A 57,671-nucleotide genomic window follows, 5' to 3' on the forward strand; every position below is an offset into this window, starting at 1 on the left:
AACGGTTATTTTTTTATCCTACAAGTATCTTGGCTTCTGGATAAACAATGTCGGAAGTTCTTTTGGAGGACTTCAGTGTCAATGCTACAGCAAAGGATAAAGGGCCGACCCTTCCCAAAAACATTGTTAGAATAATGAGCGCTTTGCTTGCGGTATTCAGTAATGGCGTCGGGCCAAGAGTTAATCCGACTGTACCAAAAGCAGAAGTTGTCTCATATAGTATGTCCAATACATGGAAATTGCTTTGGATTGTAACAATGGCAGTGGTAATTATTACTACAAGAATAGCACTTAATCCTGTTATTGAAAGTGCCTTGTTTACTGTGTGCTGGTGCAATTTTCTCTTAAAAAGAACTACATCCCCGGAGCCTTTTATTTGTGAAAAAACAGCAATCATCACTGCACCAAATGTAGTAACCTTTATACCACCTCCTGTGGAGCCGGGGGCAGCACCTACAAACATAAGGAATACTGTGAATACCTTTGATATCTCTTTCATATCGGCAAGATTAATTGAATTAAAGCCTGCGGTTCTGGCTGCTGTCGATTGAAAAAAGGCTGCGTTAATTTTCTCCAAAAAGTTCATAGGTCCCAGTGTTTTAGGATTGCTATATTCGTTTGCGAAGAAAAAAAGAGTACCGGATACCAAAAGTAGAGCAGTTATAACAAGCACCAGTTTTGTATGAAAGAGGAGTGCTTTGTTTTTTCTGAACTCATACAAATCTCTCCAAACCGTAAATCCAAGTCCTCCAACTATTATCAGGCCTGAAATAGTATATATTACTATGGGGTCGTTGTTAAAAGGGGTAATGCTGAGGAATTTGCCGTTAATGGCACCGCTAGTTATGTCAAAGCCGGCATTACAGAAGGCGGAAACAGAGTGAAAAACACTCATATAAAAGCCAAAGGCACCGAACTTTGGCACAAAACTAATAGACAATAAAATTGCCCCAATTGTTTCAACCAGCAGGGTAGTAGTTACAATTCTTCTGACAAGCCGCAGAACTTCATCGTACCTGAAGGCATTAATGGATTCCTGAGCAATAAGCATCCCTTTTAAGCCCACTTTTTTCTTTAATAACAACGAAAAGAAGGTTGCCAGAGTAATAATTCCTAAAGCACCCACTTGAATCAATGTTAATATTATTATTTGACCTGTAGTGGACCAGTAAGTATAGGTATCATAAACTACAAGACCTGTTATGCATGACGCCGAGGTAGAGGTAAACAGAGCATTAATAAAAGGTGTCCATTCTCCCGACCTGCTGGAAAACGGCATTGACAAAAGTACGGCCCCTGTAAGTATCAAAACTGCGAAACTTAAAACCAAGAGCTTTGATGGAGCAATATTTAACAGATGATGTTCCTTATTTTTTAATTTTCTCTTTTCCATTTAGTTAGTACCCACTTTATTTATATTTTTGTACATTATGTCTAATTAAATAGACTACCATAAATTAGCCATTTTATCAATTATCATCTTTAGTAAGAGATTTTTATCTATGATTATTATTAATTAAGAATATGATATTTATATTTGTATAAAATAACATTTAAGTTCGACTTATATTAAGTTGAACAATTTTACAAGGTAAAAGGGAGGATTGACATGCCACTTACAAGTAAAGAACTGATGCTGATTCAGGATAATATCAGTATGTGTGAAAACAACATAAAGTATTTACAAGGTTGCGCACAACTGGCAAATGACAGCCAGATAAAGAATCTTTGCAACCAATTGGCTAGTGAAGAGAAGAATGGCTTACAGCTTTTGATGAAGCACATAAACACAGCAGGTCAACAATAGGAGGTGTAGAATATGGCAGAATTAACTGATAAGGAAATAATGGCATCTATTTTAAATGAAAGAAAGCTTGCTGCATCATCATTAACAAATTTGATTCTGGAAAGTTCCAATCCGTCTCTTAGAAACGATGTAAAGAGCATATTGACCAGAACTTTTGATGAACAGAAGCATGTTTTTGATATGATGTCCCAAAAAGGCTGGTATTCTGTACAAAATGCAAACCAGCAGGAGATTTCACAAGCACAGCAGAAGGTTAAGGGCATAGAATCCCAGATGGGATAAAAAAAACAATACAAGGCAGGCAGCAGCCTGCCTTGTATTGTAATTTAAACATGAGTAACACTTTATTCACATACGCATAAACTGATATTGCAGGGATAGAGGTTTAAATATCTGTATTTTAATTTTTTATATAGGGCTATTATAAGCTTCATATATTTCGAGATAAAACTATTATAATTAACTTTTAAATAGGAGTGAGAAAAAGTGACATTACAAATATCAACAATGTCCCGGAATGACGGAGGTGTTTTTTATTATGAGCAAAATAATAGTCACGGGAGGTAAAAAATTAAAAGGTGAAATAGAAATTGAGGGTGCCAAAAACGCTGTTTTACCAATATTAGCTGCTACAATTCTTAATCGTGGCGAGAATGTAATCAAGAATTGTCCCATGTTTAAGGACGTGGAAGTTATAATTGAAATTTTAAGAACTATCGGTTGCAAAGTAAAAGTAGAAGATAACGTCGTGACTGTGGATTCAACAACATTAACTTCTACAGAGGTTCCCGAACATCTCGCCGCAGAAATGAGATGTTCAATAATATTAATGGGTCCTTTACTGGCTAGAGAAGGAAAAGTGACTATAAGCTATCCGGGTGAGTGTGTTACTTTGGATTCAAGTAATTTAAGTTGACGTATCATTTTTCTGAATTGTATAGCTTTTCTAACCTTATTTACTACCACCATTCTGTTAATCTTATTAATTGGTTTTGGAATAAAATCATAAATATCGTAATTCAACACTTTTTCAATTTGATCCATCTCTATGGTGGATGCAATTATTACCGGTATTTCCTTATAAGAATTCGTTTTGCAAAATTCCTCAAGAAACCCAAATCCATCTAAAACTGGCATTACCAAATCAAGTATTATAACATCAACATTTCTGCTTTCTACCATATCCAGAGCTTCTCGTCCATTAAGGACTGAAACTATATTAACACGTTCTTTGTAAAGATAATTTCGTAGTATTGCATTGTCCAGGATATTATCATCAGTTACAAGAATAGTACTAATCATAGCAGACTCCTTCTTATGTATTTGTATTTTGTTTCCAGTACAGTATTCGATATAGAATACAAAATACCTCCAATATTATAATTTAAAATAAAAGGTTGTAAATATTATACAAAATGATGAATTTAAAGTTACATTTTTGTTGTACATAATTATGGTATAATTGTTTTGAATATATGAAGGCTTGCAATATTATGGGCTATTGGGTAAAATGGCATTTCAGATCTATAAAAAAAGTAAGGATCTAAAATATGGAAACAATAAATGAAAACAACTTGTTGCACAAGGCACGCAACGGGGACACCGGGGCATTTGAGGAGCTTACGGCTGTATACTATTCAAAAGTCTACAGTATTTGCTACAGGATGCTCAATAACACCGAAGATGCATATGAACAGGCTCAGGAGACATTTATAAAGGCTTTCAAGTACATAAAGGACTTTAAGGGGAATTGTGCCATATCTACGTGGCTTTACAGAATTGCAACCAATGTATGTCTGGATTTTATTAGAAAAAACAAGAAAAAGAAAGTAGTCTCCATAGAGCAGAGCACTTTTGAGGATTTAAAGCTTAAAGACAGTCTGGTTTCAGATAATCCGGGGCCGGAAAAAGTAGCAGAGACCAATGCGCAGAAACAGGCCATAAAAGAAGCCATGGATAAAATGAACGAAAAAAACCGCTTGGTTATCATACTCCGTGATTTTATGGGACTTAGTTATGATGAAATATCGGATACAATGAAAATTCCTGTAGGCACTGTGAAATCAAGAATCAGCAGGGCCAGAAACGAACTAAGGGAATTATTGTGCAAGGATAAGGAACATTTATTTACCGATTACGTCAAATAAAGTGAAAGGAGGGAATTGATATGGATTTTTGCAAGGAATCAGATTACTATGTATCTTTATATATTGACGATATGCTTGAAGAGGCAATAAAAATAGAATTTGAAAAGCATATAAATGAGTGCGGTAAATGTTCTCAAAAGGTCAAGGAAGCTTTAGCTGTGGCAGAGTTGTGCAGAGAAAGTGGCGATATAAAGCTGCCACAGAATTTTTCGTCTTCCCTCCATGACAGGCTGGTAGAAGTTGCGGAAAATAAAAAAGAAAATAAAGGCAGGTTGTTTATATATAATAAAAAGCTAATTGCGGGGCTGTCAACGGCTGCTGTACTGTTAATATCTCTACTGGCATACAGTATGCTTCCCCATACAGATTTAAACAAGCAGGCCGCCGGTATTTCTACAGGTATAACTGCTTCTAATTCTGCTGAGGATAGTGCAAAGGATTCTGCTATTTCCAAACAGGAATCAGTACAGAAATTTAGTGCCCAAGAGAATAATAATAATGAAAGCCAACCATCATCCGACAAACTGACAGCCGACAACAGCAGGAGTACAGAAAAAGATTACCCGGAAAAAAGAGTTTTTGAGGAAAAAGGTGAAAATAAAGCAGTATTAAAGTCAAGTCAAAGTACGAAAAAAACGGATGGAGAATCAAAAGAGAAAACTGGGTCAGTATACAAAATAAAAGTTGCTGAAGATACTGCCCCCATGCAGTTTTTTTCAAATACAGCGGAAATGACTTTAAATTCGGCAACTAAGGATAAAGAAAATGAAGATGAAGCCTTAAAGGGCTTAATGTCAGAGTTGGGAGGCCAGGAGCTAACTACTGATGACAAAACTGTAGTTATTATGGCTCAAAAAAATTATGTTGATTATGTAATTCCATTAGAATCATTTACTAAAATTCAGCAGTTGGCTAATGATAAATATAATCTGGACATTAGCATAAAGCTACCTGTGACAAAAGAAAATATTAGTGAGAAATATAAAGAACTTGAGAAACAGAGAGATGAATTGACCCAAAAAATTAGTGATATGGAAATAAAAGGTGAAAATACTTTAACTCTGGAAAAAGAAAGAAATGATTTATCGCAAAAGTTGGATGAGATTGTAAAGAATAGTGGTATGATAACGGTAAGAATATTTTTTGCAGATAGATAATTAGCGGAGGCACAAATGAATTCGGAAGACAAAATTTTAGTTGTAGACGGTAACAGTATACTAAACAGAGCTTTTTACGGACTAAGCAGAGCAGCCATGCTTACAACGTCCGAGGGATTATATACAAATGCGGTTTTTGGGTTCATAAACATACTTTCAAAATATCTTCAGGATGAAAATCCAAGGTATGTTTGTGTAGCCTTTGATTTAAAAGCTCCTACCTTCAGGCATAAGGAGTATGACCAATACAAGGCTCAAAGAAAGGGAATGCCAAATGAGTTGGCAGTTCAGGTTCCCATCATAAAACAGGTGTTAGATGCTATGAACATTGCAAGGGTCGAAGTGGAAGGGTTTGAAGCTGACGATATACTGGGAACTGTTTCATCGTACGCTGAAAAGCAGGGAATGGAAACGATACTATTAACCGGTGACAGGGATTCATTACAGCTGGCTTCTTGCCATACAAGAATAAAGCTTCCTGTAACAAGGGGAAATAAAACCGAAACAGATCAGTATGATTATGATAAGGTTATAGAGAAATACGGAGTAACACCGGGCCAGCTTATAGACGTAAAAGGGCTTATGGGGGATGCATCGGACAACATTCCGGGAGTACCCGGTATAGGTGAAAAAACTGCACTTGATCTGATTAAGAAGTTTAACTCTTTAGAAGAATTATATGAAAATTTAGATAAAGTAGAGAAGAAGGGCGTCCGTGAAAAACTGGAGAATAACAAAGAGCTTGCTTTTATGAGTAAAAGGCTGGCTACTATATTCAGAAAAGTTCCCGGTGTGGAGAATATAAGTAGTTTTGCAAGGACAGAAATTGACAAAGAAGCATTATATAGTATCTTCAAACGGCTGGAATTTAAGACACTTATAGAAAAGTTCGGTCTGGAAAATACACCTTTTGTAGAAGCAACTGAAGCTTTAAAAATTGAACATGTGGATGTTCATTCCGTAAGTGAACTACAATCATATATTAGTGTAATCAAGCTCAGCGGTATGATATCGGTGTATTATCACGTTGACCCTACAGGCAGTTACCTGGATGATTTGTGTATTTTTGCCTGTAATGAAGAATACGCACCAGCAAATATCATTTTCTCCGAAAAATTAACCTGTGAAACGGCCATTAATGAACTTCGTGAAATATTGGAGAGTAAGGATATTGAAAAATACGGACATGATTTAAAAAATTTATACAAGTATCTCAAGTCTCATGGAATAGAGTTTGAAAATGTAGTATTTGATACTTTTATAGCAGCATATATACTTGAACCTACCAGAAGCACTTACACAGTTTCTGAGTTGTCTGAAGATAAACTAGAGCAGAGCATAACCCCCGTTGAAGTTTTGTATGACAAACATGGCAAAAGACTTGATCAGGGACAGGATGTAAGTTCATCTGAGGTTTGTGCTGCGGCGGTAAATGCCATATTTGGGCTGACACAGAAGCTGAGGCCTATTATAAGGGATAATGGTCAGGATGAACTTTACTATAAAATAGAATTACCTCTTGTTGAGGTACTGGCTGATATGGAGCTAAGGGGTTTCAAAGTTGACGTTGAAGGCTTGAAAGCATATTCAAAGGAAATGGATTCAAGACTTGTAATACTGGAAAATGAAATATACATGCAGGCAGGAGAGACCTTTAATATAAATTCTCCAAAACAGCTGGGCGTAATACTTTTTGAAAAACTGGGACTGCCTGTTGGAAAGAAAACGAAAACAGGATATTCAACAAATGCAGAGGTACTGGAACAGCTTTCCTACAAGCATGAAATAGTCGAAAGAATTCTTGAATACAGACAGCTGATGAAACTTAAGTCAACATATGCGGATGGACTTTTGTCTGTATTGGAGCAGGATGGTAAGATTCATTCAAACTTTAACCAGACAGTGACGGCAACAGGAAGAATCAGCAGTACCGAGCCTAATTTGCAAAATATACCAGTTAAATTAGAAATGGGAAGAAAAATACGAAAGGTATTTATTCCCACCAACCAAGATTATGTACTGCTGGATGCAGATTATTCACAGATAGAACTAAGAGTACTTGCACATATAACAGATGATCCTAACATGATAGAAGCCTTCTTAAAAAACGAGGACATTCATACTACTACTGCTTCAAAGGTATTTGGAATACCGCCGGAAGAGGTATCATCGTTAATGAGGTCAAGGGCGAAAGCCGTTAATTTTGGAATAGTTTACGGAATAGGGGATTTCAGCCTTTCAAAAGATATCGGGGTAACAAAAAAGGAAGCTCGACAATATATAGATGACTATCTTGACAAGTATTCCAAGGTTAAGGAGTACATGAGTGATACTGTTGAAAAAGGCAAAGAATTTGGGTTTGTGACAACTCTTTACAACAGAAGAAGGTATCTTCCTGAGCTTAAATCCAGTAATTTTAACATGCGTTCCTTTGGAGAGCGTGTTGCAATGAATACGCCTATTCAGGGAAGTGCGGCAGATATTATAAAAATATCCATGGTAAAGGTTTATAATGAACTGAAAAAGAGAAGGCTCAAGTCAAAACTTATTCTACAGGTTCATGATGAATTGATTGTAGAAACAGAAAGATCTGAATTGGAAGAGGTATCAAAATTGTTAAAGGATTGTATGGAAAATGCCGTACAATTAAAAGTACCTTTAACAGTAGATGTAAAACATGGGGATAGTTGGTATGAAACAAAATAGGAAATCAATTATTTTAGGGGTAACAGGCGGAATAGGGAGTGGAAAAAGTACAGTAAGCAGTATTCTCAAAGAACTTGGCGCTGTTGTAATTGATGCAGATGTGATAAGCAGAGAGGTCGTAGAGCCCGGGAAAATGGCCTTAGAGGAGTTGACACAGGAGTTCGGTAAGGATATACTTGATGATTGGGGACAGCTTAAACGCAAAGAACTGGCGGCTAGAGTGTTTAGCGATGAATACAAACTCAGGATTTTGAACAGTATTGTGCATAAATATGTTGCCCAAAAAATAAAAGAAAATGTGGAAGAACAGCTGCTAAAACAGACAAAAGTTATTGTTATTGATGCACCCATTCCTATTAAAAACGGTTTTCTTGATTTGTGTGATGAGGTTTGGACGGTTTTTGCGCTTATGGAAATAAGGGTTAAAAGAATAATGAAGAGAAACGGTATGACCTATGAGGAAGCTGTTTCAAGAATTCAATCCCAGATTTCTGATGAGGAATATTTAAGTATCGCAAATAAAGTTATCAATAATAATGATGATGTGACGACCCTTAGACAAGAAGTGGAAAGTCAGTTTGCAAGGCTGTTAAGGTGATTTCTTTGAGGAAAAAGAAAAAAGGTGGTTTAAAAATATTAGGTGTGTTAATCACACTGGTTATAATAGCAGCAGTTGGAATATTTGCTTCACGGTATGTTTTAGAATATTTATATCCTTTGGAATACACGGAGTATGTAGAAAAATATGCCAGGCAATATAAGCTGGATAACTATATGGTTTATGCTGTTATAAAAGCAGAAAGCGGTTTTAATTCTCAGGCAGTTTCTCCCAGAGAAGCCAAGGGCCTTATGCAGATAATGGATAGCACAGGGGAGTGGGCTGCTAAAAAGGCAGGCATTAATGAGTTTGAAAAAAGTATGCTCCTTGAACCCGAAACCAATATAAAAATTGGCTGCTGGTATCTGTCAAATTTGTTAAAACAGTTTGACAATGACACTGTGGTAGCACTGGCTGCTTACAACGCAGGCAGCGGTAATGTTTCTAAATGGCTGAAAGATCCTGAAAAAAGTCATGACGGAAAGAGTCTTAGTATAATACCATTTGAAGAAACAGAAAATTATGTTACAAGAATACAAAAATACTATAAAATGTATAAAAAGCTTTACGATGATGACAAATAGTGATATTTTTATAGTGTAAGGAAAAATGTACTATCTGATTAGGAGGGTGCAAGCCATATGAATTCACTTCTATTTGAGAGAGATTTGCTATATCCTACACAAAATGTTATTGACCCCGGAATACTTCACGTAAAGCTGTTAAGTCCTACAAATTCCAGAATACCTGTTCTTATCGAGTCAAAGTCAATGCATTCGGCAGTTGATAATATCAAGACTATAATTGATATTTTGCAAAAGGAGATATTCGACAGAATAAACATAAAAATATCTGAAAACACGCTAGTGTACCTGAAACTAAATGAATTGGATAAGCTCAATTGCGATGGCGTTGAATGTATGCAGATTATTTTTAATGGGGATGACGATATTACATATAAACCTGCCGACTTGGAATACATAGTTTAGAATATACGAAATATACAACAAAATAAAAAGGAAAGCTCTGATTCTAACAGTAGCTTTCCTTTTTTGGTACTGATTAAATGGTTCTTTGTACTGCCTGAGCCACTAATCTTAATTCATCCATAAGGCTTTTGAATCTCTCTGGCCTTAGTGATTGAGGACCATCGCACAATGCACACGGTGGATTGGGATGAACCTCAATTATAAGACCGTCTGCACCGGTAGCTATTGCCCCTTTTGCAAGTGCAGGGACATACTTCCAGTTACCGGTGGCATGGCTGGGGTCAACAACAACCGGAAGATGGGAAACATCTTTAATAGCAGGGATTGCACTTAAATCAAGTGTATTTCTTGTCATTGTTTCAAAAGTACGTATACCCCTTTCGCAAAGAATAACTTCATGATTTCCTTCTGCTATTATATATTCAGCAGCCATAAGCCATTCTTCAATAGTGGCTGACAACCCTCTTTTTAAAAGTACAGGCTTACGAGTCATGCCCACTTCACTTAATAACCTGAAATTCTGCATGTTTCTTGCGCCTATCTGGAATATATCTGTATATTTATTTACAAGTTCTACATCTCTGGTATCCACAACCTCAGTAACCATTTTAAGACCGGTGGCGTCACGGCCTGCAACCATTATTTTAAGGCCATCCTCTTCAAGCCCTTGAAATGCATATGGAGAACTTCTCGGCTTGAAAGCACCGCCTCTAAGGATTTTAGCACCGCTATTTTTTACACTGATTGCAGTATCAACAAAGTCCTTTTCATTCTCTATTGCACACGGCCCGGCCATAACAACAATTTCTTCACCGCCTATTTTAACACCGCCGATGTCTATAACTGTTGGTGTATGCTGAAGTTCATTACCTGCAAGTTTATACGGTTTCATAATTGGGACGAGTGTTTCTACACCTTGCATCTGGGATATAGCGTGAACATTAAGAAGCCTTTTATCACCGATTGCACCGATTACCGTTTTTATATCTCCGTGAATGGGATGGGTTTTAAAACCCAGATCAAGCAGCCTGCTTTCAACGTTCTCAATGTCCTTTACAGTCGCACTTTGCTTCATTACAATAATCATAACTTAACCCTCCACAAATTAAATTTTTAATACAAATGTCTCAAGTAAACTAGTTAGCATTTCAGGGTTTTAGAAAATAAAAAAGTCCTCATCCCTATAAACAAGGGACGAAGACTTATAGCCTACGCGGTACCACCCAAATTGGTAAAAACCCACTTAATCATGTACGGGAAAACAAATGAAATTTCCGATACACTTCTTCCTGTAACGGGAAAGACCCGGTATGACCTACATAAAAGGTTCAGCCAACTGTTCATGGGAGAACTTCAAAAATACTATCCTGCAATGCTTCCACCAGACCACTGCTCGCTTTAAAGACTCGTATAGTCTACTTTTCCCATTCATCACATTTACTTACAAATATTGTATTAGAAATATAGTAACATGCACTATAATCAAAAGTCAATGGTTTTTTTATGAGTTATAATTATTTTAATATCCTTTGTATCATGGTAACTCTTGCTGCATTCTCAAAAGCATCTTCCAACTGATTAAGGCCATCAAATTCATCGTACTTTTGCTTTAAAGCTATAGATATCAGATGATCTGCCAGATGCGGGTTTTTTGGCAAGAGGCTTCCATGTGAGTAGGAGCAATAAACGTTTTTGTAAACAGCACCTTCAAACCCATCCGTACCATTATTACCATTGCCTGAAAGAACTTTTCCCAAAGGACGAACATTATCACCCAGATAAGTACGTCCCGAATGATTCTCAAATCCTACAATTTTGAGAGGTGAGCCATTATCTGAAATCAGTTCGCTTTCAAATACAATATTTCCTATCATTCTTTCTTTACCGCCGATTGTCCATAAATCAAGTGCACCCAAGTATTCAAGCTCTTTTCCGTCCCAGGTCTTATAGTATTTTCCCATGAGTTGATATCCTCCGCAGATACATAGGAATACCTTACTGCCTTCCACTGCGTTTTTGATCTCGGCTCCCTTCTGGGTCAGTACATCGTTTTGGATAATCTCCTGCTCGTAATCCTGTCCTCCTCCGAGAAAAACAATATCGTACTCTTGCGAATCGAAGCTGTCTCCGATTGTGACATTGGTTACTGATACATCTATACCGCGCCACTGAGCACGCCTTTTAAGAGAAAGTATGTTTCCCATGTCACCGTAAGTATTTAAAAGATCAGGGTATAAATGACAAATTTTTAATTGATACATATCTATTTCCAGAACTCCTTTAAGTTAAACTTTTTCTTTAAAATACCTCTGATATCCAACATAGCTGTGTAAGTAGGCAGGATATAAAAACATCCTCCGGCAGCAACAGCTCTTAGTCCCTCATCAATAACCCTCTGATAATCTTTTATAATTCTGATTTTCTTTGTATCGAGGCCGCTATATTTAAGACGTACAGCCATATCCTCACCTCGTATACCGGAGGTTATGAGATTGACGATTCTGTCATCTGCAGTATTAAGGTGTTCAAAATCAACATCCCACAGCCAAGAAATGTCTGTTCCATCAGCCAACTTGTCATTAATAAGAAAGGCTATATTCAGGGGCTGACTGTCAAGGGTAAGAAAGTTAAGCACCTGATTAAACCCTGTAGGATTTTTCACAAGGATTAATTTTATTAATTTATCTCCAACATTGATGGTTTCCATTCTGCCGAAGCCGCATTCAAAGGATTCCACAGCCTTTTGCACCGTTTCGTGACTATATACAAGGGAAAGGCCACAGGTTGCTGCCGCCATTGCATTGTATACATTATAAAGGCCGGGAAGATTAATCCGGGTTGTATGTTCAGCCTCGTCGGTGCCTAACGCCTTTGAATATTTCCACTTGATGGTTGTATAGCTGCTTTCGGCTTCTTCAATACCAATACACTCAAGGTCTGCCGCAGGTCTTGAATATCCGCATTCCGGGCAATAGAATCCGCCTAAATGACCATATACATGGTTTTTGTACTGGTATTTTCCTTTGCAGAAAATACAGAACATAGCATCAGTATTGATATTTTCAAGACTCTGCTGACTGGCAGTTTCACCGAAACCGTAGTAAAATACAGGCTTCTCAGTTTCATGCCCAAGAGATGCACACATTGAATCGTCGGCATTCAGTATAAGGGTAGTTTTTTCATCCAGCCTGTCCAAACCCGATTTAACAGCATTCAATGTAGAATAGAGTTCTCCGTATCGGTCCAACTGGTCTCTGAAAAAGTTGGTAACTACCACAGACTTCGGTTGGAGATGCTTTGTAACCTGATTAAATGCCGCCTCATCACTTTCAATAAGAGCTGTCTTGTGTTTGGGCTTACCCAAGGGAGAAACCGCCTGTATAAAAGTTGTAGTTATACCGCTTAATAAATTTGCACCTGATTTGTTGGTTATGTAATCAACATTATTGTTTTTTAGAATCTCTTCAATAATTCTGGAAGTTGTTGTCTTACCGTTAGTTCCCGTAACCATGATTATTTCAAAGTCTTTTGCTATTGATTTTAGAATATCGGGATACAATTTGAACGCAACCTTGCCGGGTAAGGTTGTACCGCCTTTTTTCAGTATTCTGAGTATTCTTATGGTTAATTTGGATATTATTATTGTCAGTATTTTTCTGAAGTTCATATATTCTCCTAAGTAATTTTAAGACCAAAAATAAATAACTTTTAGTAAACATTATATCATCTTGAGTTTGCTTTTATATATACTATTTTGATTTTTAACAAATTTCTTATGTTTTATATCTCATTGATGGGTAATATTACGTTATGATATAATTATAAAAGCATAGTGCCAGCAGAGTAACACAATCAGGTGGTTGTGAATTAGGCCCAAGACCTATTGATTTACATTTGAAAGCATTAAGAAGCCTTGGTGCAAAAATAGATGATATTAGCGGCGGTTACATATTATGCGAGTCAGATGGACTGAAGGGATGCGACATTTACCTTGATTATCCCAGTGTAGGTGCAACGGAGAATAGCATGATAGCTGCTGTTTATGCACAGGGAGAGACTATTATCAGAAACGCAGCAAAAGAGCCGGAGATTGTAGATTTACAGAACTTCCTTCAAAAAATCGGTGCAAAGGTAACCGGAGCAGGATCAAGCGTAATAAGAATTAAAGGCCTTGAGAAAAAACCGAACAATGTTGAGCATACTGTAATTCCAGACAGGATAATTACGGGTACATATATGGTTGCAGCCGCTATTACAGGCGGCAATGTAACAATAAAGAACATTATACCGGAACATATAATATCAATTGCATCGGTTTTAAGGGATATAGGTTGTCAGATCTCCATAAAAAGGAATGACATTCAGGTAAGTGCCGGAACAAGGTTGGATGCAGTTGAAGTTGTACGAACGTTGCCTTATCCGGGATTTCCAACGGATATGCAGGCACAGCTGATGACATTGCTGTCAATATGTAAAGGTACCAGTATTATAATTGAGACAATATTTGAAAGCAGATACAAACACGTTGACGAACTTTTAAAGATGGGTGCAAACATCAGAATAGACAGTCGTGTCGCTGTAATAAAAGGTGTTGACGGTCTTAACGGTGCACAGGTGACAGCAAGAGATTTACGCGGGGGTGCGGCTTTGGTTCTTGCCGGATTAGCAGCAAAAGGAGAAACTATAATTACAGGCCTTGAGCATATTGACAGAGGCTACTACAAGATAGAAGATAAACTGTCTGCTTTAGGTGCAAAAATTATAAGGGTATAAAAGCGAATGAATAATAGTCAAAAGAAAAATTTAAAAACAACTAATGATAAAAAGAAAAAAAAATACAGATTTAAAATAAGAAGGCTGAAAAAGTTATTTACATTTGTTTTGATTGTGACGGCAGTTGTTTTATTTGCCAGATCTTCAATTTTTGTAGTAGATAACATAAAGGTTACTGGGAATAAAAAATATCAGGCCAATGAGATAATTTTGCGTTCAGGGCTTGTTACAGGTCAGAATGTGTTCAAAATGCTTGGAGAGAAACCAAAGAATCTATTAACACTAAAGTTTGGAGACAAAGAAAAAGCAGTTTCGATGTCTATGCCGTATATAAGCTCTATCAGTATAAGACCTTCCCTATCAAAGACCATAAAAATAAAGGTGACGGAGAGAACACCTTTTTGTATACTTGACAATAAAGGGACAAGCCTGCTGATTGATAAACAGGGGTGCGCACTGGAAGTTCTTACAAATCAGAATGAAAAAAAGAAATATTTCAAAATAATAGGTAATTCGTTGGATAGCTTTAAATTGGGACAAGAGGTAAAATTTAAGAATAAAGATACACTGAATGACTTGATGAGTTTTTGTAATGCCCTTACAAAGAATGATAAGGATTCTAAACTGAAACTATACGGAAAGCTGACAGCAGTTAATATGTCAGATCCCGGTACCGTAACAGCTATATTTGAAAACAGGGTTACCGTAAAGTTTGGTGACATGGATGATTTGGATTACAAAATAGGTTTCTTCAGACAGTTATTTGTTAATAATATTACTGCCAAGCAAAAGGGTACACTGGATTTTACGACTGGAAGGTATCCGTTCTTTGCTCCGGCTGAATAATTAAAATACATACTACTGCGGCTCATGGAGGTTAATATGATACCGATTTTAGGATTAATTCTGGGAATAATTGCAGGCATGTTTATACCAATAACGATACCATCAGAGTATTTTACATATGTAGCGGTGGCAATACTTGCTGCGTTAGACTCTGTCTTTGGTGGTATAGTTGCATCAATAAACAAAAAATTTGAGATGAGAATATTCCTGTCAGGGTTTTTTGGAAATGCGTTGCTTGCTGCAGGTCTTGCTTATATTGGGGACAAACTGGGAATACAGATATACTTTGCAGCCATTTTTGCCTTTGGTAACAGACTTTTCTTAAACTTTGCTTTAATTAGAAGATATCTATTGAATAAAATGTTTAAAAAAGATAATATAGTAAAAGAGGATGTTTAGATTAGAATGTTACGTAAAGTACTAAAGATACACTTTTTAGGGGGTCAGTTCGGTGTCTGATATCATTGTAGGAATTGACATAGGTACTTCCAAAGTAAGTACGGTAATTGGAAAAATTAACAGCATGGGCGAGGTAGAGGTCTTAGGTAAAGGAACTGATCCTTGTACAGGGGTTAAAAAAGGAATCATTGTAGATATTGAGGCGGTTTCGTCATCTATCAGAAGTTCGGTAAGAATGGCTGAAGCTCAGGCAGAAATCAAGGTTGTTACTGCCTACGTAAATATTTCAGGATTGCATGTGGATATTAAAAATTATAAAAATTTTACTATTGTTGCCAGCGAAAATAAGGAAATTTCAAGGAACGATGTACAAAAACTTCTTTACTCTGCGGGTTCTATGGATATACCCGAGGGCAGTGAGATTATTGATGTTGTTCCCAGACAGTACATAGTAGACGGTTACGATGGCATCACCGATCCTGTAGGTATGAAGGGAGCAAAACTTGAGGGAGATTTTGACGTAGTAATAGGAAAGATTATCTCAGTACAGAATATTGTAAGAAGTATGGAAAAAGCAGGATTGAAAGTTGATGGGATAATACCCGAAGGCTTTTCTGCTGGGGAATGCATTTTAGCACCCGACGAAAAGGAAATGGGAGTAGTGCTTATTGATGTTGGAGGAGGTTCAACAGAGATAAGTGTTTTCAAAAATGAGATGCTGGTTATGAACAAATGTATTCCTGTTGGTGGAGATCACATAACCAATGACTTGTCTATAGCTCTTAAAATTACATATTCCGAAGCGGAAAAGATAAAAAGACAACTTCAACTGGCCTCCACAGCTCTTATTAAATTCGATCAGGATATAACCGTAAACGATATCAGCGAGAGTTTCAAAAAGAATATTAAGGTTTCAGATATTATAGAAGTAATTGAAGCAAGAGTTTATGAGATGTTCAGCATATGCTGTGATCTGATTCAAAAAAATTGTCCCGGTAATTACGGCGCAGGAGTGGTACTTTCCGGAAACGGAATATCTGCAATGGATGGAGCGGTACAAATTGCAAATGAGCTATTCAATATGCCTGTACGGGTGGCATCGCCAAAGGTAAGAAGTTTATCAGGCCTGCAACATTGTACCGCAGCCGGTATAATCAGTTATATAGGAAAACAGGAAAGAGAAGCAAGTACAACAAGTTCTATCAGTAAAAAAACTGATTTAAAGCCTGTAAAAAAAGCTAAAGAAAGTTCTTTCTTTAAAAAGGCATTAAATGCCTTAAAAGAATTTTTTTACTAGGTAATAAAATCAAAACTTGCCTAATTTGTTTTTATAATATATAGTATTATTATGTGTTTTTCTACGCTATATATAAAAAAAGACAATTTATTCCGTTGAATTTAATAGATATACACATCAAGTTTTATTACAAATGCTAAAGGGGGATTTAAATTGCTAGATTTCGAGATTGACATGGACCATTTTGCCCAAATAAAAGTTATTGGTTGCGGCGGCGGTGGTAACAATGCCGTTAACAGGATGATAGCAGCCGGGTTAAGAGGCGTGGATTTTATAGCGATTAATACTGATAAGCAGGCATTATTTTTATCAAAAGCCAATACTAAGATTCAGATAGGAGACAAGCTTACTAAGGGCCTTGGTGCCGGAGCAAATCCTGAAACCGGAGAAAAAGCAGCTAATGAGAGCAGAGATGAGATTGCTCAAGCGATAAAGGGTGCTGACATGGTTTTTGTTACTGCCGGTATGGGTGGCGGAACAGGAACTGGTGCAGCTCCTGTTGTAGCGCAGCTTGCAAGAGAGATGGGTATTCTTACTATAGCTGTTGTTACAAAACCTTTTATGTTTGAAAGCAGAACTCGTATGCAGCATGCTGAAAGAGGTATAGAAAACCTTAAAAATTCCGTTGATTCTTTGGTAACAATTCCAAATGACAGACTTCTTCAGGTTGTTGAGAAGAGAACAACCATGGTAGAGGCTTTCAGAATGGCTGATGATGTCTTACTTCAGGGTGTACAGGGTATTTCTGATTTGATTGCCGTTCCCGGTTTAGTAAATCTTGACTTCGCCGATGTAAAAACAATAATGCTTAGTTCAGGTTTGGCTCACATGGGAGTTGGAAGAGCATCCGGTGAAAGCAGGGCAGAAGAAGCAGCAAAACAAGCAATTCAAAGTCCACTTCTTGAAACATCAATTGAAGGAGCAAGGAGAGTACTTGTAAATATTACAGGAGGGCCTGATTTAGGTCTGTTTGAAGTAAATACTGCTGCCGAATTGGTTCAGAAATCTGCTGATCCCGAAGCAAATATAATTTTTGGAGCTGTTATTGACGACAATCTCAAGGATGAACTTATGATAACAGTTATTGCAACTGGTTTTGAGACAAGTCCTATCCTAAAGAAGACTGAGAAGCCTGTTGAAAAAGTAGTTAAAAATCCTGTAAGTGCAAATGCTTCAATGCCTGTTGAAAGTGGAAGTTACGGTTCGGTTTCCCAAGAGAAAAATTCTTCCGGTTCAATGTCAGTTGACAATGAACTTGATATACCAACATTTCTTAGAAGAAACAGATTTAAATAATTAAAATATAGATTCGATTAATTTATCGCATTTACAGCCCGTTGGAAGTTCCAACGGGTTTTTTGCATTTTCCGGGATTTTGAAAACCTATTTTGTCATATGAAAATTCTTTTTCTACATTTCTTTTTGACAAACTTTTGTTAATTAACTATGTATAATAAACATAAAAACATAAAGGCTTGAATAATAATTTAATAGATATAATTTCCGTACAGGTCTTTTAGTAATTGTGAGGTATAAAAGTGGAAATTTATTTGGATGTTCTTATACTTGAAAATTTGGTTATCAATTATCTTATTCTATATGTTACTGCAAAGTTTTCCAGGTATAGAACCAGTACTTTGCGACTATTCGCAGGGGCGATAATAGGCGCCTTATATGTTGGTATAATCATTATTGAACCTGATATAAAGGTATTCTATACTACTTTGGCAAAGATACTTTTATCCTTCTTTATAATTGCTGTAACCTTTTCTCCCAGAAAGATTATGACATTCATAAAAACATTGGTAATTTTCTACATATCGACTTTTATATTTGCCGGTGCGGCACTTGCCTTCTTGTTTTTCAACGAGCAGGGAGGTTTTGTGAAAAATGGTATTGTATATGTATTTGGACAATCAAAGTGGAGTTTAATGTTTTTTTCACTTGTTACGGTGGGTATAATCATAAAAATATTCATGGAAGTCATTCAAAGTAAATTTACCAGAGAAAATCTACTGATACCGGTTAAGATTGCCTTCGATAACAGAAAGATAGGGTTTCCTGCTTTAGTAGATACCGGCAATTCATTAAAGGACCCTTTAACAAATAATCCTGTAATGGTTGTGGAATTTAATGCACTGGAAGAACTATTGCCAATAGAGATAAAGAATATCTTTAAAAATTCAAAGGAAGACGATTTAAGCTGTGTAACTACAACAATTTCAACTTCAAAGTGGTTTTCAAGATTCAGGTTGATACCCTTTAGCTCGTTGGGCAAGGAAAACGGAATGCTTATAGGGTTTAAACCTGATTTTATTGAAATAGGTGAGGAAGAAGAGAAAAGGGATGTAAAAAATGTGATTGTAGGTATATACAACAGGTCCCTGTCAAGGAATGAAAAGTACAAGGCACTGCTTGGTCCGGAACTGGTTGCGTAGGCTGAATTACTATATACATATTTGAAAGGGGACAGCTAAATGAATTTTGTATCCAGGTGTAAGATGTACTTACTTATCAAGTACGAAACGTTATTAAGGAAATTTAAGATTGGGAGATCATTTCCCGTACATTACATAGGGGGCAGTGAGGCTCTGCCGCCTCCTCTTACCCTCGACGAAGAGACATACCTCCTTCATAAGCTCGAACAAAGCGATTATGGCGTTAAAAGTATTTTAATTGAAAGAAATCTAAGACTGGTTGTTTATATTGCAAGAAAGTTTGAAAACACAGGCGTAGGAGTAGAAGATCTGATTTCCATAGGTACTATAGGTTTGATAAAGGCTATAAATACATTCAATCCTTCAAAAAATATCAAGCTTGCAACATATGCTTCAAGATGTATTGAAAATGAAATTCTGATGTATTTGAGAAGAAACAACAGGGTTAAGGCAGAAATATCTATTGATGAACCTTTAAATATCGATTGGGATGGTAATGAACTGCTGCTGTCGGATATACTTGGAACCGATAACGACATGATTCATAGGAGTATTGAGGACGAGGTTGACAAGGAGCTTCTTGCTGCAGCAATGAAAAAATTATCAGTAAGGGAAAAGAAAATAATGGAGTTGAGGTTCGGTCTTTCTAACGGTGTTGAAAAAACCCAAAAAGAAGTGGCTGATATGCTGGGTATATCACAATCTTATATTTCAAGACTTGAAAAAAGAATTATCAGCAGACTAAAAAAAGAGATTAGCAGGATGACCTAGAGAGAAGCCGTTGAGCCCTCAAAAGCAAGCTTGTCAAGGGTTTCGAGAAAAATATTTTGGATGATAATTCAGTATAAAATAGGCCTTCATGGCAATAATGATATTGCACAGTTATTATTGCTCTGGAGGTTTTTTATATGCTTATCAATAAAGTTGAAATATGTGGCGTTAATACATCTAAACTTCCTGTTCTCACCAATGAACAGAAAAAAGTACTATTTGAAAGAATGCATAAAGGCGATAATTCTGCTAGAGATGAGTTTATAAATGGAAATCTCAGGCTTGTATTAAGTGTTATTCAGAGGTTTAATAATAGAGGAGAATATGTTGATGATTTGTTTCAGGTAGGCTGTATAGGTTTAATAAAAGCTATAGATAATTTTGATGTAACTCAGAATGTTAAGTTTTCAACTTATGCAGTCCCAATGATAATAGGAGAAATCAGAAGGTATTTAAGAGACAATAACTCCATTAGGGTTAGCCGTTCATTGCGAGATATTGCGTATAAAGCATTACAGGCAAAGGAGAGGCTTACAACACAAAATTCAAAAGAGCCTACAATAGCAGAACTGGCTCAGGAACTTCAACTTCCCAAGGAGGATATTGTTTTTGCATTGGATGCCATTCAAGACCCTATATCGTTGTTTGAATCCGTTTACCATGATGGAGGAGATGCCATTTATGTAATGGATCAGGTCAGTGATGACAAGAATATTGACGAGAATTGGCTTGAAACGATTTCTCTGAAAGAAGCCATGCGTAAACTTAATGACAGGGAAAAACTCATTTTAAATCTCAGGTTCTTTGAAGGAAGAACTCAAATGGAAGTTGCAGATGAAATAGGAATTTCTCAGGCACAGGTATCAAGACTTGAAAAGACCGCATTAATGCATATGAAGAAGTACATTTAATAAATATGAAAAATTAAAATTTCATATCCAAAAAATTAGGACATATAATTATTAATATATGTCCTAATTTTTTGATTGTGGAGGTCAATACATGAGAAGAGCAAGCAGCCTGAAGGATAAGGAAGTTATAAATGTTTCGGATGGTACACGCCTGGGAATGGTCTCAGATGTCGAAATAAACCTCAATGACGGAAGAATAGAGGGGATAGTAGTACCTATACCGGGTAAATGGTTTGGTCTGTTTGGAAAGGACAATGAGTACATAATTCCATGGGAGAGCATAATAAAGGTTGGTGACGAAATAATACTGGTCGAAATGAATGAGAATATTGTCAGAAAGTTTTTAGAATGATAGCGGCTGTAGGTATACAAATATTATCAAATAAGGTAAAATGGAATCAGCATAGAAAACACTTGCTTTTCAACAGGAGGATATAAACAAATGAAGTGTCCATTTTGCGGTTTTATAGAAGATAAGGTCATTGATTCCAGACCCACAGATGAAGGTTCTGCTATCAGAAGAAGACGTGAATGTACAAAATGCAACAGAAGGTTCACCACATATGAAAAGGTTGAAAGTCTACCCCTGATGGTAATTAAAAAGGATAAGTCAAGACAGCCCTTTGATAGGGATAAACTAATGAATGGACTCTTAAGAGCATGTGAGAAAAGACCTGTTTCTATAAACGATTTGGAAAAAATGGTAGAAAATATTGAATCACAACTGCATAATTCACTTCAAAGAGAAGTAACTACAGAAGATATTGGTGAAATGGTTATGTCAAAGCTTAAAACCATGGACGAAGTTGCTTACGTAAGATTTGCGTCTGTTTACAGGCAATTCAAGGATATAAATACTTTCATGGACGAGCTTAGGAAACTGCTTAGAGATGAGAAAATGGAATAGATTATGTAAAAAAAATACAGCCCATTCCGCTTACTGAATGGGTTTTTTTGACTTTAATATAGTTTTATGTTAAAATTGTATCCGATAGAACGAAATCATTTCTTGTAATTCTTAATATTTTGTCTAAATTGGTAAGGTTTCTATTTAAAATTTCTTTAAGTTATATTCAAATGTGTTTTACATCTAAATTTCTAAAAAAATAATTGAGAGGATTTTTCTATGGTCTCAAAGGTAAAGAGCTGTGCCCTTTTGGGTATTGACGGCTGTATTGTTGACGTTGAAACGGATATAAGCAATGGTATACCCAGTTTTGACGTAGTAGGACTTGGCGATATGGCAGTAAGAGAATCACGTGAAAGAGTCAGAGCTGCTATTAAGAATAGTGGTATTGATTTTCCTGTAAGGAGAATAACAATAAATCTGGCTCCTGCAAGTCTGAGGAAGGGAGGATCAATGTATGACGTTTCCATTGCAGTAGGAATACTTGTAGCTTCGGATATAATAAAGAATACCGAGCTTTCGTTATATATGTTCTTAGGAGAACTTTCTCTGGACGGAAGTATAAAGCCAATAGATGGAATTATTTCAATGGTTTGCTGTGCTGTTACAAATAACATAAAGAATATATTTGTACCTGAAACCAATTCCGATGAAGCAGCAGTATTCAGTAGTGTAAACATTTTACCGGTAAAAAATCTTAATGATATTATAAAGCATCTAAATGGCGATAAAATTATTCCATCCTACCTTATAAACGTGGATAGCATATTTATGCATAATACTAAAGACAGCTTGGATTTTTGTGACGTAAAGGGACAGGCAGGTTTGAAGAGGGCAATGGAAGTAGCCGCCTGTGGTTCCCATAATATGCTCATGATAGGTTCACCCGGTAGCGGTAAAACAATGTTGGCAAAAAGGCTGCCGTCAATACTTCCTGATATGACATTCGAGGAAGCGGTTCAAATAACAAAAATACACAGTATTTCAGGTCTTTTGCCGAGAAATACTTCCCTGATTACACACAGACCTTTCAGAAATCCCCATCACACAACATCAGCAATAAGTCTTGTAGGTGGCGGAAAACAGTGCAAACCGGGAGAGGTTAGCCTCGCTCACTACGGTGTTCTGTTCCTGGACGAATTTCCCGAATTTGAAAAAAGTGCTATTGAAGTGCTTAGACAGCCACTGGAGGATGGAGAGATAACCATATCCAGAGTCAACGGAAGTATTACATACCCTGCAAGATCAACTCTTATTTGTGCAGCTAACCCATGCAAATGCGGTTATTATCTGGAACCTTCCAACAAATGCAGTTGTACTCCCAAAATGGTCCAGCAATATCTTGGTAAACTAAGTCAGCCGTTGCTGGACAGGATTGATATACACGCAGAAATACATCCCGTGAGATATGACGATTTAAATAATGAAGTCAAGGAAGAAACGTCTGCCGTTATACGTGAAAGAGTTAATAGGGCAAGAAGGATTCAGACTGACAGGTACAGAGGGCTGGGAATATATTCAAATTCCGAATTAACGCCAACGTTGATAAGAAAATACTGTGAACTTGACAGAAATACGTCAAGCCTTCTTAAAATGGCATTTGAAAGGCTTGGACTGAGTGCTCGAGCCTATGACAGAATCTTAAAAGTAGCAAGGACTATTGCTGATATGGATGACAGTGAGAAAATAAAATCTGAACATATTGCCGAAGCGATACAATACCGCAGTATGGACAGAATAAAAATATAAAGGAGAATTTATGAGAGATATTGAGTATTGGATTTGGTTATCATCCTTGGAAGGATTAAGTTCGAAAAAGGCATTTGATTTACTGGAAAAATATAAATGTCCCGATGTTATATATGGTCTTTCGGAAAATGATCTTAAAAATACAAAAGGGTTAACTGAAAAAAATATAAAAGAGCTTTTGAACTCAGACAAAAGAGATAGAGTTGGTGCTATGTACGAAGTGATGGTGCGAAATAATATAAAAATGGTAAATATTTACGAAGAAATCTATCCTCAGAAACTTAAAAATATATATGACCCGCCTATAGCTCTATATTATATGGGAAAGCTTGAATCTTACAGTTTTTCTATTGCAGTCGTTGGTTCCAGAAAGACTACCGGGTATGGTGCGAAAATGGCCGGTAGATTGTCATATGACCTCTCAATGAGAGGTGTAACAATAGTAAGCGGTCTGGCAAAAGGAATTGACAGTATTGCTCATAAAGGTTGTCTGGATGCAGGAGGAAAAACCATAGCGGTTCTCGGTTCCGGGCTTGATAATATTTACCCTCAGGAAAATGCAGGACTGTTTAAGGATATTATAGATTCCAAAGGATTAGTGTTATCTGAATACCCTCCGGGAATGCCGCCGTTGCAACATAACTTCCCGGCACGAAACAGAATAATAAGTGGAATTTCCAGCGGAGTCCTTGTCATCGAAGCGGCCAAAAGAAGCGGTTCTCTAATTACTGCAGGGTGTGCCTTAGAGCAGGGAAGAGAGGTCTTTGCCGTTCCGGGAAATATCGACTGTGCCTATAGTATGGGTACAAACCAATTAATTAAAGAAGGGGCTAAATTGGTATTGAATGCCTCAGATATTCTGGAAGAATTTGAATACGGCGGAATACAGAATTTTACACCTGTCCATGAGGATACCAATGAGAAAATAAGTAAAAAATACCTAAATCTATTTAAAGGTCTAACAACTGACGAAATAAAAATATTAAAGGTAATTTTAAAGGGAGCACATAATATTGAAGAAATTCTTGAAAGAAGTAGTATTTCTGCAAAAGATGCTAACAGTATACTTTTTATGCTTGAAATGAAAGGAATAATTGGACAGAACCCCGGTAAATTATTTGAGGTTATAATATAGTCATAATACATAAAAAAAATAAGAATAATTTCGAGTAATTAATGTAGAATTACTAATGTGAGGTTGACAGATTGAAAAAACCAGTTTAAATTAGTAGTTGTTTAATAATATAATATACAGAAAATGGATATTCGACACGGAGGAATAAAATGGCTGATAACCTGGTTATTGTGGAGTCTCCCGGAAAAGTTAAATCTATAAGCAAATTTTTAGGTAAGGGATATAAAGTAGAGGCTTCTGTCGGACATGTTAGGGATTTACCTAAAAGTCAGATGGGTGTTGATATTGATAATGATTTTGAGCCCAAGTATATTACGATAAGAGGCAAGGGCGATGTTATATCAAAGCTGAAAAAAGAAGCCAAGACAGCAAAAAAAGTGTTTCTAGCAACTGACCCTGACCGTGAAGGTGAGGCGATATCCTGGCACTTGGCCAAAATATTAAATATTGATGAAAAGCAGAAGTGTAGAGTTTCTTTTAATGAAATAACACAAAATGCGGTAAAGAACGCTATAAAACAGCCAAGAACAATAGATATGGGCCTTGTTGATGCACAGCAGGCAAGAAGAGTACTGGACAGAATAGTGGGCTATAAGATAAGCCCTCTGCTTTGGAAGAAAGTAAAAAAAGGCTTGAGTGCAGGAAGAGTACAATCCGTAGCTACAAAAATGATTTGCGACAGGGAAGATGAAATAGAAAATTTTGAATCACAGGAATATTGGTCAATAACGGCAAAGCTTTCAAAACCGAAAGCAAGTCCGAATTTTGAAGCAAGATTCTATGGAATAGGCAAGGAAAAAGTTGAATTAACAAATGAGGAACAGGTTAATTCTATCTTAGATGAAATAAATAAAAGCCAATATATTGTGCAAAAGGTTAAAGAACAGGAAAAGAAAAGGGCCGCTGCAGCACCTTTTATTACCAGTACATTACAGCAGGAAGCTTCCAGAAAACTGGGATTTACGACGAAGAGGACCATGATGGTTGCTCAGCAGCTATACGAAGGTATTGAAATAAAGGGCCATGGCTCTGTGGGTCTTATAACTTATATGAGAACAGACTCAACAAGGATATCAGCAGATGCACAGAACGAGGCCAGAGAGTATATTAAGACAAAGTATGGACAGAATTATATACCTGAAAATCCGAGGGTATATAAAAACAAATCAGCTTCTCAGGATGCCCATGAAGCAATACGTCCGACATATATGGATATGGCACCTGAGGGACTAAAGGAATTTCTCAGTGCTGAACAATACAAGCTCTACAAGCTTATCTGGGACAGATTTATATCAAGTCAGATGTCATCTGCCATATACGACACTGTATCTGCTGATATTACTGCAGGGAAATACATGTTCAAAGCGAATGGGTCTAAAGTAAAATTTCCGGGATTCATGGTATTGTATATTGAAGGGAATGACGTTGAAGGTAAGGAGGAAGATGGGGAGCAGAATGAAAAGGAAAACAACCTACCTCAGCTGAATGAAGGAGATATTCTTGAATTGAAAAAGAATACCCCAAAGCAGCATTTTACTCAACCTCCTGCCAGATACACAGAGGCAACCCTTGTTAGGGCTCTAGAAGAGAAAGGGATAGGAAGACCTAGTACCTACGCCCCTACGATTACAACTATTTTATCCCGTGGTTATGTTCTAAAGGAAAAGAAGTTGTTGGTACCAACGGAACTTGGGAAAATAGTAAATGACATAATGAAGAACCATTTCGAGAACATTGTTGATACAGAATTTACTGCTCAGATGGAAAGTGAACTGGATGATGTTGAGGACGGTAACAAAGAATGGAAGGCCGTAATGAGGGATTTTTATTCTTCATTTGCAGGAGTACTTAAAGAGGCCGAAGAATCAATAGGTGATGTTGAATTACCTGTGGAAGTATCTGATGTACAATGTGATAAGTGTGGAAGGTATATGGTTGTTAAACATGGAAGATTCGGTAAGTTTCTTGCTTGTCCCGGATTTCCGGAATGTAGAAATACTAAACCGATTGTAGAAGAGGCTGGGGTAGAATGCCCACTTTGTAAGGGAAAGGTGCTCATTAAAAAGACTAAAAAGGGTAAAAAGTATATTGGTTGTGAGAGAAATCCGGAATGTTCATTTATGAGCTGGGATATGCCGAGTCCAAATAAGGAAATGTGTCCTGTTTGTGGGGCATTTATGCTTCAAAAATCCTCCGGTAAAAAGAAGGTTCTTAAATGTAGCAACAACAAGTGTACCAGTAATACGGAAGCTTCAACAGATACTACCAAATAAATTTTGTAAATAGAACAATTTTCACATTGTATATTAAATCAAAATTATTTATACTTATAATAGTTAATTAACCGAAGGTAAAAAAAGACTGCTTTCGGTTAATTTTATTTATTGACATAAATTGAAGGAGACTTTAGATGTGTAAGAAAGTAAATGTAATAGGAGCAGGACTTGCAGGATGTGAGGCAGCGTACCAGATAGCGAAAAGGGGTATTAATGTAACTCTTTATGAGATGAAGCCAGAAAAAAGTACACCTGCTCACCATTCTACTGATTTTGCAGAGTTGGTGTGCAGTAACTCCCTACGTTCTGACCAACTTGAAAATGCAGTGGGACTACTAAAAGAGGAACTTAGGACTATGGACTCTTTGATTATGAAAGCTGCTGACGAGACCAGGGTTCCTGCGGGAGGAGCACTTGCAGTAGATAGAGAAGGATTCTCACAATATATAACCAGAGAAATCAAGGAAAACAAAAACATTGAAATAATTAATAGAGAAATGGATACAGTACCTGATGAAAATATAACTATTATTGCAACAGGGCCTCTTACATCAGAACCGATGTTTAATTATATAAAAGGTATTACCGGAGAAGAATATCTTCACTTTTTTGACGCTGCAGCACCTATAGTTACGTATGATTCAATAAACATGAACAAGGCATTTAAGGCTGCAAGGTACGGAAAGGGCTCTGAAGATTACATAAATTGCCCGATGACCAGGGAAGAATACGAAATCTTTTATGACGCGCTAGTTAATGCTGAAGCTGCTGAAGTAAAAGACTTTGAGAAGAATATGGTTTTTGAAGGCTGTATGCCTATAGAAAGTATGGCGCTCAGGGGAAAAGACACCATGAGGTTCGGGCCTTTAAAACCTGTAGGGCTGGTTGATGAAAGGACGAACATAAAGTCCTATGCCGTAGTGCAGCTTAGACAGGATAATAAAAATGCAACTCTGTACAATATAGTTGGTTTTCAGACTCATTTAAAATGGCCTGAGCAGAATAGGGTTTTCAGACTGATACCCGGACTTGAAAATGCGGAGTTCGTCAGATATGGTGTAATGCATAGAAATACCTATATCAACTCCCCAAGGCTTCTTGATAACACATACAGATTAAAGACCAATGAAAACTTATATTTTGCTGGACAGGTAACCGGAGTTGAAGGATATATAGAATCAACTTCATCAGGTTTTGTAGCAGGAATAAATGCAGCAGCACAGTGTATGGGAAACGGAAGAATTGAATTTCCGCCCAATACCGCAATTGGAGCATTAAGCAACTATATTTCAGATGGAAGTGTAAAGAATTTTCAGCCTATGAATGTTAATTTCGGAATATTTAACGGGATAGACGAATTAATAGTTTCCATAAGAGATAAGAAAAAACGTAATATGGAAATTGCAAAAAATTCTGTTAATTTTGTCAAAAAAGTAGAACTTTAAGGACACTATATTCTGGGGAATTAGTCCTAATATGGTACAATAATAAGCTTTATTTATTGTATTTTTAAACTTTATATGCTAGAATTTAGCTAATAAAAAAGTTATTGGATATATGCTATAAGTTGGGAGCGGGGTTATTATGATAGAAAAATTATACGAAAAGAGCAATTTACTTGAAAAGTCTCTAAATGCCTCATGGGCCAGAAACGAGGTTATATCCCAGAACTTGGCTAATGTAGACACTCCGAATTACAAAAGAAAGGATGTTACTTTTGAGGAGTACTTGAATGATTCCCTTGATAGCAAAAAGCTTGAGGGAATTACAACTGATGAAAGGCATATACCTATAAAATCAAAGAATATTGATAAGATTAAGCCTGAGATTACTCAGGACAATTCAGATACGAGCATGCGTATTGATGGGAACAATGTGGATATAGACAGTGAAATGGCTTATCTGGCTAAAAACACCATTCAATATAATTCGCTGATCCAAATGATTAATAGTAATTATAGCAAGATTAAAAATGTAATTTCAGAGGGGAGACGCTGATTATGGGTATTTTTAGTGCATTGGATATAAGTGCTTCCGGACTCACTGCACAAAGAGTACGAATGGATACCATTTCTCAGAACATAGCGAATGCAGGTACTACAAGAACTGCTGATGGTACTCCGTATAGACGAAGAGAAGTAGTATTTGAAGAACGTTCAGATTCAAATTCATTTTCTCAGGCTTTGGAGAACGCATCAAACAAACTCAATGGCGGTAACGGGGTCAGGGTCAGTAGTATTGTGGAAGATCCTACGGAGTTTAAAAAGGTATACGATCCAGGACATCCTGATGCTGATGCTGAAGGATATGTAAACATGCCCAATGTAGATATTGTTACGGAAATGGTTAATATGATTTCAGCAACCAGATCGTATGAAGCCAATGTTACATCGATAAATGCCACCAAATCTATGGCGCTGAAAGCTTTAGAAATTGGTAAATAATTGTAGATGACCGGAACACTTTAGTTTAAATTCTATGGTTGGAGTTGTAAATCAGGGGGGTTAAGGTATGGCGGTAGACAAGATAGGGGAAGTACAACGATTAATACCTGATAATTTTAGTCTTAAAGGAATTAATGACGATAAAAATACGCCTGAGGTAAGTTTTGGAGATTACTTGAAATCAGCACTTACGAAGGTGTCAGATCTGGAAAATCAATCTAATAAATTACAAGAAGATTTTGCTTTAGGCAAAACGGATAATATTCCCGAAGTTTTAATTGCTGGAGAAAAAGCGAGTGTTGCTCTGCAGTTTACCATGCAAATAAGAAACAAGATTCTAGATGCATATTCTGAAATAATGAGAATGCAGATATAATCCGGAAATTATGTAAAATTTGTAGTATTATGTAAATTTATTTTTAGGTTTCTATACAAGAAAACTAATGATGAAATAAATTAATTGATGAGGTGGTAGCTTTGCCAGAATTTTTAACTCGATTGCTCAAGCCGCTTCTTGACTTCTGGAAGGGATTAGATAAATCTCAAAAAACGCGTATTTTTATTATAACAGGCATTGTGGTAGTCTCTGTAGGTATAGGACTATTTTTAATTACAAGGCCGACTTATACTACTGTTATTAGTGATGCCAGTCCTGAAGATGTTGCTGCAATGCAAAAGATATTAAAGGAAAAAGGAATTTCCTACAAACTTACTGATGACAAATCAGGAATTATTGTTAACGAAAATGACAGTGACGAAGCCCATTTTGAATTAGCTACAGGTTACTCAAAAAATGGTCTCACTTTCGCTGACGCTCTCAGCAGTATAAAGATAAATACAACAGAAAGTGATAAAAAGCATATCTGGCAGCAACTTGATGAATCAGATATTGCCAGACAGTTAAAGCTTTTTCAGAATATTGAAGATGCAGATGTAACTATTGTCAGACCTGAAAAGACTCTTTTGATTGATGATAGCAACAGTAAGGACGCAAAGGCGTCAGTTGTTATTACTCCTAAAGATGAAATAAGTGCTAAACAGGCTGAAAGTATTGTAAAAATAGTTGCAAGCAGTGTTGAGGGGTTGGATCCCAAAAATGTAACTGTTGTGGACAATAAAGGAAATGTACTTAATACAGACAGTGACAACGGAATAGATAAAACGTCCACTCAATACGACATGAAAAAGAAGTATAAAAATGACCTTGAAAAAAATGTAAGAGAAGTATTGGTTGATCAATTAGATAGTTTTGATACGGCCAAGGTAGTTGTAAATCCTGTTCTTGATTTTGATACACTTACTCAGTCCTCAAAGGAATTTACTAATCCTAATGGTGCAGACTCAGGTGCTATCATTAGCAGACAAGAGACAAAGGAAAATTTAAAAAATGGGGATACCGGAGGAACACCCGGTGTAAATTCAAACCCCGGTACAACGCCATCCTATCCGGCAGGTTCCGACGATTCTAAATCTTATAACAAATCAGATGTCACTGAGAATTTCCAATACAATGAAACAAATAAACAAAGTGAAAAGTCTTTGGGAGAGATTATTCCAGAGAGATCTTCTGCTGCCATTACTTTATTATACGGCAACAGAGTTGCTGATGATTCAAAGCTTAATGACGAAATGATTACTCAAGTAAAGAACCTGGCCAGTATGGCAACAGGTATTCCAGTGGAAAACATAGCGGTATCAAAGCTTAAGATTCAGCCTCCGGTAGTAGAAACACCTTCTACGGCAGATACATTAAAGAATCTTCTTTCCAATTATGGTTTACTTGCTTTATTGGCATTGATGGTTATAGCTTTTGTAATAATTGCTCTGCCGAAAAAATCTAAGCAGAAACTGGAGCCTGCATTTGCAGTTGATGACGATACTGCAATAACATCCTCCAAGTTTGCATACAATGATATTAGGCCCGATCCTGTTCCGGAAATTGATACGGAAGAAAGGTCAGAGGTTAAAAAGCAGATTGATAAGTTTGTTAAGCAAAAGCCGGATGCTGTTGCACAGTTGTTACGTAATTGGTTAACAGATGATTATGAATAGAAAAATGTATATGTGGGGTGAAAAGCTTGGCTAAAGCAAGTGCAAAGACAGAATACAGTGGCAGGGAAAAAGCTGCAATGCTGCTTATTTCCCTTGGCCCTGATAAGTCAGCTGAGATATTCAAGCATTTAAAAGAGGATGAGATAGAGCAGTTAACCTTGGAGATTGCCAACATAAGGGCTGTATCTCCTGATGAAAAGGAAAGAGTTCTTGAGGAGTTCTATCAGATATGTCTTGCACAGGAGTATATTGCCGAAGGTGGTATCGGCTATGCAAAAGATATACTTGAGAAGGCTTTAGGCTCTCAAAAGGCTGTAGACATAATAAATAAACTTACAGTATCATTACAGGTTAGGCCTTTTGATTTTGTGAGAAAAACGGATCCGTCACAGTTGCTTAACTTTATTCAGGGGGAGCATCCTCAGACAATTGCATTGATACTGGCGTATTTAAAACCACATCAGGCGTCTGTAGTGCTATCAGCCCTTCCACAGGACAAGCAAGCAGATGTTGCACGTAGAGTAGCTACGATGGACAGAACATCTCCTGATATAATAAAGGAAGTTGAACGAATTCTTGAAAAAAAACTTTCTTCCTTGGTTACAGAGGACTATACTGCTGCCGGTGGTGTTCAGTCTATTGTTGATATCCTCAACTCTGTTGACAGAGGAACGGAAAAATTCATTATGGAAACATTAGAAATCGAAGATACCGATCTTGCAGAAGAAATTAAGAGGCGTATGTTTGTATTCGAAGATATTCTTACTCTTGACGGAAGATCAATTCAGAGATTCCTCAGAGAGGTTGATAACAATCAGTTGGCAGTTGCTCTTAAGGGTGCAACAGATGATGTACAGAAGCTTATATTTGCCAATATGTCCAAGCGTCTGAGCGAAATGATCAGAGAAGATTTGGAATTTATGGGACCTGTAAGGCTCAAAGATGTTGAAGAAGCACAGCAGAAGATTGTTAATATTATTCGTAAGCTTGAGGATGCAGGCGAGATAGTTATTTCAAGAGGGGGAGGCGACGAAATAATTGTCTAATAAGATATATAAAAACAATCAGGTAAATGTAGGCATTCCGTTCCAGGTTAAGTTTCCTGTAACATATCAACCTCCCGTAAGAAATATAGGACTTAAGTTGGATTTGGATCAGGACGATGAAGATGACCAGCAACAAGTCGATTATATTGCTATGGGCGAAGGCATTATTAATAAGGCCAAAGCAGAAGCAGATATGATAATAAAGGAAGCCTTGCTTGAAGCAAAGGATATTATAAAAAATGCATCTGTTGATGTAGAAAATCTTAAACAACAGGTTTATGAGGAAGCAAGATCAGAAGGCTATGAGCAGGGATTAGCTCAAGCCAAACAGGAATATGAAGCACTTATTAAAGAAGCTCAGGATATTAAGACCCAAGCTGGTATTGAATACAAGCAGGTTCTGGATTCTTTGGAAGAGGATTCGGTAAATACCATTCTTGATATTGCAAAAAAAGTAATCAGTAAAGAACTGGAATGCAAGCAGAATATATTGCTCTTGGTTAAGGATGCTTTTGAAAAGTGTTCAAAAGATAGGAAGGCAATTCTTAAATTAAGTGAACAGGATTTTGATTTTGTTAACGAGAATAAGTATGAATTGGAATCAATGCTTGAAAGGTCCGAGGAAATAGAAATTAAAAAAGACCTTTCATTAAAAGAAGGCGGCTGTATCATCGAGACTTCCTTCGGTAGCATAGATGCAAGTGCAGCAACTAAAATAGAAAAAATAGAAAATGACTTTAAAGACATATTAAATGAATCAACAAATTAAGGTGCGTTGCAGCTTTCTTTATAGGAGGTCAAATGTCAGGCGTTAACCTAATAAAATACAGGGAAGCATTAAAGTCAAAAGAATATATAGATTATATCGGTAAGGTTTCAAAGGTTGTGGGACTTACTATAGAATCGGACGGTCCGCAGGTGAGTATTGGGAACCTTTGTAATATACACATCCCCGGTGGCAATAGACTCAAAGCAGAAGTGGTAGGGTTTAAGGACGAAAAGGTTTTGTTAATGCCTTTAGGTGAAATGCTTGGCATAGGGCCGGGTAGTACTGTTTCAGCCAATGGCGATATATTAAAGGTTGCAGTGGGACCTGAATTGATAGGCCGGGTTTTGGACGGTTTGGGAAACCCGATAGACGATAAGGGAAGCTTGCAATCCGAACATTTTTATAAAACCGATAATAAGCCTCCTAACCCTTTAACCAGAAAAAGGATTTCAGAGCCTTTGCCTTTGGGTGTAAGAGCTATTGACGGACTTTTGACAATAGGTAAAGGACAGAGAGTTGGTATTTTTGCCGGAAGTGGTGTCGGTAAGAGTACTTTGATGGGTATGGTTGCAAGAAATACAAAAGCTGATATAAATGTTATTGCTTTAATTGGAGAACGAGGAAGAGAAGTAAGGGAGTTCCTGGAAAGGGATTTAGCAGACGAAGGACTTGCAAGGTCGGTAGTGGTAGTAGCTACTTCTGACCAGCCTGCATTAATAAGGCTTAAAGGAGCCATGGTTGCAACTGCAATTGCAGAATACTTCAGGGATTGCGGCAAGGATGTTCTACTTTTGATGGATTCATTAACAAGATATGCAATGGCACAAAGAGAAGTAGGACTTTCCATAGGGGAACCTCCTGTGTCACGAGGATATACACCGTCGGTTTTCTCTGTGTTTCCTAAATTACTTGAGAGAGCAGGGACTTCTGAGAAGGGGTCTATAACAGGATTGTACACTGTACTGGTAGATGGTGATGACCTTACGGAACCTGTAACTGATACTGCCAGAGGAATACTTGACGGACATATTGTTCTATCAAGAGCAATGGCAAACAAAAATCATTATCCTGCCATTGACGTTCTTGCAAGTGTCAGCAGGGTTATGGGTGATATTATTGATAAAGAACATAAAAAAAGCGCAAATGAAATTAAGAAAATAATGGCTGTACATAGAGATGCAGAGGATTTAATCAATATAGGTGCATATGTAAAAGGAAGTAATGAGAAGATAGACTATGCAATAGAGAGTATTGATGATATAACTTCATTTCTTCAACAGGAAACTGATGAAAAGGTTTCGTTTGAGGATATACATTCACAAGTACTTAGTTTACTGAAATAGTAAAGGAGGCTGGGATTGATTGCAAAAGTTCGGATTTAGACTTGAATCGGTACGAAATCTTAAAGTACAGATGGAGGACAATGCTAAAAATAACCTGGCCTTAGCTTCAAGAGAGTTAGAGAAGCAAAAAGAATTTTTGACCGGTTTGAAAACAACCAGAGAATCTTCTATCAGTGAGCTTAATTCAAAGGTGGACCAAGGAATTTCCATTAGTCAGATAAGGGCCTATAATAATTATTTGTCCTTTTTAAAGCAAAGAATAACAGAACAGAAAGAAAATGTAAATGTTGCCAAGAATCAAGTCGATATAAGAAGAGAGAGTCTGGTCAAAGCAGTACAGGAGCGAAAGATACTGGATAAACTTAGAGAAAAGAAATATGGCGAGTTCTTAAAGGAACAGGGTAAAGCAGAACAACTATTAATAGATGAACTTAACAGTTTTAAGTTCAAGGATGGTTCAGGAGAAGAAAATGCCGGAAAATATTAATATTACAGAACAAGATGAAAAAGTAGAAACACTTTTTAAAAAGACAGAAGTGTCAAAAAAACATGAGAAAAAGACGGCCAGCGCTCTTTTTTATATAGTATCAATAATAACAGCTTTATTGCTTGTTGTATTAATTATTGGGGGAGCATTGTTTCTTGCTGTCAAATTCAATGTAAATGGTGTTGCAGACAGTATGGGAGACAGCATACGGGGCATACCTGTGCTAAAGTGGTCTCTGCCGGAGAAACCTGACCCCGAGGACGAGAAAAATATGACTGAAGAGCAGGTAAGAAGCAAATACAACGAGATTAAAACACAAAAAGAAGAACTGGAAAAGCGGGTTGAAGACTTAACAAAGCAGTTAGATAATACTAAAAATCAGGTAACTGCAAAGGACAGTAATACCACATTGCTTCAGCAACAGAAGGACACAATTGAGACTGAAAGAAATAAATTGCAATCCCAAAAGGACAGTCTTCAAAAGGAGTATGACAAGCTGTCTGAGGTTATATCTGCAGGGGATACAACCGAATATAAGAACTATTTTAAGAAGGTTAACCCGCAAAAAGCTGAAGAATTATATGAAAGCATTATGAAAGAAGAAAAGATCAGTACCGATGTTAAAAAATACTGTTCAATATATGAACAAATGGATGCATCAGCTGTTGCCGGGATAATGGAACAGATGGGCAGCGGTAAAATGGCACTAATAATTGATATAATGAAAAATCTCAAAAAGGATACCGCAGGTGAAATACTAACTGAAATGACACCTGCCTTTGCGGCAAAGGTATCTGAACAATTGGCTAAGGAATACAAGGTTGGTGTCTCAGGGACTACTCAAAAAAAATAATTCAGGTAATTGGGGGAACGGAGAATTCCTACTCCATTACATAAATATAATAAAAAAAGGAGGTGAGAAAATGATAATGACCAGTAGTAATTTACTAAAACTTAACTTGAATCAGGACAGCGGCAATGACATTTTGAATATTAAATCCAAAACGTCACAGAGTTCACCCGGCACATCATTTAAATCAGTACTTGATAACACTGTAAACAATTATTCAAAACGTAATGATACTGCAGCAAACAACAATACCGCACAGGATAATGACAGTAAAACGAAATTTAAATCATTTGCAGAAGTTCAGATGAGTAAAAAGTCTGTATCCACAAAGTCAGTAGTGCAAGTCGATTCCAATAAGGAATTAGCAAATGTAAGCAAAGACGAAGCTCAAGCATCTGAAAAGTACGATGAGCAGATATCAGCTCTTGCACAAATGCTGGGGATTGCGCCCGGACAGTTGGCTGACCTTGCAAAACAACTTGGTTTTTCGTTGAAAGATCTCAAGAATATTGACAAATTGACTGTTTTTATGCAAAAGGTATCTGATTTGCTTGAACTCAATGACAAGCAAAAGGACATTCTGCTAAAGTTGACTACAGAAGTTACAAACCAGATAAAACCCGAGTCAGAAGGTGTTACTGAAACTACTAATAACATTCCGGCAGGTGAGGATATTAATCCACAGGCAGGAAAAGTGTCTATTGATTTGTCAAAGGTAGCTTCAAATATTAAAGAGAAGCTGGACACACTTATTGAAAACGGACAGAATAATCAGGGGCTAATTAGTGACGAAGCAGCAAAAATAATAGCGGTAATGAAATCTCAGTCGCAACCAGTGGAAACTGCCGTTTCTCAAAATACTGATACTGATGTTGTAGAGGAAGTATCTCTTGAAGGTGACAATAAAAAAGCTGATACTAAAAAAATTGATACTGAAACTAAAACAAAAGATGTGCCCAAGGAGAATAATGATGAAAGTACAGAGTCAACCAAGCCACATTTGGGACTGCAAGGGTTGAATACTTCAGCTCAAACAGCAACAACAGATGAGCAGAATTTGACTCAGAATTTTCAAGCAGTAGGAGACGTTAAGTCCGTCCTAAATAACAGCCAGGTAACTGCTGAAAAATCAGTTTTTTCAGTTCGCCAGCCAATTAAAACCTCAGAGGTTGTAAATCAGGTTATGGAACAAGCGAAAGTGATTTTGGGACAGGATAAAACAGAAATGGTCATTCAGCTAAAGCCTGACCACTTAGGAAAGCTTGAACTAAAGGTTGTTACTGAGCAGGGTATAGTAGCTGCAAAATTTATAGCTGAAAGTCAGCAGGTAAAAGAAATTATTGAAACAAACATGCAGTTACTAAAGGATTCACTGCAAAAACAGGGCATAGCTATAGACGGTGTGAGTGTTCAGGTTGGACAGGAGAACAGAAGTGAAAACCGTAATCAGAGTTTGACTCAAGGCAAAAATAACGGTTCAGGAAATGGAATTAAACATGCAGAAGGTGTGACAGGGTCAAATGTTGCCGGAGCAAGTCTCTTGGAGAATCTTCCCGAGAGGTTGGCACAGTATACCGATGACCTGAATACAATTAACCTGACTGCATAGAAAGGAGGTACGTTTATGGCACAAACAAGCGGAGTAAATAACTCACTGACAATTGACCAGATAATCGAAAGTACCAAGAGCAAGCAGGATGCAGCTGCCAGAAAAACCGGCGGTGAGCTTGGGAAAAATGATTTTCTTAATCTTTTGGTAACACAGTTAAGATATCAGGATCCATTGCAGCCTGTAGACGACAAGGAGTTTATAGCCCAAATGGCTCAATTCAGCTCTCTTGAACAAATGCAGAATATGAACGGTTCAATGACTAAATCTCAGGCATTCACCCTGATAGGAAAGGTTATTTCAGCAACAACAACAGATGACAAAACTCTTGAAGTTAATTCCGTACAGGGTACAGTTTCAAGTGTTAAAATGAAGGATGGAAAAACCTTTGTTGTGGTTAATAACAAGGACATTGATGTAGACAGTATTGCACAGGTTGATGACGCACTTTACAATTCTTATGCAAATCTGGCTGACTATTCAAATCTGTTAGGTTATAAAGTAAAAGGTGCGGTATATGATTCATCCAACGGTAATGTTATTTATCTCTCAGGAAATGTAAAACAGATTCAGAGAGGTGCTAACGAGGACTATGCCGTAATGGACGGTGTAAACGTTGAGATTGCGGAAGCAACAGGCTCGACTGCTGTAGACCCGAATTATCTCAAAAATTATCTTGAACAAAAGGTAAACGGAACAACCGAAGCTGATAAGCAGGTTAAGGTAACCATAAAGGATAGTACCACAGGAGCAAAGGTACCTGTTACAGCAACATTGAAGAGCTATAGTATAGATGAAAACACTGGTAAGGTAACCGCAGTACTTGATAACATGTATATATCAGTGTACAGTGTATCAAATATACAAAAGCCATAGGCAGACACATTGGGAGTTGCTAAGTGAGAGAAGGTGAGTTATGGTAATCAGTAATAATTATTCAAACAGGATAATTAAGCCGCCATTAACAACCGGGAACGTTCAAACGGGGAATCCCAGAAATGTCAACAACAATGCTTCAGGAGTTAATTTTGAAAATTTTCTTCAGCAGGCGATTGACAAGGGTTCCGGAGTTAAATTTTCAAAGCATGCTGAAATTAGAATGCAAGCCAGAAATATTGATCTTACCCAGACTCAAAAGGACAAGATCAGTAATGCAGTTTCAAAAGCTCAGCAGAAAGGGATTAAGGACTCGCTGGTAATACTTGATGACATGGCATTTGTTGTTAACGTAAACAGTAAAACGGTTGTAACGGCAGTGAACAATAGTGAATTAAAAGAAAACGTATTTACAAACATTGATGGTGCAATTTTTGCATAGCAAAGTAAAATTCGGCTGGACCCAAACGGGAGGCTGAAAATGTTCCCGAACGACGGACGGAACAATAAGATAACCTTAAATGAGGGGGTCAAAAAATTATGATGAGATCTATGTTTTCTGGTGTATCAGGACTAAAGGCACACCAGGCAAAAATGGACGTTATAGGTAATAACGTTGCAAATGTAAACACATTAGGTTTTAAAGCAGGAAGAGTAACCTTCCAGGAAATATTCAACCAGACTTTGAGAGGTGCAGGAGCACCTGATGCTGCCACTGCAAGAGGCGGTACAAACCCTATGCAGATTGGTTTGGGTATTGCAGTTGGTTCAATCGACAACCAAATGACCGGCGGAAGTCCGCAAAGAACCGATAACCCTACTGATTTGTCCATTTCAGGAGACGGCTTCTTTATAGTGAAGGGCTCCACTGCTGATACCTTTAAATTCACCAGGGCGGGAAACTTTGGTCTGGACAAGTTGGGAAATCTGGTATCCGGCGACGGTATGAATGTGTATGGTTGGACTAAGTATGAAACATTGGGTGATGGTACTGTAAAGTTTGATACTGAAACCCAGATTGGACCGATAAATCTGTACTCTGATGCAACCAACGGAAATAAGAAGATAATAGCAGCTAAGGCTACTACTTATGCAGAATTTTCAGGAAACCTGAATTCAGCCTATGCAACTAAAGCGTCCACTGACACTACAGCACAGTTTTCTGTACCTTTTACCATTTATGATTCTTTGGGGAATGCTCATGAGTTGAATGTAAACTTTAGAAAAACCGACTCAACATTAACTATTCCTGTTACTAATCCAGATGGTACTACTGGTACGCAACCCGCTACACAATGGACTTACAGTATTAGTGATAAGGACGGCAACAGTGTTTCAGCTACGGAAGGTAAGGTTATATTCGATTCGAAAGGTAAGTTGGTATTAGGAGATACAACTTCTCCTGAACAGGCTGTTTTAAATTTTGATCCGGGCGCAGGTAGCGGTACAGATAAGATTGATATTACTCTTGACTTCAAAAAGTTAACTCAGTACGCAGCTGATAGCTCCGTGAAACCATCTAATGTTAACGGATATACAACAGGAAACCTTGTTACCTTCAACGTCGGTTCAGACGGTATGTTAACAGGCGTTTACAGCAATGGTCAGCAGCAGCCTTTAGGACTTATAGCACTTGCAGGCTTTGACAATCCTGCCGGCTTGCAGAAGGTTGGAGGAAACCTGTTTATACCGACAACCAACTCCGGTGACTTTATTAAAGGTGTACCGGCAGGTTCACAGGGAGTGGGTACATTGAGTCCGGGTACTCTAGAAATGTCCAATGTAGACCTTTCAAGAGAGTTTACGGATATGATTATTACACAGAGGGGTTTTCAGGCAAACAGCAGAATAATAACAACATCAGATGAAATGTTGCAGGAGCTAGTAAACCTAAAGAGGTAATTTATTAGTTAATAATAACTACTATAGACTAAGGCTTAAAGCCTAGTCTATAGTAGTAAAATATCGATTTAGGTCCTGTTTTGTAAATTTGTTGAGATTTATCTATTGTGTTTTTGGAGCAAAAATATTATGATAAGATTAACCAGGTTAAACAAGACGTCCTTCGTCTTGAACAGTGATTTAATAGAGTGTTTTGAGAGTACACCAGATACTGTTATAACACTTACCAACGGTAAAAAATATGTAGTTTGTGAGAACGTTGATGAAGTTGTTAAAAAAGTAATGCAATTTAAAGCCGGTATTTTAAAATATGCTAATGAAAATTAGCCCTGAAGTTCTGGATATTTGATAAACCTGAATAAATAATGTGTTTACATTTTATATGCTAATGTAATTATTTGCTGGATACATAAGCTTGAAGGGGGAAATAAATTTGGAGGGAAAAAGCAGCTATTTTATTTTATTGGTGATTGTAGCTTTTCTATCTATAACACTTGCTTTCCTTGCAATAGGGTTCTTCTTTTTTGGAAATAACGGTTCCGGAGGAGATCAAGAAGTTGTTGTTGTAACCGACAAGGTACCGTCAGATGAGGATCTGGCTATAAAAACAATTTTTGAGAACAGGAACTTTAACCTTAAAAAGACAGACAACAAACAGGTAGCGGTTATATCAATCAGTGCAAGTATGAAGTATTATAAGACCACTGATGACTTGAAAGAAGAAGAAGTGGCCGCAAAGATTGATTTCTATTCAAAAGAAATTAATCAGGCTATAGGCACTTATTTTCAAGGGTTAACTCTTGACGATGTTAGTCAGCTTGACGCTAAGAAGAAAGCTTCAGATTGTCTCACTAAAGAGATAAATGAAATATTGACCCAAAATGAAAAAAAGACAAGTCCACTTGTTTATAATTTAATCTTTGACTACTGGTTATATCAATAGGGGGTGAGCTTGTGGGTGATATACTTTCTCAAAATGAGATTGATGAGCTGCTAAAAGCTTTAACAACAGGCGATATAGATGTTCAGCAGATTCAATCAACTAAAACCGAAAAGAAAGTTAAAATTCATGACTTTAAAAAACCGCCTAAGTTTGCAAATGATCATAAAAGAACATTGCAATTTATCAATGAAAACTATGCGCGACTCGTTCAGTCGTTTTTATCGGGATATTTGAGATCATTGGTACAGGTAGATGTTTTGTCGGTGGATGCCCTGCAATATAGTGAATTCAGTAACTCTCTGGCAAACCCGATAATTCTTGCCATTGTTGATTTTACTCCATTAAATGGTTCTGTTATATTTGAAATGGACCCTAGCATTGCATATGCCCTTATTGATAGGATTCTTGGGGGCAGAGGTGCATCAATGGAGCGTGTCCGTTCATTCACAGAAATAGAAATAGCTATTATAGAGAGGATTATCATTCAGATGCTCAATTTAATGAGAGAGCCTTGGGAGAGTATAATTGCCATAAAGCCAAGGCTTGAAAAAATTGAGACAAATGCACAGTTTGCACAGATAATCCATCCGAATGAAATGGTTGCTTTGATTACATTGAATGTTGTAGTCGGAGAAGTAAAAGGTATGATTAATATTTGTATTCCGCATATGACAGTTGAACCTATAATGCCTAAGCTCAGTACTAAACTTTGGTTTACCAATGTTGAGAATGAAAAGATTGAACATAATAAATCCGATATTGAGTTTAAGATTGAACATACATATGTTCCGGTCAGGGCAGTATTGGGAAGGACTTCCATAAGCATAAGCGAGTTTCTTGATTTGCAGAGCGGAGATGTTTTGCCTCTTGATACAAATGTTAATGGAGACCTTGAAATATTGGTAGGTGATTTGCCTAAGTTTAATGCTAAACCAGGTGTAAAAAAGAATAAAGTGGCAGTTAAAATTACTGAAGTTCTTAGAAGGGAGGAAGATTAATGGGAGATATGCTCACACAAGCAGAAATAGATGCACTATTGAATGGTACTTCCTCTTCAGAAGAACCAGACGACGCAACAGGCAGCAATAGTACAACTGAAACATTAACATCACAGGAAATTGATGCGCTGGGTGAAATTGGAAACATAAGCATGGGTACTTCTGCAACAACACTATTTACTTTATTATCCCAGAAGGTAACAATAACTACTCCTAATGTAACACTATCTACTTGGGAGGAGTTATCCAAGAGCTATTCTTCTCAGTACGTTGCTGTAAAAGTAGAATATACAGACGGATTGATTGGCTCTAATCTTTTAATCTTAAAGCAGGATGATGTTAAAATCATTACTGATTTAATGATGGGAGGAGAAGGTGTCAAAATAGAAGGCGATCTGACCGATCTTCATTTAAGTGCAATCAGTGAAGCCATGAATCAAATGATTGGGTCCTCAGCGACATCTATGTCGTCCATGTTTTCCAAGAGGATTGACATATCACCACCAAAGGCTTATACTGTAAGTTTTGACAGCAGTGATCCATATGGTGAATTTAAGCCGGATGAGCAGTTGGTTAAAATAGCATTTAAAATGGTTGTTGGAAACTTGATTGATAGTGAAATAATGCAGTTGCTTCCGATTAAGTTTGCTAAGGAACTTGTATCGTCATTATTCAATTCAACAGAAGATAAACGGGATTCTGTAATACCTGAACCGCCGAAAACTCCTGTTCCACCACAGCAGGCTCCTTCGTTCAGTAATCAGAATTCATACATCGAGCCACCTGTACAACCGGTAATGCAGCCGCAAATGCAACAGCCGATGATGCAAACAGGCCATGCCTAACTTTGGCTTTGACGGAGGTTATCAGGAGCCTCAAAGGCAAAGGAGTCCTGTAAATATTCAGCCTGCACAATTTCAGGCTTTTGATGATGGGCTTTCAGCAACAGAGAAAAAGAACATAAGCCTTATTATGGACTTGCCTCTGCAAGTAACAGTTGAACTGGGAAGAACTCAAAAAATTAATAAAAGATATACTTGAGTTTGGATCAGGTTCAGTAATTGAGCTTGATAAACTGGCTGGTGAACCGGTTGACATTTTAGTCAATGGTAAAGCTATTGCCAAGGGAGAAGTTGTTGTTATTGATGAAAGCTTTGGTGTAAGGATTACAGATATAATTCATCCATCAAAACGATTATAGTTATAAAATCAACAAATTGTTAAGGAGAGATAAGTTATGGGGAAGAGTATTTTAATTGTTGACGATGCAGCATTTATGAGGATGATGATTAAAGATATTTTATCAAAAAACGGTTATGAAATAGCTGCAGATGTTGACAATGGGTTAAAGGCAATCGAAAAATATAAGGAACTTACTCCTGATTTGGTTATAATGGATATCACTATGCCTGAAATGGATGGTGTAACAGCAGTTAGAGAGATTAAAAAAATACATAGTGATGCTAAGATTATCATGTGCTCAGCTATGGGACAGCAGGCTATGGTTATTGAGTCAATTCAAGCAGGTGCAAGGGATTTTATAGTTAAGCCATTCCAAGCAGATCGTGTTGTTGAAGCAGTAAAGAAAGTTATTGGTTAACAAAAAACAGGCTTTAAATTGTGATATCCTGCTGAGTGCTGAGAAGGCTGTATGTTGAAGGAATTTGTTTCTATTGCCATACAACTTTTACTGATAACAGCAGGATATTTTATAATGGATGAGTTAGTCGGCTTAAAAGCATGTAAGTAACAAAAATTGCAGAGGGGCTTAATGAATTATGGGGAAGGTATTTACTGTTATACTGGCTTTTATAGTAGTTATGGTTCTATTGCTTCTGACTACAAGGTATCTGGCCTATAAGTCCAAGAAAATCCTTAAAGGAAATTACATGCAGATTATTGAGACCCTTAACCTTGGCACTAGTAACAGGATTCATCTTATTAAAGTTGATAATGAATTTTTTATTGTAGCTGCTTCAAATAAAAATGTCGAATTTTTATCAAAAGTTAGTATCAATGATTATCAGGAGCAAGAAGTAAAAAATCCAATTTCAGAGGTTGTTGATTTTACATCAATACTGAAAAAATACACTAACGGGTTAACTTTTGGTGCAAAGACTAAAGAAAAAGTCCCTGAACCCTCACAACATGAAAATGAAAGTGAGAATAATGTGGTTTTCAGGAATAATTTAGAAAAGCTAAAAAACCTGTCTAATAGTATGAATAATCATCGGAGCGAAAATGGATAAAAAGAGGAAAGTTAAAAGGTTAATAATATTTACCGGAATTCTGGTTGTTATTTTTTGCTTAATGGGCGGACAAGCTCTTGCTGAACCAACAGTATCTGTTACTAAAGACGGCGTAAATATAGGCGCATCCAGTGACCCTAAAGAGGTTTCTTCAAGTATACAGCTTTTAATAACATTAACGGTTCTGGCAATTGCACCTTCAATATTGATTATGATGACAGGCTTTACCAGGATAATAATTATTCTGTCCTTTTTACGAAATGCTCTTGGAACTCAGCAGATGCCGCCTAATCAGGTATTAATAGGTTTAGCTTTATTTATTACACTGTTTGTTATGAGTCCCGTACTGTCTGATATTAATGAAAATGCATTTCAGCCCTACACAAACGGGAAAATTACACAGCAGCAGGCTATAGATAAAAGTTCTCAAAGCATTAAAACCTGGATGGTTAAGCAGATTTTCAGTAATAAAAGGGAAAAGGATTTGGAGTTATTTATGACTCTTGGAGGTCAGAAGGATCCTGTAAAGGTTCAGGATGCTTCTAAGCTGTCACTTACCATAGTTGCACCGGCCTTTTTAATAAGTGAACTTACCGTAGCATTTAAATTTGGATTTTTGATATTTCTTCCCTTTTTGATAATTGATATGGTTGTATCGAGTGCATTGATGTCAATGGGTATGATGATGCTTCCTCCAATAATGATTTCATTGCCTTTTAAGATATTACTATTTGTACTGGTGGACGGATGGTCTATGCTTACACAATCAATTATTACTAGTTTCGCCCGGTGACGAGCCGGGAGGATAAAGTTGGTTTGTATATTGAGTAATAGTTTTACGTTAGTGTATAGAGGGGTGGATTCTCAATGGACGAGAGCAGCATTATAAACATTGCACAAGAAGCTTTAAAAGTAATATTGTATGTATCCGCACCTATTCTGCTAATCAGTATGGTTGTCGGTTTGGTAATAAGTATTTTTCAGGCAACTACACAGATTCAGGAGCAGACTTTGACCTTCGTTCCGAAAATTTTATCGGTTGTGGCTGCCATAGCACTTTTCGGCTCATGGATGTTGAGAGTATTGATAGAATATACACAGAATATATTTATAAACATTAATCAGTTTATAAAATAATTTGGGAGTTGAGAGCATTGCAGATACCTTTTGGTATGTTGCTTAACAATGTAGAACTATTTCTGCTTGTATTTGTAAGGATGACAGGATTGTTTGTAACAGCTCCCATTTTTGGAAGAAGGAACATACCTGTATACTATAAAGTTGGATTTGCCTTTATAACTGCTATTTTAGCGTCTAGTGTCATAAGGGTTGATCATATAATTAATACTGATAATTTTTTAATTTTTGCTTTATATATATTAAAAGAATTCTTAGTCGGTATAATATTAGGATTTGTAGCTTATGCGGTATTTACATGTATATATCTGGCGGGACAGATTATTGACATGCAGATTGGGTTTGGAATGGTAAATGTTTTTGATCCAATGTCAAATATACAGATTCCTGTTACTGCAAATCTTTATTTTATATTGGCAATGATTATTTTTTTGGTGACAAATGGGCACCACATGTTGATTAAGGCTTTATTTGAAAGCTTTCAGATTGTTCCGTTAGGAAGCGGAGTAATTGGTCCCAAGCTTACAGACGATGTAATAGGCCTTATAGCGGGAGTCTTCAGTATGGGCTTCAAAATAGCCGCTCCCGTAGTAGCTGCAATTTTTATTACTGATGTGGTTTTGGGAATTATATCAAAGACTATACCTCAAATGAATGTATTTATACTTGGTATGCCTTTGAAAATATTTTTAGGTATACTTATTGTTATGATAACAATACCTGCTTTTGTATATATAGTAACAGTTATTACTGATGACATGAATACACAGATATTCAAGTTCCTTAAGGATATGGGGAATTCCTTGAAAACATAAAAATTTATTCGTCGCCAATTGGAGGGTGGAATGAGAAACCCCATAACAAACAATATATTTGAAGCAGATTGTAGGTTGGAATTAAATTATCAACTTTTTGCATCCGGTGGTGCAGAGGATAAAACAGAGAAAGCAACTCCAAAGAAGAAAAGTGATGCAAGGAAAAAGGGCCAAGTATTTCAGAGCAGAGAAGTGACAGCATCATTAATCCTTATTGTAGCTGTTGTTGCAATGAGGATATTCGGCGGTACAATTTATGCACAGCTTACACAATATTTGAAAAAGACATTTAATGATTATCTTACAGTCAAGGATGCATTAGATTTTAATATACTTGCAAATCTATTTATTGATGTCTTAATGGTTCTGGCAAAAACGGTGCTACCTTTACTTCTAGTGGCTTTTCTTACGGCACTAATTGTTAATTATGCACAGGTCGGGATATTGTTTACTATGGAAACCTTGAAAATCAAGGGAGACAGAATAAATCCATTAAGCGGCTTTAAAAGGATTTTTTCTATAAGGTCGGTAGTAGAACTATTAAAGTCAATTATTAAGATAATAATTGTGGGGTGGGTAGCGTACTCATATCTCAAATCAAAAACCGAACAGGTTTTAACCCTGATTGATACTGATTTGATGAGTGTATTGATATTTATAGCTGATGCAGCATTCACCGTGGCTTTAAGAATATGTATGGCTATGGTGATTCTGGGATTTGCCGATTATCTATATCAAAGATATGACTATGAAAAGAACCTAAAAATGACTAAACAGGAAGTTAAAGAAGAATATAAACAGATGGAGGGAAATCCTGAGATTAAGTCCAAAATCAAGCAGAAACAGCGTCAGATGTCGCTGAAAAGAATGATGCAGGATATTCCAAAGGCTGATGTAGTTATAACCAACCCTACGCACTTTGCCGTAGCGTTAAAGTATGATTCAGAAAAGTCGACTGCACCATTTGTAGTGGCAAAGGGGCAGGATTATATAGCACTTAGAATAAAACAAATAGCCGCTGATAACAAGGTACAGATTGTTGAAAACAAGCCATTGGCGAGAACATTGTACAGTACAGTAGACATCGGACAGGCTATTCCGCCTGATCTATACCAAGCTGTTGCAGAAATACTTGCGTTTGTATACAACTTGAAAAACGGCGGTAAGGCAGGATAGCGGCGAAGTTTTACTTATGAAAAGGGGGACAAAAAGTGGCAAAGCTTAACAATTTTTTTGTACCGTTAATTGTTGTACTTGCAATTTTAAATCTTATTTTGCCAATACCTACGGGTGTGTTGGACTTTTTGCTTGCAGTAAATATAATACTTGCGGCTATAATTATGCTCAATACAATATATCTCAAAACGGCACTGGATCTTTCCGTGTTTCCAACGTTGATAGTAGTTACAACCATATTTCGTCTATCACTTAATGTTACTGCCACTAAGCTTATTCTGGCAAATGGTGAAGCAGGTCATGTTATCAGGGGCTTTGGACAATTTGTAGGAAGAAATAATCTGGTTGTTGGCTTTGTTATATTCTTTATAATTATGATTGTTAACTTCCTCGTAATTACAAAGGGTTCTGAAAGAGTTGCAGAAGTTGCAGCGAGATTTACATTGGATGCTATGCCCGGTAAACAGATGGCTATAGATGCCGATTTGAATACAGGTCTTATAAATGATACAGAAGCAAAAGAACGCAGAAGAAAGATACAAAGAGAAGCAGACTTTTACGGTTCTATGGATGGTGCCAGTAAATTCGTAAAAAATGATGCCATTGCAGGTATTATTATTACATTGATAAATATCACAGGTGGTATCATCATAGGAGTTGTTATGCTTGGGAAGGACATAGGTGAAGCCTTACAAACATATACAATTCTGACTATAGGTGATGGCTTGGTAAGCCAGTTGCCTGCACTTATGCTGTCAACAGCCACAAGTTTTATTGTTACACGTGCAGGTGCAGATTCTGATCTTAACAAGGATGTAGTAAAGCAGTTATTCTATAATCCAAAAGTTCTTATTATAGCAGCCCTACTCAGTATCGGTATGGCGCCGTTTTTAACCCCCGTACCTTTTCTAATTCTTGCTGCAGCCCTACTTTTAGTAGCTTATAAAATTAAACAACTTCAACAAGAAGCTGATATGGATGAAGAAGTGCAGATTCAGGAAAGTGAAGTTGAGGAAATCAGAAAACCTGAGAATGTTGTCAGCCTTCTTCAAGTCGACCCTATAGAACTTGAGTTTGGTTACGGTATTATCCCTCTGGCAGATGTAAATCAGGGGGGAGATTTGCTGGATAGAGTTGTTTTAATCAGAAGACAATTGGCACTTGAGCTTGGTATGATTGTACCTGTTATCAGATTAAGAGATAACATTCAGATAGGACCAAATGAGTATATTATTAAAATAAAAGGTACTCAGGTGGCAAGGGGAGAATTGTTGTTTGACTATTTCCTTGCTATGAATTCAGGGGATGTTGACGAAGAGCTTGAGGGTATAAAAACCATAGAGCCGGCATTTGGGTTGCCAGCAATATGGATTCAGGAAAATCAGAGGGACAAAGCAGAAATGCTTGGATATACTGTTGTTGATCCACCTTCAATTATAGCAACACATCTTACCGAAGTTATAAAGAAACATTCATTCGAATTGCTTGGAAGACAAGAAGTACAGGCATTGGTGGATAACATCAAACAATCTTACCCGGCTATTGTTGATGAACTCGTTCCTAAGATTATGAGCATCGGTGAAATACAAAAAGTACTTGCAAACCTGTTAAAAGAGAATGTAACAATAAGAGATATGGTCACCATTATGGAAACTTTGGCAGATTATGCTCCTGCCACTCATGATGTTGACATGCTGACTGAGTATGTGCGTCAGGCTTTGGGAAGGTCAATATCGCAGAAATTCCTTAACGGAAATACAAATGTAATTACACTGGATCCTAAGGTAGAACAAATGATACTGGATTCCATACAAAAAACGGAGTTTGGTTCATATCTTGCTCTTGACCCTGCTGTATCAAACACTATCATAAACAGTGTTTCAAAAAATGTTCAAAGACTAATACAACTTGGAAGTCAACCGATTATACTGGCTTCACCTGTTGTAAGATTATATTTTAAACGTATGACAGAAAATGTAATTCCAGGTTTGGTGGTTTTATCTTATAATGAAGTTGATTCTGGGGTTGAAATACAATCAGTAGGAACGGTCAGTGTTTAATGGAGATTCATAAGAATAATCTATTGCAAACAAATCCGGAGGTTAACGTATGAAAATAAAGCGCTATATGGGTAAAAATACACAGGAAGCTTTGCTGAAAGTCAAAATGGATCTGGGAAATGATGCAATTATATTGAGTACAAAAAAAGTAAGGCAAAAAGGCTTAAAAAAGTACTTTACCAGTCCAATGATGGAGGTAATGGCCGCAATAGATGATGATTCAGCAAAAACGTCCAGAAAGGAGTTAGCAAGACCTGATAATCCCTTAGTAAACGATATAAGCCCTAAAAATATGCTGTCACAAAAAGAGGAAAAAATAACTCAGCTAGAGAATAAAGTAACTAAAATAGAGACTTTATTGGATCGTATATTAGACATTATAAAACCGGAAAACAAAAGTGCTGATGTTGCTAAAAGTGATGAAACTGCACAATTGTCACAGGTTTTTCAACTATTATACAATAACCTGCTTAAAAACGAAGTAGATCAGGATATTGCTCAGAAGATTATAGAAAAAGTCGCTGAGAAGAGTGATGCAAGGAATATTAATGATGCATCAGTCGCTATGTTATCTGTTATATCTTCAATATTGGGCAAGGCAGAGCCTATCAACTTCAGGCAGGACGGCAAGCCCACGGTAATACTGTTTGTAGGCCCTACCGGCGTAGGAAAAACAACTACACTTGCTAAACTTGCTGCTTCTTTTATGTTGACTAACAATAAAAACGTCGGTTTTATAACTGCTGATACTTATAGAATAGCTGCTGTTGACCAGCTCAAGACTTATGCGGAAATACTTGGAATTCCCATATCAATTGCATATTCGGTAGAGGAAATCAGCAGTCAAATAGAGAATTACAGTGACAAGGATGTAATACTTATAGACACTGCAGGCTGCAGCTACCGGGATAAACAAAAGTTTGAGGAATTACAAAAAATCATAGAAGTCTGCAATGCTGATGAAGTATTCCTTGTACTTAGTGCAACAGTAAGCTCAAAAAACTGCAGAGATATAATTAAAAATTACGGATTTATACAAAATTACAGACTTATCTTTACAAAGCTTGATGAAACGCCTGTTTATGGTAGTATACTCAATACAAAATGCTACTCGGATAAACCTCTGGCGTATATAACTAACGGACAAAACGTACCCGATGATATAGAAGTGGTAAACACAGAAAAAATATCAAAAAATCTACTGGGGAGTATAACATAATATGATAGATCAAGCTGATAAGTTAAGGCAGATAGTTAATAATCTTAATAAAACGGAAAACCCGCAGCAGCCTCAAAACTTAGCAGAACAAAAGCGTGCAAAGGTTATTACTGTCACCAGCGGTAAAGGCGGAGTAGGTAAAACAAATGTTACCGTTAACCTTGCAATAGCTCTTAGTCAAAGAGGCTACAGAGTTGTAATAATTGATGCTGACTTGGGTTTATCAAATATAGATGTCGTATTTGGAATAGTACCTAAATACACAATGCTGGATTGTATTAAAAATGGCAAGGGTTTATTGGATATACTGTGTGACGGGCCGGGAAATATAAAATTTATTTCCGGTGGGTCAGGAGTGCAGGAACTAATTAATCTTGACAAAAGTTCCTTGGAAATTTTTATGGCAAATATGTCATTACTTGATCATATTGCTGATTATATTTTAATAGATACAGGTGCAGGTTTGTCAGATACAGTTATGAATTTTGTAATGTCTGCGGACGAAGTTGTTCTGGTTGTAACACCTGAACCGACGTCAATTACTGATGCATATGCATTAGTAAAGACTGTGTCAAATATAAAAAAGGATTGTGCTATAAATGTTTTGATAAACAGAGCTGAAAGTGAGCAAGAGGCTAAAAATGTATACAACAACTTTTCAATGGTTTCTGAAAAGTTTTTAGGTATGAAGCTTCAATCCTTGGGTTATTTGCCATTTGATCAGATGTTAATAAAATCAGTAAAGCTTCAGAAACCATATTTATTAAGTTATCCTAAAAATTATACTAGCAAATTGTTCATTGAACTTGCTGATACACTCATAAAAAACGACATAAATCAACAAAAAAATACACAATCTGGCATTAAAGGTTTTCTGAACCGTTTTGTTGGGTTGTTTACTCATTAATAAGAGAGTATACTATAATTAGGTAGGATTATTTTGGTATGTTTTATATTTTTAACGGGGAAAAATAAAAATTTATATTTAAAGTATATAAAATTGGCTACAAAGACATGAAGAAGATAATAGGATAGTAGTAGGTCAGCAATGAAACTTCTAATAAAAGGCTGAGGTAACCAATGAGTTTAAATTTAAAAAAGAACAATCCAATAAAGGTATTGATTGTAGATGACTCTGCATTTATGAGAAAAGTGTTATCAGACATGCTTAACTCAGATAATTCTATTTCTGTGGTTGGTACTGCTGTTGATGGCAAGGATGCATTGGAAAAAATACATCATTTGCATCCGGATGTGGTAACATTGGATGTAGACATGCCTGTAATGGACGGAATTAACTGCCTGAGGCAAATTATGCAGAGAATTCCAAAACCCGTAATAATGTTTGGAAGTGAAACAGAGTATGGTACTGAAATGACCATAAGAGCACTGGATGAGGGTGCAGTTGATTTTGTTGTAAAGCCCAAGAATATATTTGAAATAAAAAATGATTCTAAACGAAATGAAATAATAGAAAAAATTATTATAGCAAAAAATATTAAGCTAAAATCGATTCAGAAAAAGACGATAGATAATGATAAAAGAATGACCTCAAAAAGTACAAAGCCTGTGAAAAATATTATAGCAATCGGAAGTTCTACAGGCGGGCCAAAGGCATTGCAAACGGTTATACCTTATTTGCCGAGAGATATGTCCATAGCAGTTCTGGTTGTTCAGCACATGCCTCCCGGATTTACGAAGTCTCTTGCCGAAAGACTGGATAGTAAGAGTGACTTGATAGTCAAAGAAGCAACCCATAGAGAAAAAGTACTTGAGGGTTATGCTTATATAGCACCGGGGGACTCGCACATGAAGATTCAAACATCTGCAAATGGTGATATAATAATTAATTTAGACAAATCTCCTCCTGTCGGAGGGCATAGACCATCAGTAGATGTTATGATGACTTCTTTGTCGGAAACTGGGTTAAAAAATATAATTGGTGTTATTCTGACAGGTATGGGTGCCGATGGGAGTGTAGGAATCAAAAAATTAAAGGAAGTAAATAAAAGTTTTATAATAGCCCAAGATGAAGAAACAAGCGTAGTTTATGGAATGCCAAAAATGGCAGTACAAACCGGAGCAGTAGACAAAATAGTATCACTTGATAAAATTCCAAGTGAAATAATCCAATATTTGGGGGTGCGTTAAAATGGATATGAGTCAGTATTTACAAATATTCATAGAGGAAGCAAAAGAACACGTTCAGAGCTTGAATGAATGTCTTTTGCAGATAGAAAAGGATCCTGAAGATAAAGATGTGTTGAACGAGATATTCAGGGTAGCACATACACTTAAAGGAATGGCAGGAACCATGGGCTATACGAAAATGACAAAGTTAACCCATGATATGGAAAATGTTCTTCATGCTATTAGAAACGATGAAATCAAGGTTACTTCAGACCTTGTTGACGTATTGTTCAAGTGTCTTGATGCACTTGAAAATTATGTAAACAGTGTAGTTAATACCGGCGGCGAAGGCGATAAAGATTATAAAAACGTAATAGATGCTCTTAATGAGATACTTGCCAATAAGGGTACTGTTAAAGCTCCGGAGAAAACAAGAACAGCGGAGAAGACAGAACAGCCTGTTAATGAGGGTAAATATTTAACTGCACAGCTCCAAATTGACGAGTTTGAGAAAAATGCAGTCAATAAAGCGATAGATATGGGTATTAATGCATTAAAAATTACGCTGGTGCTTAACAGCGGATGTCTGTTGAAGTCAGCGAGAGCATTCATATTGTTCCAGACCTTGGAAAGATATGGTGAAATCATAAAGTCACAGCCTTCAGTGCAGGATATTGAAGATGAAAAATTTGATAATGAATTTACAGTAATTGTAGTATCAAAAGAAAATGAACAGCTTTTTGCAAAGGAATTGAACTCCATAGCAGAGGTTGATGAAGTAATTATAACCACTCTTGAAAAGTTTGATGCTGACAGTTCGTCTTCAGTTGCAGATGCAAATAAACCTGTTTCTGAGGCAAAAGCCAGTGAAACTGCGCAGGAGGCTCAAAAACATGCAGTTGAGAGTCAGGAAGCGGCAAAACCAAGTACTAATAACGCTCCTAAAAAAACACAGAGAACAGTCAGGGTTGATATAGACAGACTTGATGTTTTAATGAATCTGGTTGGAGAACTTATAATAACAAAGACAAGACTTGAAGGAACTGATATAACCGAGAAGCCTCAGGAATACCACGAAACTCTTGAATACCTCGAAAGAATAACAACTAATCTGAATGACGCCGTTATGAAGGTTAGAATGGTTCCTGTTGAGACCGTATTCAATCGTTTCCCTAGAATGATAAGAGATATTGCAAAGGATTTGGGAAAAGAAATAGAATTGAAGATGTCGGGTGAAGAAACAGAACTTGACAGGACTGTTATTGATGAAATCGGAGATCCTCTTATACACTTGCTCAGAAATTCCTGCGACCACGGTCTGGAATCTACCGAGAAAAGAAAAGAACTTGGCAAGTCTGACGTAGGAAGAATCAACCTTACAGCATACCAGTCAGGAAATAACGTATTAATTGAGGTTGAAGATGACGGTGCAGGCATAAATATAGAAAAGATAAAAAACAAAGCTATTGAAAACGGTATAATAACTAAAGAAGCTGCTAATTCCATGACTCAACAGGATGCTATAGAGCTTCTTTTCAGACCAAGCTTCAGCACAGCCGACAAGATTACAGGGTTATCAGGTAGAGGTGTGGGCCTTGACGTGGTTAAAACCAAAATTGAGCAGCTTGGAGGTACGGTAGAAGTTGAAACACAAAGCGGTAAGGGAAGTAAATTTATTATAAAATTGCCGCTGACTCTGGCAATATACCAGGCATTACTGGTAAATGTAGGTGGAGAAAAATATGCCATACCGTTAGGTGCTATTTATCAGATATACAATTGGTCTGCTGAAGAAGTTAAAACTGTTCAGGGACAGGAAGTTATATTGCTTCGTAACATGGTTGTGCCTATCACAAGGCTTGCCGATTCTCTGGAGGTTCCAAACCGTGATGAGCAGGCTAACCAGAAGCAGTTAAAGATAGTAATCGTAAGAAAAGGTGAAAAGCTGACAGGACTTGTTGTAGACAGTGTTATAGGACAACAGGAGATAGTTATTAAGTCCTTGGGCAAACTCCTGACCGGAATCAAGTATTTAGCAGGGGCTACAATACTTGGAGACGGAAATGTGGCATTAATAGTTGATGTAAATTCTATTACTTAACAACGAGAACTATTTTTAATTTGCATATGCGAAATCCGTATAGGATTAGCAAATAAAATAATAAAATGGCACAGACAGGAAAGAGGCAGTTATACTATACAATTACTTTGGTCTGTGACGGAAATGGAGATAAATATGGCTGACTTACAACTTCAAGAATTTGAAACAAAACAGTTTATTGTATTTAGTCTCGGAGAAGAACGTTTTGGTATTGACTCACTAAAAATTACCACTATAGACAGGATGAAAACAATAACAAGGGTACCTAAAACACCACCGTTTATTAAGGGTGTTATAAATTTAAGAGGAGATATAATCCCTGTAATGGATTTAAGACTGAAATTCAATCTTCCCGTGGCAGAAGAGACAGAAGAAACACGTATAATAATTTTGAAGCTTGAAGAAGTTTCGATAGGAGTTATAGTTGATCAGGTACTTCAAACAATACAGCTGGGCGGAGAGTCTATTGAGAGTGCTGCAAGTTTGATGAACAGTACTATAGCTGACTATATATTCGGAATTGGCAAGGTTGATGGAGAAATTGTAACACTTCTGAATTTCGATAAGCTTGTTAAAATATAATTGTTTAAAAATAAAATTAGGGGTATGAGTGATGTCAATTAGTTTTGATGAATTAAACAATATTCAGATGGATGTGCTTAGGGAGATTGGAAATATAGGCGCAGGAAATGCAGTAACTTCTTTGGCCAAAATGATAGACAAAAAAGTGGATATGGCTGTTCCTGAAGTTAAAATAATGGGATTTGACAGGGTCAGTCAGATTCTTGGCGGTGAAGAAATACTTGTCGTTGGAATCTTGCTTAATGTAAATGGGGATATAACCGGTAATATGATGTTTATTTTAGACATTAATGCTGCAAGAAAACTGGTAAATATATTACTGGGTTCACATGACGAAACTAATTTGAATTTTAACGAATTGGAGTTATCTGCGCTAAAGGAAATCGGCAACATACTAACGGCATCATATCTTTCAGCATTGGCAGGCTTGACAAACTTAAAAATATTGCCTTCTGTACCGGAACTGGCTATTGACATGGCAGGCGCAATACTAAGCGTACCAGCAATTGAGTTTGGAAAGGTTGGCGATTCGGTATTGTACATAGAGACTGAGTTTAGTGAAGGTATTACAAGGGTTTTCGGAGACTTTTTACTGATACCTGATGTTGAATCATACGAGATACTATTAAGAGCATTGGGAGTTATAGAATAATGGATATTGAAATTATAAAGGTCGGTATGGCTGACCTTAATTCATCACGTCATCCTTGTATGATAACTACACTAGGTCTTGGTTCATGTGTAGGGGTTGCCCTGTATGATTCTACATCAAAAATAGCCGGATTAGCACACGTTATGCTGCCTTGCAGCGAACAGGCAAAAAATAACAGTAATATTGCCAAGTTTGCTGATACGGCTATAGTTAAATTAGTAGATGACATGATAAAGCTTGGCGCAAGGAAGGACAAGATAGTAGCAAAACTAGCCGGTGGAGCCCAAATGTTCGTATTCAATCAAAGTTCGGATTTAATGAGAATAGGATACAGAAATGTGGTTGCTTCAAAGGAAAAACTCAAACTATTAAATATTCCCATCATATCGGAGGATACAGGAGGAAATTACGGACGTACCATAGAATTGTATTCCGATGATGGGAGACTAATGATAAAAACAATCGGTTTTGGAATAAAACAAATATAAAGAAGCATATGATTTTGTTTTACAACTGAGGTGTAAGAATGGAGACAATCATGAAAATACCGTTTCTATTTGCATTATTTGCAGCTATTATAACAGGATTAATCGGTATTAGCAATAATAAAAGCATGAATCAGACTTGTATGTATATGATAATCGCAATGCTAATCTTTTATTTTATCGGTACAATATTAAAAACTACTATTACCGGCATTGTAGAAGAGCAAAACAAGCTGAAGGAGCAGGCTGAAAAGGAAAAGAAGGAAAGGGAAAATCAGGAGATATTAAGAATAGAAAAAGAGAATGCAGAAAAATTGGCCAAAGAACAACATTTAGGTAACATCTTGGATTTAGTCGCAGATAGCAATCTAGACGATGGCTTTACTCCACTAGATTTATCACAGGCAGTGAGGACTAGAATGAAAGAGTAACTTTAGTGATATTTATAGTAAGATACTAATTGGAGGACTAACATGTTTAGCGAAAGTATTAATCATCTGTGGAAACAGTATATTGAAACTAAAGATGCTGCTGCAAAAGAAAAGTTAATAATTCAATACGCATACCTGATAAAGTATGTTGCAGGAAGGTTAAGTATATATTTTGGTTCGAATGTGGAATTTGATGATTTGGTTGGATACGGTGCATTCGGACTTATAGATGCAATAGAAAAATATGATCTTGCTAAGGGTGTTAAATTTGAAACATATGCCTCTTTAAGAATAAGAGGTTCAATTATAGATAGCATACGTGATATGGATTGGGTTCCCAGGTCTCTGAGGCAAAAAAACAAGGAACTCGAAAAAGTATATGCTGAAATAGAAAACGAAAAAGGCCATA

59 protein-coding genes, 2 pseudogenes and 1 other annotated feature (1 of these 62 running past the window's edge) are annotated in these 57,671 nt (G+C 36.8%); of the genes and pseudogenes, 56 read left to right on the forward strand and 5 right to left on the reverse strand.

Going from position 1 to position 57,671, the window contains the following annotated elements; genetic code table 11:
• Window positions 1-13 precede the first annotated feature (13 nt).
• Window positions 14-1,393, reverse strand: a complete 1,380-nt coding sequence (locus L323_RS24975; protein ID WP_020814379.1) for a TrkH family potassium uptake protein — start codon at window positions 1,391-1,393, stop codon at window positions 14-16.
• Window positions 1,394-1,609: 216 nt separating this feature from the next.
• Here L323_RS24975 and L323_RS24980 point away from each other — a divergent pair, with 216 nt between their 5' ends.
• The 3 genes from L323_RS24980 (at window position 1,610) to L323_RS24990 (ending at window position 2,723) form a co-directional block, all read left to right on the forward strand.
• Window positions 1,610-1,807, forward strand: coding sequence for a hypothetical protein (locus L323_RS24980; RefSeq protein ID WP_020814380.1), 198 nt, complete (start codon window positions 1,610-1,612; stop codon window positions 1,805-1,807).
• A 12-nt stretch (window positions 1,808-1,819) separates the two neighbouring features.
• On the forward strand, window positions 1,820-2,089 hold the full coding sequence (locus L323_RS24985; protein ID WP_020814381.1) for a spore coat protein: 270 nt from the start codon (window positions 1,820-1,822) through the stop codon (window positions 2,087-2,089).
• A gap of 256 nt (window positions 2,090-2,345) precedes the next feature.
• Window positions 2,346-2,723 (forward strand): hypothetical protein, encoded by a 378-nt coding sequence (locus tag L323_RS24990; RefSeq protein ID WP_020814382.1) that lies wholly within the window; start codon window positions 2,346-2,348, stop codon window positions 2,721-2,723.
• Here the strand turns inward: L323_RS24990 and L323_RS24995 are convergent.
• Entirely contained in the window at window positions 2,678-3,109 is a 432-nt protein-coding gene (locus tag L323_RS24995; protein ID WP_020814383.1) for a response regulator, read from the reverse strand. The two genes, L323_RS24990 and L323_RS24995, sit on opposite strands and share 46 nt — an antisense overlap.
• 248 nt (window positions 3,110-3,357) lie before the next feature.
• Between L323_RS24995 and L323_RS25000 the strand changes: the two genes are divergently transcribed.
• From L323_RS25000 to L323_RS25025, 6 genes are read left to right on the forward strand one after another with little or no spacing between them, the layout of a single operon-like run.
• Window positions 3,358-3,954, forward strand: coding sequence for an RNA polymerase sigma factor (locus tag L323_RS25000; protein WP_020814384.1), 597 nt, complete (start codon window positions 3,358-3,360; stop codon window positions 3,952-3,954).
• Between the two features lie 20 nt (window positions 3,955-3,974).
• A complete protein-coding gene (locus L323_RS25005) occupies window positions 3,975-5,111 on the forward strand; it encodes an anti-sigma factor family protein (protein WP_020814385.1) in 1,137 nt (378 codons plus the stop codon).
• 15 nt (window positions 5,112-5,126) lie between these two features.
• A complete protein-coding gene (gene polA, locus L323_RS25010; RefSeq protein ID WP_020814386.1) occupies window positions 5,127-7,817 on the forward strand; it encodes a DNA polymerase I in 2,691 nt (896 codons plus the stop codon).
• Window positions 7,804-8,415, forward strand: coding sequence for a dephospho-CoA kinase (coaE, locus tag L323_RS25015; RefSeq protein ID WP_020814387.1), 612 nt, complete (start codon window positions 7,804-7,806; stop codon window positions 8,413-8,415). Before polA ends, coaE begins: the two co-directional genes overlap by 14 nt.
• On the forward strand, window positions 8,412-8,999 hold the full coding sequence (locus L323_RS25020) for a lytic transglycosylase domain-containing protein (RefSeq protein ID WP_020814388.1): 588 nt from the start codon (window positions 8,412-8,414) through the stop codon (window positions 8,997-8,999). Before coaE ends, L323_RS25020 begins: the two co-directional genes overlap by 4 nt.
• A 57-nt stretch (window positions 9,000-9,056) precedes the next feature.
• Entirely contained in the window at window positions 9,057-9,404 is a 348-nt protein-coding gene (locus tag L323_RS25025; RefSeq protein WP_020814389.1) for a hypothetical protein, read from the forward strand.
• A 73-nt stretch (window positions 9,405-9,477) separates the two neighbouring features.
• Here L323_RS25025 and aroF read toward each other — a convergent pair whose 3' ends face one another.
• The 3 genes from aroF to L323_RS25040 all read right to left on the reverse strand — a co-directional run bounded on the left by aroF (window position 9,478) and on the right by L323_RS25040 (window position 13,071).
• Window positions 9,478-10,491 (reverse strand): 3-deoxy-7-phosphoheptulonate synthase, encoded by a 1,014-nt coding sequence (aroF, locus tag L323_RS25030; RefSeq protein ID WP_020814390.1) that lies wholly within the window; start codon window positions 10,489-10,491, stop codon window positions 9,478-9,480.
• A gap of 100 nt (window positions 10,492-10,591) precedes the next feature.
• Window positions 10,592-10,845: a binding site (T-box leader), on the reverse strand.
• 73 nt (window positions 10,846-10,918) lie between these two features.
• On the reverse strand, window positions 10,919-11,665 hold the full coding sequence (locus tag L323_RS25035) for a type 1 glutamine amidotransferase (protein WP_020814391.1): 747 nt from the start codon (window positions 11,663-11,665) through the stop codon (window positions 10,919-10,921).
• Between the two features lie 2 nt (window positions 11,666-11,667).
• A complete protein-coding gene (locus L323_RS25040; RefSeq protein WP_020814392.1) occupies window positions 11,668-13,071 on the reverse strand; it encodes a Mur ligase family protein in 1,404 nt (467 codons plus the stop codon).
• Window positions 13,072-13,253: 182 nt separating this feature from the next.
• On the opposite strand from L323_RS25040, the pseudogene murA reads away from it, so the two are divergent.
• The 47 genes and pseudogenes from murA to L323_RS25285 all read left to right on the forward strand — a co-directional run.
• Window positions 13,254-14,177: pseudogene (gene murA, locus L323_RS25045) on the forward strand (UDP-N-acetylglucosamine 1-carboxyvinyltransferase); the annotation flags it as partial.
• Window positions 14,178-14,183: 6 nt separating this feature from the next.
• Window positions 14,184-15,023, forward strand: a complete 840-nt coding sequence (locus L323_RS25050) for a cell division protein FtsQ/DivIB (RefSeq protein WP_020814394.1) — start codon at window positions 14,184-14,186, stop codon at window positions 15,021-15,023.
• A gap of 36 nt (window positions 15,024-15,059) precedes the next feature.
• Window positions 15,060-15,422, forward strand: coding sequence for a small basic family protein (locus L323_RS25055; RefSeq protein WP_014313998.1), 363 nt, complete (start codon window positions 15,060-15,062; stop codon window positions 15,420-15,422).
• Window positions 15,423-15,474: 52 nt separating this feature from the next.
• Window positions 15,475-16,719, forward strand: a complete 1,245-nt coding sequence (gene ftsA, locus L323_RS25060) for a cell division protein FtsA (RefSeq protein ID WP_020814395.1) — start codon at window positions 15,475-15,477, stop codon at window positions 16,717-16,719.
• Window positions 16,720-16,872: 153 nt separating this feature from the next.
• Entirely contained in the window at window positions 16,873-18,015 is a 1,143-nt protein-coding gene (gene ftsZ, locus L323_RS25065) for a cell division protein FtsZ (RefSeq protein WP_020814396.1), read from the forward strand.
• A 242-nt stretch (window positions 18,016-18,257) separates the two neighbouring features.
• Complete coding sequence (gene spoIIGA / locus L323_RS25070) at window positions 18,258-19,157, forward strand: sigma-E processing peptidase SpoIIGA (protein WP_020814397.1); 900 nt, start codon at window positions 18,258-18,260, stop codon at window positions 19,155-19,157.
• Between the two features lie 39 nt (window positions 19,158-19,196).
• The gene (sigE, locus tag L323_RS25075) at window positions 19,197-19,928 is read left to right on the forward strand and encodes an RNA polymerase sporulation sigma factor SigE (RefSeq protein ID WP_020814398.1); all 732 of its coding nucleotides are present in this window, start codon (window positions 19,197-19,199) and stop codon (window positions 19,926-19,928) included.
• Window positions 19,929-20,065: 137 nt separating this feature from the next.
• Window positions 20,066-20,839, forward strand: coding sequence for an RNA polymerase sporulation sigma factor SigG (sigG, locus tag L323_RS25080; protein WP_014313993.1), 774 nt, complete (start codon window positions 20,066-20,068; stop codon window positions 20,837-20,839).
• Window positions 20,840-20,930: 91 nt separating this feature from the next.
• Window positions 20,931-21,191, forward strand: a complete 261-nt coding sequence (locus L323_RS25085) for a YlmC/YmxH family sporulation protein (RefSeq protein ID WP_020814399.1) — start codon at window positions 20,931-20,933, stop codon at window positions 21,189-21,191.
• Between the two features lie 90 nt (window positions 21,192-21,281).
• Entirely contained in the window at window positions 21,282-21,746 is a 465-nt protein-coding gene (gene nrdR, locus L323_RS25090) for a transcriptional regulator NrdR (RefSeq protein ID WP_014313991.1), read from the forward strand.
• 219 nt (window positions 21,747-21,965) lie between these two features.
• Complete coding sequence (locus L323_RS25095; RefSeq protein WP_020814400.1) at window positions 21,966-23,495, forward strand: YifB family Mg chelatase-like AAA ATPase; 1,530 nt, start codon at window positions 21,966-21,968, stop codon at window positions 23,493-23,495.
• Between the two features lie 10 nt (window positions 23,496-23,505).
• Complete coding sequence (dprA, locus tag L323_RS25100; protein ID WP_020814401.1) at window positions 23,506-24,630, forward strand: DNA-processing protein DprA; 1,125 nt, start codon at window positions 23,506-23,508, stop codon at window positions 24,628-24,630.
• A 149-nt stretch (window positions 24,631-24,779) separates the two neighbouring features.
• Window positions 24,780-26,903, forward strand: coding sequence for a type I DNA topoisomerase (gene topA / locus L323_RS25105; RefSeq protein ID WP_020814402.1), 2,124 nt, complete (start codon window positions 24,780-24,782; stop codon window positions 26,901-26,903).
• 137 nt (window positions 26,904-27,040) lie between these two features.
• Window positions 27,041-28,351, forward strand: a complete 1,311-nt coding sequence (gene trmFO / locus L323_RS25110; RefSeq protein ID WP_020814403.1) for a methylenetetrahydrofolate--tRNA-(uracil(54)-C(5))-methyltransferase (FADH(2)-oxidizing) TrmFO — start codon at window positions 27,041-27,043, stop codon at window positions 28,349-28,351.
• A 139-nt stretch (window positions 28,352-28,490) separates the two neighbouring features.
• Window positions 28,491-28,904 (forward strand): flagellar basal body rod protein FlgB, encoded by a 414-nt coding sequence (gene flgB, locus L323_RS25115; protein ID WP_020814404.1) that lies wholly within the window; start codon window positions 28,491-28,493, stop codon window positions 28,902-28,904.
• Window positions 28,905-28,906: 2 nt separating this feature from the next.
• Window positions 28,907-29,350 (forward strand): flagellar basal body rod protein FlgC, encoded by a 444-nt coding sequence (flgC, locus tag L323_RS25120; protein ID WP_020814405.1) that lies wholly within the window; start codon window positions 28,907-28,909, stop codon window positions 29,348-29,350.
• 67 nt (window positions 29,351-29,417) lie between these two features.
• Window positions 29,418-29,726 (forward strand): flagellar hook-basal body complex protein FliE, encoded by a 309-nt coding sequence (gene fliE / locus L323_RS25125; protein WP_014313949.1) that lies wholly within the window; start codon window positions 29,418-29,420, stop codon window positions 29,724-29,726.
• A gap of 101 nt (window positions 29,727-29,827) precedes the next feature.
• Window positions 29,828-31,402 (forward strand): flagellar basal-body MS-ring/collar protein FliF, encoded by a 1,575-nt coding sequence (gene fliF / locus L323_RS25130; protein ID WP_020814406.1) that lies wholly within the window; start codon window positions 29,828-29,830, stop codon window positions 31,400-31,402.
• A gap of 17 nt (window positions 31,403-31,419) precedes the next feature.
• Window positions 31,420-32,448, forward strand: coding sequence for a flagellar motor switch protein FliG (fliG, locus tag L323_RS25135; protein WP_014313947.1), 1,029 nt, complete (start codon window positions 31,420-31,422; stop codon window positions 32,446-32,448).
• Complete coding sequence (locus L323_RS25140; RefSeq protein WP_020814407.1) at window positions 32,441-33,217, forward strand: FliH/SctL family protein; 777 nt, start codon at window positions 32,441-32,443, stop codon at window positions 33,215-33,217. Before fliG ends, L323_RS25140 begins: the two co-directional genes overlap by 8 nt.
• A 32-nt stretch (window positions 33,218-33,249) precedes the next feature.
• Window positions 33,250-34,560, forward strand: coding sequence for a flagellar protein export ATPase FliI (gene fliI, locus L323_RS25145; RefSeq protein ID WP_020814408.1), 1,311 nt, complete (start codon window positions 33,250-33,252; stop codon window positions 34,558-34,560).
• Window positions 34,561-34,579: 19 nt separating this feature from the next.
• Window positions 34,580-35,047: a flagellar export protein FliJ gene (fliJ, locus tag L323_RS25150; protein ID WP_020814409.1), complete on the forward strand. Its 468-nt coding sequence runs from the start codon at window positions 34,580-34,582 to the stop codon at window positions 35,045-35,047.
• On the forward strand, window positions 35,031-35,900 hold the full coding sequence (locus L323_RS25155; RefSeq protein ID WP_020814410.1) for a MotE family protein: 870 nt from the start codon (window positions 35,031-35,033) through the stop codon (window positions 35,898-35,900). The genes fliJ and L323_RS25155 overlap by 17 nt, the downstream gene beginning before the upstream one ends.
• A 70-nt stretch (window positions 35,901-35,970) precedes the next feature.
• On the forward strand, window positions 35,971-37,506 hold the full coding sequence (locus tag L323_RS25160) for a flagellar hook-length control protein FliK (protein ID WP_020814411.1): 1,536 nt from the start codon (window positions 35,971-35,973) through the stop codon (window positions 37,504-37,506).
• 15 nt (window positions 37,507-37,521) lie between these two features.
• On the forward strand, window positions 37,522-38,382 hold the full coding sequence (locus L323_RS25165) for a flagellar hook capping FlgD N-terminal domain-containing protein (protein ID WP_020814412.1): 861 nt from the start codon (window positions 37,522-37,524) through the stop codon (window positions 38,380-38,382).
• Between the two features lie 40 nt (window positions 38,383-38,422).
• Window positions 38,423-38,824, forward strand: a complete 402-nt coding sequence (locus tag L323_RS25170; RefSeq protein WP_020814413.1) for a TIGR02530 family flagellar biosynthesis protein — start codon at window positions 38,423-38,425, stop codon at window positions 38,822-38,824.
• Between the two features lie 98 nt (window positions 38,825-38,922).
• Window positions 38,923-40,284: a flagellar hook protein FlgE gene (locus L323_RS25175; RefSeq protein WP_020814414.1), complete on the forward strand. Its 1,362-nt coding sequence runs from the start codon at window positions 38,923-38,925 to the stop codon at window positions 40,282-40,284.
• 129 nt (window positions 40,285-40,413) lie between these two features.
• A complete protein-coding gene (locus L323_RS25180) occupies window positions 40,414-40,611 on the forward strand; it encodes a flagellar FlbD family protein (protein WP_020814415.1) in 198 nt (65 codons plus the stop codon).
• 106 nt (window positions 40,612-40,717) lie between these two features.
• Complete coding sequence (locus L323_RS25185; protein ID WP_020814416.1) at window positions 40,718-41,227, forward strand: flagellar basal body-associated FliL family protein; 510 nt, start codon at window positions 40,718-40,720, stop codon at window positions 41,225-41,227.
• An 11-nt stretch (window positions 41,228-41,238) separates the two neighbouring features.
• A complete protein-coding gene (gene fliM, locus L323_RS25190; protein WP_014313936.1) occupies window positions 41,239-42,225 on the forward strand; it encodes a flagellar motor switch protein FliM in 987 nt (328 codons plus the stop codon).
• Window positions 42,225-43,426 (forward strand): annotated as a pseudogene (gene fliY / locus L323_RS40540) (flagellar motor switch phosphatase FliY). Before fliM ends, fliY begins: the two are co-directional and overlap by 1 nt.
• Before the next feature lie 36 nt (window positions 43,427-43,462).
• A complete protein-coding gene (locus L323_RS25210; RefSeq protein ID WP_004621994.1) occupies window positions 43,463-43,825 on the forward strand; it encodes a response regulator in 363 nt (120 codons plus the stop codon).
• Window positions 43,826-44,003: 178 nt separating this feature from the next.
• Window positions 44,004-44,474 carry a flagellar biosynthetic protein FliO gene (locus L323_RS25215; protein ID WP_020814418.1) on the forward strand — a complete coding sequence of 157 codons (471 nt, stop codon included), beginning with the start codon at window positions 44,004-44,006 and terminating at the stop codon, window positions 44,472-44,474.
• A complete protein-coding gene (gene fliP / locus L323_RS25220; protein WP_020814419.1) occupies window positions 44,467-45,267 on the forward strand; it encodes a flagellar type III secretion system pore protein FliP in 801 nt (266 codons plus the stop codon). The genes L323_RS25215 and fliP overlap by 8 nt, the downstream gene beginning before the upstream one ends.
• Window positions 45,268-45,341: 74 nt before the next feature.
• On the forward strand, window positions 45,342-45,611 hold the full coding sequence (gene fliQ / locus L323_RS25225; protein WP_014313932.1) for a flagellar biosynthesis protein FliQ: 270 nt from the start codon (window positions 45,342-45,344) through the stop codon (window positions 45,609-45,611).
• A 17-nt stretch (window positions 45,612-45,628) separates the two neighbouring features.
• Complete coding sequence (gene fliR / locus L323_RS25230) at window positions 45,629-46,426, forward strand: flagellar biosynthetic protein FliR (protein WP_020814420.1); 798 nt, start codon at window positions 45,629-45,631, stop codon at window positions 46,424-46,426.
• A 30-nt stretch (window positions 46,427-46,456) separates the two neighbouring features.
• The gene (gene flhB, locus L323_RS25235; protein WP_020814421.1) at window positions 46,457-47,602 is read left to right on the forward strand and encodes a flagellar biosynthesis protein FlhB; all 1,146 of its coding nucleotides are present in this window, start codon (window positions 46,457-46,459) and stop codon (window positions 47,600-47,602) included.
• Between the two features lie 35 nt (window positions 47,603-47,637).
• Window positions 47,638-49,662, forward strand: coding sequence for a flagellar biosynthesis protein FlhA (flhA, locus tag L323_RS25240; RefSeq protein WP_020814422.1), 2,025 nt, complete (start codon window positions 47,638-47,640; stop codon window positions 49,660-49,662).
• 49 nt (window positions 49,663-49,711) lie between these two features.
• Window positions 49,712-50,881 (forward strand): flagellar biosynthesis protein FlhF, encoded by a 1,170-nt coding sequence (flhF, locus tag L323_RS25245; protein WP_020814423.1) that lies wholly within the window; start codon window positions 49,712-49,714, stop codon window positions 50,879-50,881.
• A 1-nt stretch (window position 50,882) separates the two neighbouring features.
• Window positions 50,883-51,788 carry a MinD/ParA family protein gene (locus L323_RS25250; protein WP_020814424.1) on the forward strand — a complete coding sequence of 302 codons (906 nt, stop codon included), beginning with the start codon at window positions 50,883-50,885 and terminating at the stop codon, window positions 51,786-51,788.
• 173 nt (window positions 51,789-51,961) lie between these two features.
• Window positions 51,962-53,032, forward strand: coding sequence for a protein-glutamate methylesterase/protein-glutamine glutaminase (locus L323_RS25255; protein ID WP_020814425.1), 1,071 nt, complete (start codon window positions 51,962-51,964; stop codon window positions 53,030-53,032).
• A gap of 1 nt (window position 53,033) precedes the next feature.
• The gene (locus L323_RS25260; RefSeq protein WP_020814426.1) at window positions 53,034-55,112 is read left to right on the forward strand and encodes a chemotaxis protein CheA; all 2,079 of its coding nucleotides are present in this window, start codon (window positions 53,034-53,036) and stop codon (window positions 55,110-55,112) included.
• Between the two features lie 135 nt (window positions 55,113-55,247).
• The gene (locus L323_RS25265) at window positions 55,248-55,694 is read left to right on the forward strand and encodes a chemotaxis protein CheW (RefSeq protein ID WP_020814427.1); all 447 of its coding nucleotides are present in this window, start codon (window positions 55,248-55,250) and stop codon (window positions 55,692-55,694) included.
• Between the two features lie 31 nt (window positions 55,695-55,725).
• The gene (locus L323_RS25270; protein ID WP_020814428.1) at window positions 55,726-56,346 is read left to right on the forward strand and encodes a chemotaxis protein CheC; all 621 of its coding nucleotides are present in this window, start codon (window positions 55,726-55,728) and stop codon (window positions 56,344-56,346) included.
• Complete coding sequence (locus tag L323_RS25275; RefSeq protein ID WP_020814429.1) at window positions 56,346-56,834, forward strand: chemotaxis protein CheD; 489 nt, start codon at window positions 56,346-56,348, stop codon at window positions 56,832-56,834. Before L323_RS25270 ends, L323_RS25275 begins: the two co-directional genes overlap by 1 nt.
• A 38-nt stretch (window positions 56,835-56,872) precedes the next feature.
• The gene (locus L323_RS25280; RefSeq protein ID WP_020814430.1) at window positions 56,873-57,262 is read left to right on the forward strand and encodes a hypothetical protein; all 390 of its coding nucleotides are present in this window, start codon (window positions 56,873-56,875) and stop codon (window positions 57,260-57,262) included.
• Window positions 57,263-57,304: 42 nt separating this feature from the next.
• Window positions 57,305-57,671, forward strand: the beginning of a protein-coding gene (locus L323_RS25285) for a FliA/WhiG family RNA polymerase sigma factor (RefSeq protein WP_020814431.1). It continues 398 nt past the right edge of the window; 367 of the gene's 765 nt are visible here — the first part of the coding sequence; its start codon is at window positions 57,305-57,307; its stop codon lies off the right edge, out of view.

The sequence above is a fragment of the Ruminiclostridium papyrosolvens C7 genome (genome assembly GCF_000421965.1).
GTDB lineage: Bacteria > Bacillota > Clostridia > Acetivibrionales > DSM-1351 > Ruminiclostridium > Ruminiclostridium papyrosolvens_A.

Excerpts from the sequence above, each read along its gene's own strand:
- L323_RS24975 (WP_020814379.1), bottom strand. The coding sequence starts at position 1,393 with ATGGAAAAGAGAAAATTAAAAAATAAGGAACATCATCTGTTAAATATT.
- L323_RS24980 (WP_020814380.1), top strand. The coding sequence starts at position 1,610 with ATGCCACTTACAAGTAAAGAACTGATGCTGATTCAGGATAATATCAGT.
- L323_RS24985 (WP_020814381.1), top strand. The coding sequence starts at position 1,820 with ATGGCAGAATTAACTGATAAGGAAATAATGGCATCTATTTTAAATGAA.
- L323_RS24990 (WP_020814382.1), top strand. The coding sequence starts at position 2,346 with ATGAGCAAAATAATAGTCACGGGAGGTAAAAAATTAAAAGGTGAAATA.
- L323_RS24995 (WP_020814383.1), bottom strand. The coding sequence starts at position 3,109 with ATGATTAGTACTATTCTTGTAACTGATGATAATATCCTGGACAATGCA.
- L323_RS25000 (WP_020814384.1), top strand. The coding sequence starts at position 3,358 with ATGGAAACAATAAATGAAAACAACTTGTTGCACAAGGCACGCAACGGG.
- L323_RS25005 (WP_020814385.1), top strand. The coding sequence starts at position 3,975 with ATGGATTTTTGCAAGGAATCAGATTACTATGTATCTTTATATATTGAC.
- polA (WP_020814386.1), top strand. The coding sequence starts at position 5,127 with ATGAATTCGGAAGACAAAATTTTAGTTGTAGACGGTAACAGTATACTA.
- coaE (WP_020814387.1), top strand. The coding sequence starts at position 7,804 with ATGAAACAAAATAGGAAATCAATTATTTTAGGGGTAACAGGCGGAATA.
- L323_RS25025 (WP_020814389.1), top strand. The coding sequence starts at position 9,057 with ATGAATTCACTTCTATTTGAGAGAGATTTGCTATATCCTACACAAAAT.
- aroF (WP_020814390.1), bottom strand. The coding sequence starts at position 10,491 with ATGATTATTGTAATGAAGCAAAGTGCGACTGTAAAGGACATTGAGAAC.
- L323_RS25035 (WP_020814391.1), bottom strand. The coding sequence starts at position 11,665 with ATGTATCAATTAAAAATTTGTCATTTATACCCTGATCTTTTAAATACT.
- L323_RS25040 (WP_020814392.1), bottom strand. The coding sequence starts at position 13,071 with ATGAACTTCAGAAAAATACTGACAATAATAATATCCAAATTAACCATA.
- L323_RS25050 (WP_020814394.1), top strand. The coding sequence starts at position 14,184 with ATGAATAATAGTCAAAAGAAAAATTTAAAAACAACTAATGATAAAAAG.
- L323_RS25055 (WP_014313998.1), top strand. The coding sequence starts at position 15,060 with ATGATACCGATTTTAGGATTAATTCTGGGAATAATTGCAGGCATGTTT.
- sigE (WP_020814398.1), top strand. The coding sequence starts at position 19,197 with ATGAATTTTGTATCCAGGTGTAAGATGTACTTACTTATCAAGTACGAA.
- sigG (WP_014313993.1), top strand. The coding sequence starts at position 20,066 with ATGCTTATCAATAAAGTTGAAATATGTGGCGTTAATACATCTAAACTT.
- L323_RS25085 (WP_020814399.1), top strand. The coding sequence starts at position 20,931 with ATGAGAAGAGCAAGCAGCCTGAAGGATAAGGAAGTTATAAATGTTTCG.
- nrdR (WP_014313991.1), top strand. The coding sequence starts at position 21,282 with ATGAAGTGTCCATTTTGCGGTTTTATAGAAGATAAGGTCATTGATTCC.
- L323_RS25095 (WP_020814400.1), top strand. The coding sequence starts at position 21,966 with ATGGTCTCAAAGGTAAAGAGCTGTGCCCTTTTGGGTATTGACGGCTGT.
- dprA (WP_020814401.1), top strand. The coding sequence starts at position 23,506 with ATGAGAGATATTGAGTATTGGATTTGGTTATCATCCTTGGAAGGATTA.
- topA (WP_020814402.1), top strand. The coding sequence starts at position 24,780 with ATGGCTGATAACCTGGTTATTGTGGAGTCTCCCGGAAAAGTTAAATCT.
- trmFO (WP_020814403.1), top strand. The coding sequence starts at position 27,041 with ATGTGTAAGAAAGTAAATGTAATAGGAGCAGGACTTGCAGGATGTGAG.
- flgB (WP_020814404.1), top strand. The coding sequence starts at position 28,491 with ATGATAGAAAAATTATACGAAAAGAGCAATTTACTTGAAAAGTCTCTA.
- flgC (WP_020814405.1), top strand. The coding sequence starts at position 28,907 with ATGGGTATTTTTAGTGCATTGGATATAAGTGCTTCCGGACTCACTGCA.
- fliE (WP_014313949.1), top strand. The coding sequence starts at position 29,418 with ATGGCGGTAGACAAGATAGGGGAAGTACAACGATTAATACCTGATAAT.
- fliI (WP_020814408.1), top strand. The coding sequence starts at position 33,250 with ATGTCAGGCGTTAACCTAATAAAATACAGGGAAGCATTAAAGTCAAAA.
- L323_RS25155 (WP_020814410.1), top strand. The coding sequence starts at position 35,031 with ATGCCGGAAAATATTAATATTACAGAACAAGATGAAAAAGTAGAAACA.
- L323_RS25160 (WP_020814411.1), top strand. The coding sequence starts at position 35,971 with ATGATAATGACCAGTAGTAATTTACTAAAACTTAACTTGAATCAGGAC.
- L323_RS25165 (WP_020814412.1), top strand. The coding sequence starts at position 37,522 with ATGGCACAAACAAGCGGAGTAAATAACTCACTGACAATTGACCAGATA.
- L323_RS25170 (WP_020814413.1), top strand. The coding sequence starts at position 38,423 with ATGGTAATCAGTAATAATTATTCAAACAGGATAATTAAGCCGCCATTA.
- L323_RS25175 (WP_020814414.1), top strand. The coding sequence starts at position 38,923 with ATGATGAGATCTATGTTTTCTGGTGTATCAGGACTAAAGGCACACCAG.
- L323_RS25180 (WP_020814415.1), top strand. The coding sequence starts at position 40,414 with ATGATAAGATTAACCAGGTTAAACAAGACGTCCTTCGTCTTGAACAGT.
- L323_RS25210 (WP_004621994.1), top strand. The coding sequence starts at position 43,463 with ATGGGGAAGAGTATTTTAATTGTTGACGATGCAGCATTTATGAGGATG.
- L323_RS25215 (WP_020814418.1), top strand. The coding sequence starts at position 44,004 with ATGGGGAAGGTATTTACTGTTATACTGGCTTTTATAGTAGTTATGGTT.
- fliP (WP_020814419.1), top strand. The coding sequence starts at position 44,467 with ATGGATAAAAAGAGGAAAGTTAAAAGGTTAATAATATTTACCGGAATT.
- fliQ (WP_014313932.1), top strand. The coding sequence starts at position 45,342 with ATGGACGAGAGCAGCATTATAAACATTGCACAAGAAGCTTTAAAAGTA.
- flhB (WP_020814421.1), top strand. The coding sequence starts at position 46,457 with ATGAGAAACCCCATAACAAACAATATATTTGAAGCAGATTGTAGGTTG.
- flhF (WP_020814423.1), top strand. The coding sequence starts at position 49,712 with ATGAAAATAAAGCGCTATATGGGTAAAAATACACAGGAAGCTTTGCTG.
- L323_RS25250 (WP_020814424.1), top strand. The coding sequence starts at position 50,883 with ATGATAGATCAAGCTGATAAGTTAAGGCAGATAGTTAATAATCTTAAT.
- L323_RS25255 (WP_020814425.1), top strand. The coding sequence starts at position 51,962 with ATGAGTTTAAATTTAAAAAAGAACAATCCAATAAAGGTATTGATTGTA.
- L323_RS25260 (WP_020814426.1), top strand. The coding sequence starts at position 53,034 with ATGGATATGAGTCAGTATTTACAAATATTCATAGAGGAAGCAAAAGAA.
- L323_RS25265 (WP_020814427.1), top strand. The coding sequence starts at position 55,248 with ATGGCTGACTTACAACTTCAAGAATTTGAAACAAAACAGTTTATTGTA.
- L323_RS25270 (WP_020814428.1), top strand. The coding sequence starts at position 55,726 with ATGTCAATTAGTTTTGATGAATTAAACAATATTCAGATGGATGTGCTT.
- L323_RS25275 (WP_020814429.1), top strand. The coding sequence starts at position 56,346 with ATGGATATTGAAATTATAAAGGTCGGTATGGCTGACCTTAATTCATCA.
- L323_RS25280 (WP_020814430.1), top strand. The coding sequence starts at position 56,873 with ATGGAGACAATCATGAAAATACCGTTTCTATTTGCATTATTTGCAGCT.